Source organism: Enterococcus sp. DIV1298c, from assembly GCF_017316315.1.
Classification (GTDB): Bacteria; Bacillota; Bacilli; order Lactobacillales; family Enterococcaceae; genus Enterococcus_B; species Enterococcus_B mangumiae.
Window position 1 is genome coordinate 1 of record NZ_JAFLWG010000032.1, and the last position, 57,671, is coordinate 57,671.

A 57,671-nucleotide genomic window follows, 5' to 3' on the forward strand; every position below is an offset into this window, starting at 1 on the left:
TTTGTCTACAATCTGACAGAAGGATCTCCTTCTGTTTTTTTATGGTTGTTTTCGCATATCTAAATGTGGGATCCCGTCTTCTAAGTACACTTCTGAGATAGCCTCGAAGCCAAACGATTCATAAAACGATTGTAAGTACTCTTGCGCCCCGATCACGATTGGACGTCCAGGTGCATTCGCTTCAATTGCAGCTAATGTGTGCTGTACGATCTTTTGCCCTAAACCGGATTTTCGATGCGCTTGGTTCACCAATACTCGTCCAAAATGAACAGCATCATCTTCTACATAAATACGTGTATACGCTAAAATCGTACCTTCTTCATCTTTAAAATAAGTATGCCATGCGATTTCATCGATCTCATCGACTTCTTGGTAAGGACAATTTTGTTCAACAACAAATACAGCGATGCGCTCTTTCACGATTGCATAAAATTCTGCTGTCGTTAATTCTGCAAATTTTTTTACATAATGCTTCATCCCCAGGACCTCCATTCTTTCTTGCTAATAGCATAACGAGTTATACACAAAAAAGCAAACGAACCTCATATATAATCTAGGTCCGCCTGCTTTTTAAACTGCTTCAGTTAAAAATTCGATCTCAACTGTTCGAGTAAGTACATCCGAATAACTGTAAGATACTCGTTCAAAAGAATTTTCTTCAGGATCTAAGTCTACGACAAATACTGAAGGATAGGTTTCTGTTAAAACGCCTCGGCGTTCCGTTTGACGCTTTCTTCCAGTCTGTGCAACCAACATGATTTGGCTGCCGATACGACCTTCTAAATCTTTTTTGATTGTAGCTAAAGTTAGTGGCATACAATTCACCTCAATATCTATCATACCACATATAGCAAAATTTTTCAAGTTTACCATAATAAAAAAAGAAATGCAATAGAAATAAGTAAGAAAAACATTAGTAATGCTATAAAAAATCACTCATTATAATCTTTCAAATGTTTTTTTATCTTGTATTTCACTCGTCCGTAAGCGCTTTTTATTTGTTTTAGATCCATTGCTAGTTCTCTTTCCATCTCGGTAAAATCATTTCCTTGCATATACTGTTGAAAAATTTTTGCCTCTTTTGATGAGAATTTGATGTCGCACTCTTCGAAAGCTTCTTTTAATAGTAATTGTTGCATTGCCACAGGCTCTTGGATCGTGATCTCAGCTAAGAAATCCGGTCCTTCTGTAGCTATTTTTTGTTCAATGGATATTTCATTCTTTTGGTCTCGGCGTTTTAGTGCATTTTGTTTTCGTAGTAAAGAGTAGATTTGATTACTGATAATGCTTTTGTAATAGCTCCCAAAACTAACCCCCTTATTGTTTTCGTACGTTTTGAGTGCTTGATATAGTGCGATCCTTGCTTCTTGTTCCCAATCTTCACTGACATAATTCCTTAAATAATAAATATTCTTCAACCGTAACAATAACGGGAAATATTTTTGATACAGTAGGGCAAAAGCCTCTTCATCTCCATTACGGGCGGCGCACAATAACTCCTCGGACATAAAATAATTCCTCCATAACTTTCGATTATGGAGGAATCTTACCATCAATTCATTGAATAACTAATCGTATCTAGCTGTTATTTTTCTTTTCTCATTAAATCGTCCAATTTTTGGGACAATTTTTCTAATTGTTCTTCATTCCAAGGAGAATTTCGTCGAAAATCGATAAAACGCATATTTATATTATCTTGGGTAATATTTTTTTCTGTTTTTTTAATTGTTTTATATAATTCATACGCTGAGGTCCGTAAAGCACCTTGCGAGAAAATTACCCATTGTTCGGCTAAATCACTCGTTGCTACTGTTACTTGTGTCAACCGAGTATTCAGCTCCCCAGCAATGCGCTCGATATACGTATCTGCCGTCTCATCTTCTTTTGTAAAAACGACTTCTAACTGATATTTCCGATAGTTTTGTTGGATACCTGGAACTAATTGCGCATCAAAAACAACGATGACTTCGATCCCTTCATATTTTGCATAATTTGATAAACGATGCAATAATGCTTCTCTGGCATCTGCCATTTTGTCTTGATTTTTCAATGTAACTAACTCTGGCCAAGAACCAATCATGTTATAGCCATCGACGATCAGCAGCTGCTTCTTCATGACTTATTCCCCCTGACGCTGAGAAAAAGCCTGATACATCAGAAGACCGGCAGCCACACTTGCATTCAAGCTTTGGACATGCCCAACCATAGGGATCGTCAAGAGCTCGTCCATTTCTTTCTTCAAGCCTGCGCTCATGCCGCGGCCTTCATTACCGATCACTAACGCAATCGCGCCTTTGGCATTCCATGATTGGAAATTGGTCCCTTCCATGTCCGTGCCGAATACCCAGAATTGCTGCTCTTTTAGTTGCTGGACGGTTTGGACCAAATTCGTCACACGAGCGACTGGCACGTATTCAACGGCACCTGTTGACGTTTTTGTCACGATTGGTGTGATTCCGACTGCACGATGTTTCGGAATGATGACGCCATCTACCCCACTAGCATCTGCTGTTCGTAAGATCGACCCAAAATTATGTGGATCTTCAATACTATCCAAAATCAAGAAAAATGGTGTCTCCGTTTTATTTTTCGCTTGTTCCAATAATTGATCCAATGTCAAATATTCGTAAGGTGTGATCGCTAATACCACGCCTTGGTGAACGCCGCGATCGCTAAGTAGATCTAATTTTTGTTTAGGTACCCATTTGACTGGTACCGCTTGTTCACGGGCAATCGTTTTTAATTCTTCGACCTTTTCGCCGCGGGAATCTTCTTGAAGAAACAATTTATTTCCTCGCCCTTGTTGTAAGGCTTCGACCGTTGCATGATGACCAAATACAAAGTTGTCTTCACTCGTTGTGTCCTCTTGGCCGACATAGGCTGTTTCTTTTTTTCCACTACGTTTGTCATTGCCTTTGGTAAAACGTGGAGAATCTTTTTTGTTTCGTTTTTGGTAATTACGTTCTTTATTTTCTTTCCTCATGGGTTTCACCTACTTTCTCAATGCACCATGTGATCAATTCTTCCATCCGTTCCGTTTGTTTTGTTAGATGTAAGTAGCCCATCAAGGCTTCAAACCCCGTTGCCACACGATAGGTTGTGATGTCTGCATTTTTGGCACTTGTATGACTTTTGGCATTTCTACCTCTGCGATAGTACAACTCTTCGTCTTCTGTTAACAGCTTTTCTTGTAACATTTGTTGGATCAAAAAGGCTTGTGCCTTTGCTGAAACATAATGCGTCGCTGCTCGATGCAGTTTATTGGGCTTTGTTTCGCCTTTTTCAATCAAATAATCGCGAATATAAATCTCATAAATGGCATCTCCGACATAAGCAAGCGCTAAGCCGTTCAATTGTGTATGGTCTCTCATGCTTCTCTTCTCCAACGAGTACCTTGTGGTGTGTCATCCAACAAGATCCCCTGCTCTTTTAATTGATCCCGAATTTCATCACTACGAGCGAAATCGCGGTTTTTTCTAGCTTGTGTCCGTTCTTCGATCAATTGCTCGATCTCTTCATCCAACATTTCTGCTGTCGTAAATAAGATACCAAAAATCGATAGCCATTGGGTAAATAGTGCCTCACTTTTTGATAGGATCGTTTTGGAAACTGTCGGTTGTTCCAAATACGTATTGATCCATTTTGCTAATTCATAGACAACCGTGATTCCGTTCGCTGCATTGAAATCATCGTCCATTTCTTTGATGAAGCGGACTTCTAATTGTTCTAGTTCAGTCATCTGTCTTTCATCTTCCGAGTGGTCTTCTACTGCATTTTCAAAGCGGAAGTTTAGATTATCAAACGTATTTTTCAATCGTTGTAAATTGGTTGCAGCTTCTTTCATCGTTGCTTCACTGTAGCGGATCGGACGACGATATTGGGTCGTTGCCATAAAGAAGCGTAATACTTGCGGATCAACCTCTTGGATCATTTCATGGACGGTGATGAAGTTTCCTAAAGACTTACTCATTTTTTGGTCATCTTCACCAATCGTTACATAGCCATTGTGCATCCAATAGTTCGCGAATTTTTTACCTGTTTTCGCTTCACTTTGGGCGATTTCGTTTTCGTGATGAGGGAACTCCAAGTCTTGTCCACCACCATGGATGTCAATGGTTTCACCTAAATGTTTCGTTGCCATCACCGAGCATTCGATATGCCAGCCAGGACGACCTTCCCCCCATGGCGATGCCCATGAGATCTCTCCTGATTTTGCTTTTTTCCATAAGGCAAAATCTAACGGATCTTCTTTTTGTTGTTGTTCTGCGCCAGTACGCTGACTTGCCCCGATCTCTAACTCATCGATCGATTGATCACTCAATTGTCCGTACTCGGTGAATTTTCTCGTACGGTAATACACATCACCATTTGATTCGTACGCAAATCCTTTGTCGATCAACGCTTGGATGAACACACGGATGTCTTCCATGTGGTCCATTACTCTTGGATGAAGCGTTGCTGGTTGGACATTCAACGCTTTCGTATCTTCTTCAAAAGCATGGATAAAACGATCAGCGACTTCTGGTGCGGTGATTCCAAGCTGATTAGCAGCCTTGATGATTTTATCGTCCACATCTGTAAAATTAGAGACATAGTTCACTTGATACCCACGATATTCCAAATAACGTCGAATCGTGTCAAATGCGATCGTACTGCGTGCATTCCCGATATGGATGTAGTTATAAACTGTCGGTCCGCAAACATACATCGCGACCTGGCCTTCTTTCAAAGGAACAAATGTCTCTTTTTCTCTTGTTAATGTATTATAGATTTTTATCATTCTGATCCCCTTACTTTCTCCCCGTTGATTCGGACAACTTTCGCTGGTACTCCAACTGCTGTTGCCTCTTCAGGTATGTCTTTTAATACGACTGCGCCTGCGCCGATTTTTGCATTTCTTCCGATCGTGATCGGCCCTAAGATCTGGGCATTGGCGGATAACATCGCACCTTGTTTGATCGTCGGATGTCTTTTCCCTGTTTCCTTGCCAGTACCACCTAGAGTCACGCCATGAAACAAAATCACATCATCTTCGATTTCTGCCGTTTCTCCAATGACGATCCCCATCCCATGATCAATGAATACACCCTTTCCGATCTTCGCTCCTGGATGTATCTCGATTCCCGTGATAAATCGCCAAAATTGGGCATTCATTTTGGCAATCAAATAGAGACGATGGCGATATAAATAATGGGAGAAACGATGCCAAAATAATGCATGTAACCCAGGGTAAGTCAAAATGACTTCCGCTGTGGTACGCGCTGCTGGATCATTTTTCTTCACTGCAATGACCGCTCGTTTGAACCATCCCATCGACTTCCTCTCCTTTCCTTTTTTGAAGGTATGTAAGAACAACAAAAGATACAATACTAAAAAAAGCGTCTTTTAAATAAGTTTCCTTATTAAAAGACGCTATGAGGCGTGGTTCCACTTTTCTTCATAATCATGTGATTATCTCTGGCAGGTAACGTCTGCTACTCGTTCTTCGCTACTTGCAACTGTTGACTATTGGTCAACAATCACTGATTCGCCAAGACCACTCCCAGAGGCATTTCGAAAAAGAATAGTTGCCAACTTACACCACCCGTTGACTCTCTTGAAACGATTCTTTTTTTACTTCATTCTGTTCATCGTGTTTCATTCAATACTTGATTTAAATGTGCTAATGATTTTTCTCTTCCTAACAATTCGATTGTTTCTGGTAGTTCAGGTCCATGCATTTGTCCTGAAACAGCCACACGGATCGGCATAAATAGATTTTTCCCTTTGACCCCAGTTTCTTTTTGAACTGCTTTGATTGCTGCTTTGACAGTTGGTCCATCAACGACGTCCATTTTTGTCAATTGCTCTTTGAAAGCTTCCAAGACAGTCGGAACAGTTTCACCTGCTAATACTTCTTTGGCCGCTTCATCCAATTCAGGATGTTCGTTAAAGAATAACGTTGATACTTCAACGATTTCTTCTGCATAACTCATTTGTGGTTGATAGAGACGAACGATCTTTTTCACCCATTCAAGTGTTTGTGCATCTGGATTCTCTGGCACACGTCCATCGGCGATCAAATAAGGTAAACACATTTCTGTCAATGTGTCTAGATCCATTTCTTTGATGTAATGGTTGTTGATCCATTGTAGTTTTTTCGCATCAAATGCTGCAGGCGATTTGCTTAAACGTTGTGGATCGAACATCTTGATCAATTCTTCTTGACTGAATAACTCGTCTTCTCCTACAGGCGACCAACCTAACAATGCAATAAAATTGAACATTGCTTCTGGTAAATAACCTAATTCACGATATTGTTCGATAAATTGTAAGATCGATTCATCACGTTTACTTAACTTTTTACCTGTTTCAGAATTGATGATCAAAGTCATGTGGCCAAACGTTGGTGCTGTCCATCCAAATGCTTCATAGATCATCAACTGTTTCGGTGTATTTGCAATATGATCATCGCCACGTAAAACATGAGTGATCTTCATCAAGTGATCATCCACCGCTACAGCGAAGTTGTATGTTGGCATGCCATCACGTTTTTGGATGACGTAATCGCCACCGATATTGTCTGATTCAAAGGTGATATCTCCTTTGACCATGTCGTTGAACGCATATTCCGTATTACGAGGTACGCGGAAACGAATCACTGGCACAATGCCTTCTGCTTCTTTCTTCGCTTGTTCTTCTGGTGACAAGTTCGCACAAGTTCCAGCATAGTGAGGCATTTCTCCGCGTGCGCGTTGCGCTTCACGTTCTGCTTCTAGTTCCTCTTCTGAACAATAGCATTTGTAAGCACGGTTGCTTGCTAACAGCTGATCGATCCATGGTTGATAGATTTCTTTTCTTTCAGATTGACGGTAAGGACCGTATTCACCTGGATTTTCAGGTGATTCATCCCATTCCATCCCTAACCAAGCAAGATTCTCTAATTGGCTTTTTTCGCCATCTTCAATATTTCGTTTTTGGTCAGTGTCCTCAATGCGGATAATGAAATCTCCATCATTGTGACGGGCAAATAAATAATTGAATAATGCAGTTCGGGCATTTCCAATATGCAAGTGCCCTGTTGGACTTGGTGCATAACGTACGCGTACTTTCGTCATTTTCTTCCTCTTCTTTCAAACTAGACTTTGAGCCACCCAAAACAGCTGAAAATACAGCATTTGAACAGACTGTTTTGGGGTAGTGCCCCTTTAGCAATAAATGTTAGAATTTAAAGCCACTCAGCACAAATTTTACCTTTTATACGGTAAATAGTAAAGAGATTATGAAAAAGTCATTGAAATCTACGGTATAAAATCAGGGTCGGAAAATAGTTTTTTCTATTTTCCGACCCTCGACTAACGAAGAAAGTAGCAGCTCCTCTAGAAATCACTTTGAAATGCCTAGCTACTCCTTGCTTACACCGTTATGATTTTACTTCGCCTTTTTCTCGTTCTCACGTTTATTATCGATTCCTCTACCCGCATGAGCAGGTTTTGCAAAGATCATTCGTCCAGCTGCTGTTTGTAGCGCACTAGTTACCACGACTTCGATTCGCTCGTTCATGTAGTGTTGCCCGTCTTCCACAACGACCATTGTGCCGTCATCTAAATAGGCAACTCCTTGTTGACGTTCTGTACCAGCTTTGACTACCAATACATTCATGTTCTCACCAGGGATAACGACTGGCTTCACTGCGTTGGCAAGCGCGTTGATGTTGAGAACAGGTACATTTTGAAACTCCGAAACTTTGTTAAGGTTATAGTCATTCGTCACGATGACGCCATCCAATAATTTCGCTAATTTGATCAGCTTACTATCGACTTCACTGATGTCTTCAAAGTCACCGTCATACATCTCAACTGAAATGCCTTCTTCTTTTTGTAACGCGTTCAAAATATCTAATCCGCGACGTCCACGCACACGTTTCAAGCTGTCACCTGAATCAGCGATATATTGTAATTCATATAAAACAAAATTGGGGATCATCAATGTTCCCTCTAAAAATCCTGTTTTTGTGATGTCGTAAATACGCCCATCGATGATCACACTTGTATCCAATATTTTATACTTGTGGAAATGGTCGTCTAACTTACGTTCCAATAGTTGGCTTTCCACTTGGCTAGGTGTTTCTTGTTCAACCTTTTTGCTTCTAGGTCCAAATATTTTCTTCCATTCCTCGATGCGGGTCGTCCCCATTCGTAATCCTAGATACCCAAGGATCACCATCAATAGGATCGGTAAGACACTATTTACGAAAGGCATCTCAATGTTATAAAGAGGTGTAGAGATCACGACTCCTAATGTCAGACCAATGATTGCTCCGATTGCCCCAAATAAGAGATACGTCAAGCTGACCTCACTTAATTTTTCTTCAATTTGCTTGATGACTGCTGTAATATGTTTTGCCAATAGCAAAGATAATAAAAAGAAAATAAGTGCACCTAACAAGCTATTGGTAAAGGTGTTATTCAGCCATCCATTTGTCTGTTGACCGATCGCTTGCCAAGCTGTAGGTAAAAAAGAAATACCTAAGCTGGCACCAACGATGATCATCAGTAAGGTGATGACACGTTTTTGCATCCTGCTTCCTCCATTTCATTTTGATTTTAGCGAAATACTCTTCTAAGGGTCTCATCCAGTGTTGCAACACCTACGACTTCGATCCCCTCTGGAACATTCCAACCACCTAAATTATTTTTAGGCAGATATACTTTTGTAAATCCTAATTTTTGTACTTCTTTGACTCGTTGTTCAATCTGATTGACTCTTCTGATTTCTCCAGTCAAGCCGATTTCTCCAATAAAACATTCTGTTGGCTGTGTTCCTTTTTCTTTGTAGCTAGATGCGATACTGATCGCAATCGCTAAGTCGATCGCGGGTTCATTTAATTTTACCCCACCAGCTGCTTTTAGGTAAGCATCTTGATTTTGTAACAATAATCCAGCACGTTTTTCTAACACTGCCATGATCAAAGACACACGATTAAAGTCTAAGCCAGTCGTTGTTCGTTTGGCATTTCCAAACATCGTCGGAGTCACTAAGGCTTGGATCTCCACTAGGATCGGACGTGTTCCTTCCATTGCAACAACGATCGCTGAACCTGTCGCACCATCTAAGCGTTCTTCCAGAAAGATCTGTGAAGGATTTGCTACTTCTTCTAACCCATGAGCATGCATCTCAAAAATGCCGATCTCATTGGTGGACCCAAAACGGTTTTTTACGGCACGTAAAATACGAAAACTATGATGTTGTTCACCCTCGAAATACAAGACCGTATCGACCATATGCTCTAACATTCTCGGCCCTGCAATCGATCCTTCTTTCGTGACATGTCCAACGATAAAGATTGCGATTCCGTTTGTTTTGGCAATTTTTAGTAACTCTGCAGTTGTTTCTCGTACTTGGCTGACACTACCAGCTACACTTGTTATATCGGGTTGGGTCATCGTTTGGATCGAGTCGATGATCACATAGTCAGGAGAAATTTGTTCGATCGCTCGACTGATTTCATTCATGTCTGTTTCTGCATATAAATAAAATTCTGTATCGATCGAACCCAAACGTTCGGCACGCAGTTTGATTTGATCCGCACTCTCTTCTCCTGATACGTAAAGCACTTTGCCACCGATCGCCGCTAATTGTTGCGATACTTGCAGTAGTAAAGTGGACTTCCCGATACCAGGATCGCCTCCGATCAAAATCATCGAACCAGGAACGACACCCCCGCCTAAGACTCGGTTCAACTCTGCTAACTTCGTCTTGACCCGCGGTTCTTTTTTGGGGATCACTTCTGCGATTTTTGTTGGTTTGGCTTTTTCACCAGTTAAGCTCGTACGTACTCTACGATCTGTTGTGTCTTGTTCGATCTCTTCAACCATGGTGTTCCATTTGCCACAATTAGGACAACGTCCTAAAAACTTAGGCGACACATAGCCACAGTTTTGACAAACAAATTGAACTTTTGCTTTTTTGGCCATTGTCGTGTACCACCTATCTTTCACTTTACTTGACTCGGATTAAAAATAGCTTAACCCACTTTTATTTATTCATTAGATGAGCCAAATCCGCCTTGGCGGGCTTTAGCTGTTTGATCTTGATCCGCTTTTAGGAACGGCAAGAAAATGCCTTGACCAATTCGTTCCCCTTTTTTGATCACTACATCTTTGAAGCCGAAATTCGTGAATTGGAACATGATGTGTCCTTCATTTGCTTCATTATTATAATAATCACTGTCGATCACGCCGATACCATTCGTCAAAATCAAAAAACGTTTTAATGGATTGCTTGAGCGATTGGCTAGTTGTAAGAACTCATCTTCACCCATATACGCTTTGATTCCTGTAGGTACTAAGACCGGTTTGATCTTCTTTTCCTCTGCTGACATATCAGGCATAAGCGCATCTGAGACCGCTGTAAGTCCTTGCTTAAATCCAGCTTTCCAAACACTTGGAATCACCACATCTTCTGCTGCTTCAAAGTCATAACCGGCCGCATGGTGGGTCGCTCTTTGTGGCAATTGGATCTGTTGATCCTGATAACGTGTAATTACTTCAAAACCTCTTTTATTCACCAAATCCCTCCCAGAGTAAACTAGTTCTATTTTAACATACCAAACGACTGAATACCCAAAGTTAACGAATTCTTCATGAAATCCACTTCTCTTCTAAGAAACAAATTTATTGATTTTTTGAAAAAAAGTTTATTAAAACATGACTTTATGATTGAAAACAAGTAGAATAAAACAAAATCATTTCTGTGTAAAGAGAATTAATTGAGGTGCTCCATGCGAAAAGAAGTAAAAGAAGCAAAACGAATCATCATCAAAGTAGGAACAAGTACATTGATCTATCCGAATGGCAACATCAATTTGGCAGCGATCGACCAATTAGCTTTTGTTCTTTCTGATCTTCATAATCAAGGCAAAGAAATCGTATTAGTCTCTTCTGGTGCAGTCGGCGTCGGTATGCACAAAATGAACCTAGCCAAACGCCCAGCTACGATCCCAGAGCAACAGGCGATTGCCGCGATCGGACAAGCTGAATTGATGAACATCTATAATCAACGATTCAGTGTCTATAGCCAACAAACTGCGCAAATACTAGTCACTCGAGATGTCATTGATTATCCTGAAAGCCGAAAAAATGTTGTCAATACGTTAGAACAGCTATTAGCGATGGAAACCATTCCTATCGTCAATGAAAATGACACTGTCGCAGTCGATGAATTAGATCATTCTACCAAATTTGGTGACAACGATCAGCTATCTGCGATCGTTACTAAGCTGATCGCCGCCGACCTCCTCATTGTTCTTTCGGATATCGACGGTTTCTATTCAGATAATCCATCCATCAATCCTCAGGCTGAAATGTATCAAACAGTCACTGCGATTGACGATGAGTTGATGGCACAAGCAGGTGGCGCCGGCAGTACGTATGGCACTGGCGGTATGGCAAGTAAATTAAAAGCTGCTTTAAGGATCTTTGAAGCAAATAGCACAATGATCTTAGCAAATGGAAAAAATCCGGCAATCATCTTTGATATTTTAGCTGGAAAAGAAATTGGCACATTATTTAAGGAGGGCTATCATGACTGATCTTATCCAACTTGGTGAACAGGCAAAAAATGGCGCACGAGTTCTGGCGTTGATGCCTACAAAACAAAAAAATGACTTATTATTGCAAATGGCGCAAATGATCAAGAGAAATCAACTTGCCATTCTTGAAGCAAATCAAAAAGACTTAGATCAAGCAACAGAAAATAATATCAGCGAAACGATGCAAGATCGCTTACGATTGACACCAGAACGTATCCATACTATGGCTGAAGAAATCATTAAAGTTGCACAATTAGACGATCCCATCGGAAAAGTCGATCATATGTGGCAAAACGAGGACGGTTTATTGATTGGCAAGAAACGTGTCCCTTTAGGTGTCATCGGTATGATCTACGAATCACGCCCGAATGTGACAACGGATGCTGCTAGTTTGGCATTCAAATCAGGGAATGCCGTGATTTTACGCGGAGGAAAAGAAGCTTTCCATTCCAATCAATTGTTGGTTGAATTGCTTCAAGAAACATTGACGAATGCTGGAGTATCGCCTTATGCGATCCAATTTGTGGATGATACCTCGCACGAAACCGCTGCGGAATTGATGCGTCTAACTGATTATTTAGATGTTTTGATCCCACGAGGCGGCGCTTCGTTGATCAAACATGTGAAAGAACAAGCGACCGTACCGATCATTGAAACAGGAACAGGCAACAACCATATCTATATCGATAAAGAAGCACAATTAGCCATGGCTGTCGATATCATCGTGAACGCAAAAACATCTCGACCTTCTGTCTGTAATGCTGCTGAGACTTTACTGATCCACTCAGAGATCGCGCCGTTCTTCTTGCCATCGATCGAGCAAGCACTGGTTGAACATGGTGTTTCACTCCATGCAGATGCGCGTGCATTGGATTATTTAGAAACAGCCACGTTAGCAGACGAAACCGATTGGGATACAGAATACTTGGATTATATTTTAGCAGTCAAGATCGTTGATTCATTAGATGAGGCAATCGATCACATCAATCAACACAATACCAAGCATTCAGAAGCCATCGTCACAGACAGTTACTCTGCAAGTCAACGCTTTTTAAATGAAGTCGACGCAGCAGCTGTTTACGTCAATGCTTCGACTCGTTTTACAGATGGTTCAGTCTTTGGGTTCGGTGCAGAAATCGGCATTTCCACCCAAAAACTCCATGCTAGAGGCCCAATGGGTTTGAATGAATTAACGACGACAAAATATATCATCTACGGAGACGGACAAATTCGTGAATAATGTTTCACGGGAAACATTTTGGCTGTGAGTTGTCTTTCAATAATAAGTTACGCAAATGCCAGATGATTCTTCGAAAAATAAGGCGACATACACGAAACTTGGATGCAAGTTTTCATGTATGTCGCCTTATTTCTCAAAATTGAAGACTACTAACGTATTCTCTCTTTACAGGATTATTCCTCTGTTAACTGATCAAACAAAGAAAAGCCATCAAACGTTTCGCCATCATAATAACGCAATAATTGTTCACTCGTCAGATTTGTAGTAGTTTCTTTCTCCTCTTCTGATTCAAGAAGCAGTTGTTCACGATAAATCTGATAAGTCTCTGCTAGTTGTTGTTGCATTTGCGCTCTTGAAGGAGCTTCCGCATTGATTGTCGGCAACTCTTTGATCAATCCACGATAAACCAATCGTTCATCGACCCATTCAACAGGTAGTTCTACCATGGTCAAGCCGACTTCTTTAAAATATTCTTCGATCATCTCTAAGCCTCGCATTTATGTCTTGCTTGCATTTTAGCTTATCTACTCAAAAGTTGCTAGAGACAACAGAGAGACTTCTTCAATTATTTTTGGATCGTCGCCAAAACAGTTCGTGAGATAGGTCCGACAAACAATAATTGTAACGGCAAAGCCATGATCAAGTTCATCTTCCAAGCTGTAAGATATACGGAAAGAAATTGTTCTGGAATCCCTTGTTCAATCACGATACCGAACAATGACATACACGTCACCATACCTAAAACCATCAGACAAGAAATCGTAAGGATCATTTGCATTTTATTTTGCTTATTGATAGGTAGATTAAACGCAATCTTTTTCGCTATAACACCTACAATAAAAACATCTAAGATAAACGCCACAATAAATCCTGGGATAAGTCCTATGAATAGATTTGATAGATGCAATGCATTATGTAGCCAGAGGTTATAAATACTCATTCCTAAAACCATCAAAAAACACATCAGCGTTGTAAATATAATTCCTTCTTTTTTATTTGTTGGCACTTCAATCACTCCTTTTCATGAAAAACAGCATAGCATAAATGAAAATTTTTCGTAAGTTTTATTTTAATTTTTATATTAAGCTATATTTCTTGACAAAACTTAGAAAATATATTGGAAAATAATTAAATTTACGATAGAATACTATTAGCAACACTAAAACAAAAATAACATTTTCTTATGAATTAAATAAAGAAAAGATTATAATAGGAGGATATTTGATGAAAGTAAGTATTTTGCTTGCATCGATAATGTTATTAAACGCATCATTGTCGCCATGTATTGCTTTAGCAGAAACAGTAACAACCAATAATCAACAGATCGAAACCACCTCAAGTTCAATCACCGACGAAAAAACAACGAACGTAATATCTCCAACTACCATTTCAAGCACAAATGAAGAAATACCCCTGACCAGCACTGACAACCCAACAATAATAGGAACTCCTCAATTAATAGGTGAAAGCTATAAGGATGGTATTAGCAAACCTAAAAGAATCAACTTATCAGCGACTGAAGCCACGAAACAAGCATTTATTGAAGATGAGGAAAACAAAAAAACGACACATAGCTACATTGGTGGAAACACAATCTATGAAATCAATTCCACGGATGTTCAAGTCCCTACTCCCCCAACTACTGATTCATCTACGATCCAGTTAGCTGTCTACACTAGAGATGTCTCACAAACCAAACAAACTTTAGCTTATTATCTTGCACAACAGTTTAAAACCTATCAACTCTCACTCGAGAATCTCAAAGATATTCTTTCAATTGATCCAGCTTTAGCAATGGAGGAAGATAGTTTATCTACCTTGATTCAAGAGTACTACCCGCAAGTCTCAGAAAAAATTACTATTCAAGAAATAGAGGATTTAACTGATCAATATGGGAGTGTACAAGAAACACCAATATTCCCAACTTTGTCTCGTCAAGAGAATAGCGAAATGCTTACAGGAAGAGTTATTTTGACCCAAAAAACAGTATTATCTAACCATACTACTTGGTTTTTTGCTAAAAATGCTGACCAATACGGTTGGATAGCTGCAGAAGCTGCAACAAGCCATACCTCTCACTCAATGAGTGAAAATGAAAAAAAAGGAACATTGACTTCCAATGCGAGCCTTTACTCTACTTTGACCAATGCCTGGCTTGACGTTCCCGATGAATCGATTGATACATCTACTGTTTACGATGCAAAAAATAGTATAGAAATTGAACAAAGCACTTTTTATGAACTATCAGTAGATGGAATAATCGCTGGATATGTCCAAAAAGAAAACTTTCAATTAAACGATGATAGCAACGTAATCGATGGTACATCTAAGAGAGAATCTTCTTCCAAAATCACTAGCAATGTTCTAAATGATACTCCTGAACTTTATGCAGAAAACCATCAAGATAGCTCTATTACAGAAAGGACTACTCAACAGCCAATACTGACTTATGGCACACATATACGAAATATCGGATGGCTTCCTGAGGTAACAAACGGTGAACTTTCAGGCACAACCGGTAGAGTCCTTCCAGTTGAAGCACTCAGGTTAAACTTAAACTCCTCTTTGCAAGGAGCAATCGAGTACACTTCCTATGTCGAGCAGAACGGGTGGCAAAACTGGGTGACACAAGGAAATATTTCAGGAACTGTAGGTCAAGCAAAACAAATAGAAGGGATCAAACTGCGACTGACAGGTCAGTTATCCAATCAATTTAATATCTTCTACCGAGTCCATGTTAAGAACATGGGTTGGCTGCCGTGGGCAAATAACGGAAACCCAGCAGGATCAATTGGATATAAATTTCATATTGAAGCAATAGAAATACGTCTAGTTGACCAATCGCAAACCGGACCATCTGTTGGAGATTCTTATCTCGAGAAAGATCCCTCAATTCTAGCACGTAGTCATGTAACTAATCGTGGATGGCTAGATGAAAAAGATGCCGCCACTTTTGTAGGGACTACTGGACAAAATTTAAGTTTACAAGCAATTCAACTAAGGTTAACAGAAAACACAATTGGTGGTGGTATTAACTACCAAGCCCATGTGGCAAATCAGGGCTGGGAATCAAGTTGGCGTTCTAACGGTTCCACTTCAGGAACTACTGGATTAAACCTGCCAATTGAGGCTATAAGAATCAATTTAACTGGAGTAATCAGTACGCGCTATGATATTTATTATCGAATCCACGCACAGAATTTTGGTTGGTTAGATTGGGCAAAAAATGGAGAAAATGCGGGAACTCAAGGTTATGCCACACAGTCAGAAGCCATACAAATCAAATTAGTACCAAAAGGTGGCGCAGCACCAGGAGCCACATCTCGAGCGTTTCGTCTCGCACCTCCTAGGGTTAATTTACAAGGGCATCTATCCACAAACGGTTGGATTAGCCGTACAGGATTGACTACAATGATCAATTTCGCAAACCAAAGTCGCCAATTCGAAGCAATTCGGGCAACCTTGGCAAATTCCAGCTACTCCGGCACAATAAGTTATGATTCACATCTTACTAATATTGGTTGGACAAAAGCTGTTTCAAATGGAACAATATCTGGAACAACCGGTCAAAACCGTCCCCTTCAAGCTTTTTCTTTTAACTTAACAGAAGAATTAGCTGAACACTATGACATTTACTATCGCTCGTTTGTCCGTTCCCGGGGATGGCTAGGTTGGGCTTCGAATGGCCAAAAGGCTGGATCAGTTGGAATGAATCTACCTATCGAAGCAATTGAAGTCACAATTGTAGAAAATGATCGCAAACCTTCCGGTTATAAAGCGAATCAGCTAACCATTTTAGGACAGATTGATACCTCCACAGCAGAAGGAAGATTTGTCAATTCTATTACACAAAGTGCAAATCGAGTGGCCCCAGCATATGGATTGTACACTTCTGTCATGCTTGCTCAAGCAATTTTAGAGACCGGTTATGGCACTAGTTTCTTAGCACGTAATGCGAACAATTTCTTTGGTATGAAATTTAAAGATGGAGAAGATGAAGGAAAGTATAATTTCATATGGCATGTTTCAAATGAAGTTATCAATGGAGCAACTGTACCTGTTAACTCCAAATTCAGGGTTTATCAAAGTACAGATGAATCTTTTAAAGATAATGCTGTAAAATTAAAATATGGAGTACCATGGGACCCCGTTCGCTATCGTGGAACTTGGAAAGTTAATACACGTTCTTATCGAGATGCCACACGAGCACTGACCGGAACATATGCAACTGATCCAGACTACGGAACAAAGTTGAACAACATAATTGAGCGTTGGCGTTTGGATCAGTTTGATTGATTTTATCTAAAAAAATATCTACCTGACATGGTTAGACCAAGTCAGGCAGATATTTTTTTATTTATTAATTCGCATAAAAGCCAATTCCTTCATATCTCCAACCTAATGGAGTTAAAGAATCTCTTTCTACTGAACTTAATGTATAATGATGTGTTCCGATAGTTTCATTTGGATTAAACAATCGGTAAATTGGTTTAGAACCTCCAGAATAAAAGCTCAATCCTTCATATCTCCAACCTAATGGAGTAAGGGAATTGATTTCTGACTGAGCCATTGTATAGTGATGATCTCCATTATTCGGGTTGTACAGACGATACACCGGCTGACCATTATTTGGTGCTTGCCACGCAATACCTTCATATTTCCAACCAACTGTTGATAAGTAATTCTTTTCATTCGCATTCAATGTATACAAATGCTGTCCTGTACTTTTATTATATAAGCGGTACATCGGTGAAGTACTAGAATTTGGCGTGTCATACTGTGTCAGATTATAGGTTTCAATGATATTATTCAAAGTTGAACCATAGTTTGGTGCTGTCGCATAACGCCCCGTTAACCATGCAGTAGCATCTTTATATGAAGAGGTGTTACTTTTCCATGCACCTGAATAATAATACACTCCTGACTGGAACGAAGTTGTTTTAAGGACCGTCACATTATCTTGTAAAGACTCGGCATAAGAAGGGTATTTACGAAACGCAGCGTTTACAGTAATCCATTGTCCGTTAACAAATTCAGAAGTTGGCATCGTTACTGACTGTCCATTGTAACTTCCTTTTATTCCGAATAAATTATAGTTTGGTGCAGAAGCTAGGGTACTTTTCCCCCAGCCACTTTCAACAATCGCTTGAGCGATCATTACAGATGCGTATAAATCATTTGCGTTAGCTAATGTTTGTGCACTTGCAGCAATACTATCGATGAACGCTTGTTGATCGTTTGAAGAGGAACGTGCTGAGAACGCTGTTATTCCTGGATTTTCAAATTGCGATAAATCCGCTTGATGAGTATGAGTCAATTCTTCACCATTAGTTAATGGATTTGTGATAGACTCAGTTCTTTCCACGTTTTCAGTAGACTGTTCTGTTACTTCCTCTGTTTGGGTCGAGATAGTTGTTTCCGAAAAAGTGGCTGTTCCTTCTTCTGCAAACACAGTAAGATTAGTAGTTGCTATACTACTAAGTACGATTGCACTCAATAATAAATTTTTTGCTTTCATTTGATCTCCTTTATTCTTAATAAATAATTTAATATGTTGCATATGATAACAAAAAAGGGTTCCTTAAACATCATACACTTTTTAATTATACATACATTTCAACATTTTTCAGCATATAAATTCTTAAGATTTAAAGGGGTATTTATCAAATAATTTGGTGTGGAATTAGTATTTTATTCCACCAAAAACTAGCGTGTATCTAAGTTATCAAGGAGAATATCTCCAAATAAAGAGTAAACTTATGTCTTAGAAAAGCAATAAGTAACTTGAATTAAAACATTATATTCGAGAATTAATTGCTTAATAAAAATCCATATAAAAACTTATAGCCCCAGATTAAATACCTAACTCCTTCAATCCATCTTCTAATGAAGTCAATTCACGTCCTAATACTTTTTCAAAATCATCAGAAATCACATCTAATTGATTATTCCGAATATCATTTTGAATAGCAGCCGTCATTTCTGCACCACCTTGAGAAAATCCCGCATCTGTAAGCTTACCTATAAATCCATCTGTATCCAGTGAGAGAATTTCTATCGACTTGCCACTTACTTTAGCAACTTTTTCTGCCAACATTTGATACGTGATTGGTTTTCCAGATAATTCTAAGACTTCCGGATAATCCGTTCCTGCTAATACTTTTGCGGCTACTTCTGCGTATTCTCTCTTTAATGCCCAACCTGTTTTTCCTTCTCCAGCTGCATAAACAAATTGACCAGTTTTCAATGCCAGATCAATCAAAGGCATCTCATTTTCTAGATACCAGTTATTTCTTAAAAAGGTATGCTTGATACCAGATTCTTTAATGATTTTTTCTGTAAACTGATGGTCTGGCGCCAAGATACTAGTCGAATGGTCTGCATCCGCAAAACTCGTATAGGCAATAAAAGAAACACCAGCTTCTTTTGCCGCTTCCACGACATGCTGATGCTCAGCTTGTCTGTTCCCCGGCACTCCTGAAACAAATAGTAAACGATCAATACCCTTTAAGGCCTGCACCATTGTTTCGGGATCAGCATAATCGCCGATACGCACTTCGATACCTTCTTCTATTAATTGTTCTGCTTTTTCTTTACTACGTGCAAGAACATAGATTTCCTCCAAAGGAACTAGTTTCTTTAATTCATTTAAAGCATAGTGCCCAAATCCTCCGGTTGCTCCTGTTACTAAATATGTCATATTCCCACTCCTTTTTTATAATTAGCTATTTTCTCGATCACAAAGCTGTACATTTATAAAATACACCTTTATCATAAAGAGTATGCTAAGATAAGTCAAGAAATCAATTTGAAAGGATGGATTTTAATGAAATACTCTCTGCAACTAAGTGATGCGATCCATATTTTAGCTTACATCCATATCTTCCAAGGGACAGATCTGCTTTCCAGTGACATGATCGCACGTAGTATTGAAACGAATCCAACAAATGTCCGAAAAATCATGAGTCAATTAAAAAAGGCCGACTTGATTCATACGACAAGCGGAAAACCAGCACCTGTACTTGCAAAAGCGCCAGAAAATATCAACTTATTGGAAATTTATCGAAGCATCGAAGGAAACACAAGTTTGATTCAAGTCGATCCTAAAACAAATCCAAATTGTGTCGTCGGTGCCAATATACAAGAAGTCTTGACTGCAACATATTCTCAATTGCAGGAAAAAGTGGAAGAAGAAATGACGATGATCACATTGGATGGACTCATTCAACAAATCGCTCGATTAGAAAAAGAGAAACGCCCAGAAAATCAATCGATCGTGGAAAAATTTATTTAGCATCCAAGAAAACCATCCACTTGTAGTTATTTAAAGATAAAATAACATTTTTATATTATTATTACTTTTATATAAGATTAAATAATCTATGTACTGAAAAAAAAGTTGCTGTTTTCTTTTTATTTATTCGGTAAAATTAAAGTATAAAGATAACTACAGGAGGAAATATTATGAAAAATTGGCAAAGCGTTTTCGAGGAACCTGATTTAGATAATGGCTATACTTTATTTATCGAAAAGCATGTTCACGAATTTTTATTTACACAAGAACAGATCACCGCAAAAGTAACTGAAGAAAACAACGAGTATGACATATTGATCCAATTAACAACCCACGAACACTTCTATCGTGTAGCTTGCACTTGCTCACACGAAGGCAATGACCATTGTGCACATATCGCGGCTGTCTTATTCAAATACGAACAAGAGGATAAACATGAAAAAACACCGGATCTTATCAAGCTGATTTCCTATGCAAATGAACAAGATATCCATGACTTCCTATTAAGTATTTTAAGGGGTAATCAAAAACTTACACAACGTTTTCAAGAACATATTGCAATCAAAAATATTAGCGATTACGATAAAATGGTTGTTATTTTAGAAAAACACACTCAATATTCAACCAATAATACGAACGACCGTACAATACAAAAAATCAATAATGAACTGTCTGGATTTTTAACCAAGCTTGTTGATACTGCTGTCGAAAAAAATCAAATTCTTCATGCCTTTGAACTGATGAATCGAGTGGTCGAACACCTTGACTTAGCAAAGATACATAATGTAGAAAATGATGTAAGTCTTATCATGCATCAATGTTATTCACTATGGAAAAAGTTACTGAAACATGCCTCTGAACAAGAAAAACAACGCATGTTTTCTAAATTATCAGCCAAAGTAAACAGCACCACCGCAAGCCAGTCTTGCTTTTATATCCAACAAGTTTTACATGAAGAGTTCCCCCAACAGTTCTCAGATCATGAGCAGCAAGCCCTTGACCAAACAACTGAAAATAACGGGTTCTTCAATTATAAAAATAAACGACTTCTATCGATTCGCCAGATGGAGAACTTGAATTATTCAGATAACCAAATTCGGCAACGTGCACGAGAAAGCTGGCAATCACCCACAATACGTTCGCAGTATATCGACTACTTGATGCAAAAAAAAGCGTATGAAGAGGCCATTGTTGTTTTGAAGGAAAGCATTGTATTAGACAAGCATTCTTCCGATATGATCACTTTACATCGCTATGCGTTAAAAAATCTCTATCATAAATTAGGGAACAAGGAGCTTTATGCGGAACAAATTTTCCATCTACTATTAGAGGGAGAAACCGTTGATATGAATTTGATCCATCAATTGAAAAAATCCTATTCGATCGATCAGTGGGAAGAAGTACGTGAACAATTATTTGAGCAATTAAAAAATCGAACTGATGTTGGTTTATTCTATTCAAAAGAAAGACGGTATGATCTATTATTGGACTACATTCTCAAATCACCTGGCCTAGAAGAAGCCAGTCGCTATTTTTCTTTCTTAAGAAAGCAATTCCCAGAAGCACTCCTTCAAAAATATGAATATGAACTACGTCGAATGGCCGCTGAAACAACTACACGCTCTCGGTATCATAAAATGGCTTTGCTGATTGCCGAAATGGCCACTCTTCCAAGCAGCACAATCTCTGTTCAATTATTGATCAAAGAACTAAAAGAAAAGTATCCACGTAGAAAAGCAATGTTAGAAGAATTGAAAAAGTTGGAGAAAAATTATAAATGATGTAACAACAGCGATTCTGTGGTACAGCCACTACTACGAAAAGCCGAATCAACAAGCAACACCGTTGATTCGGCTTTTCGTATAGCTGGTCACTGATTTGTTGCTTTCCTATAATTTCCTAAAAAAGAAAAAGCATTTCAAGCACTTTAAAATAACAAGACGCACCTGCTATCAATCAAAGCCGATTGACACAGATTGATCTGGTTTACTTGCGGCTTCTTTCACATCAGCCTCCCACTTACCGTAGATATCTAAAAATCTCACTTCTTCTTCATCACTATATCCTTCAAACACAACTTTATCGATATTTTCATGATCAAAAAAAATCGTTGTTTCAGGATTTAAACCAGATGGATAAAGCACTGCCATATAATCTGCAAATGTATCTTTCCCCGTATGTTGATCTGTATATATCGCTCCTCTTCCAACGATAACTAATTTTTGTAAACCTTCCTCAAGCAAAACGATACTTCCTAATGGTAATAACTTTTTGACTTCACTCATTATGTATTTCCTCCTTGTCAGTTCCTTTGATATGCTTATTAAAATATTTCTCTCCGTACCATTCTAATTGTGTTTGCCCTTCCAGATTGCGGTATTCTTCTGAATATTTGTGTTTATAGTAACCATGTAATAGATATGGGAAGAATAGATAGGCTTCGGCGACCATCACTGCAATATTAAACGCTATCCACATAGCAAAAATGTTAATAAAACCGATCATATCGGTACGAGGTGTATCCCCACTAGGGAAAATAAATTTCCAAATCATGACTATTATGACCACTATCCAGCCGTAACTCATCACAATTTTTATGATGTTTTCTATAAAATCATCGAGCTTATTTTTTTCTTTGTTTTTTATATTAAGCATTTTTTATATTTAAGGAATTATATTTACTTCTAATAACGATATAGCCTACTACCGTTAATAAAATTAAAACGACTATCATCCCAATAGAAGTTAATAGTTTCAGAAAAATAGTAATAAAAAATAAATTTACTGTCAGTATTAACCAAATAAGGTAATTGTTACAGGTGTTCATTGTAATAAAAATTCTTGTACTACTATTATTCTTATTTTTATATCTTGTATATAACCAGATAGATAAATAAATAAAAAGTAATATCCAAAAAAAACTTTCTGGCAAGAAATTTATATCTGGTTCAGGAACAAAGCTATTTCTATCAGGACTTTTCATCCCAAATTCAGTAATTTTTACAAAACCATATTGTGCCATTATTAAAATTATTGATAAAGACATTAATAAAAAGCGCTTTTTCCCATTATATAACCCTCTTTTTTCAGTATCTTTTATCATATAATCGACTAAACGATCATCCAACAAGTTTAGACTTTGTTCAAATGTCGCATTGAATAATTTTTTCATATTCTTCACCAATTAAAGCTACGCTCATCTCTAATGTCTACTCCTTATATTTTTTCTTCTTTATCAGTTCCTTTGATATGTTTGTTAAAATATTTCTCTCCGTACCATTCTAATTGTGATTTCCCTTCTAAATCACGGTATTCTTCTGAATATTTGTGTCTATAATAACCATGCAATAGATACTGGAAGAATAGATAGGCTTGTGCAATAATAAAGCCTATATCAAGTGCTAACCACATCGCTAAAATTTCTATAAAGCCCGTTACATCTGTGCGTGGTGTATCTCCACTAGGAAAAATAAAGTTCCAAATAACCCCAATAATAACGACTATTGAGCCATACTTCACCACTAGATTTATTATTTTTTCTAACCATTTATCTACCTTTTCTTTTTTATTTTTATTATAGAGCAAATTTTCTAAGGAAGTTTTCTTACTTCTAACTACTATATATCCTACTAATAAAATTATTGAGAAAAATATTCCCATTCCTATAACTGTTAAAGGCTTTAGAAACGCTGTAATAAAATAAAGATTAATTTCAATTACTAGCCAAGCAAAAATGTTTACCGTATTAATGTAGCCCCAGACAAATTTAGTAGCTCGATAACGTTTAATCAATGTATAGATCCATATAACTAAATACATCACCAAAAATAGCCAAAATATAAATGAAGGTAAAAAGTTTATCTCGGCTTGTGGGAGAAAACTATTTCTATCGTGGTTCGTAACAATCCTATTTGTAAATAAAACTATGCCATATAGCAAGCCTATCAAAGCTAGCGCTAATATTTTCAATAAAATAGGTCTTTCTTTTAAATCCCACCTTTCAACATCATTTTTCATGTAATTGATTAGCTTGTCATTTTTCAAATTTAAACTTTCTTCAAAAGATGCCTTGAATAAATTTTTCATAATTGTCCCCAATTAAAGTTCATTTTCTCTGTACGAACACTTTAATCTCTCTATGCTACACTTCTTCCATAGCGGTTCCTTTGATATGTTTGTTAAAATATTTCTCTCCATACCATTCTAATTGTGTTTTCCCTTCCAGATTGCGGTATTCTTCTGAGTATTTGTGTTTATAATAACCGTGTAATAGATATGGCAAGAATAGATAGACTTCTCCGAAAATCATAACGATATTCATAGCTATCCATAGACCTAAAGTACTGATAAATCCAACAAAATCTGTTCGGACCTCATCACTATCCGGAAATACGATTTTCCATACCATGACGACAATGACAACTATCCAGCCATATTTTATTGCTTTCTCTACTAACATAGCCAACATATCTTTCTTTCTCCCTGTTCCATACAAAACATACTCAATTGAACGCTTCTTATTTATAAAAATGACACAACTAGCTAGTAATACTATTGCTAGTAATACTGTCAATCCTATTGGAGTCAATGGTTTAAGAAAAAATGTTATACACCATAAGTTTGCACTCAACAACATTATTATCAATAGATTATTCGCATTTAGAAGGAAAGTAACTTGACTAATTTCCTTGTAAACGACTTTTTTGATGTAGATGATACATAGTAACCATAAAAATAAAAACATGACCACGAGCCAAGATGGGAAGAAGTTGATTTCAGCTCTGCCCACAGGACTATTAGGATCTTGGTGGTAAAACATTGTAGATATAAGATAAACAATGCTAAATATCACGATTGAAAAAAAAGTATTTAATATTGGTCTACTCCGAAGTGATTTAGGATCTCCTTTCTCAATCATATATATTATTAATTGGTCATCCAACAACTTAATACTTTGTTCAAATGATGCATTAAACAGATGTTTCATATTCTCTATCACCAAAAACTAATCTTTGGAATTTTCACCGAAGATCGTGCCTTTCCAGTTATTTTATATATTTCCACTACTTCCTATGCTATTTCTCTTCCCTGTCAGTTCCTTTGATATGTTTGTTAAAATATCTCTCTCCGTACCATTCTAATTGTGTTTTCCCTTCCAAATGACGATACTCTTCAGGAAATTTATTTTTATAATAACCATGTAATAGGTATGGCAAGAACATATATAGTTCCGCAACTATGGTTCCAATATTCATTAACTGCCACATGAATACGATACCAATAAATCCAAAAATATCATTACGAACTTCTCCAGTATCTGGAAATACAAATTTCCAAATTCCTACGATAACAATCAAAATCCCCCCACATTTCAAAATAAAATCCATCAATTTTTCTATTTTCTTATCAACCTTATTTAATTTTGAAGTGCTGTTAAACAAAAGACGTTCTAGTGCATTGAATTTACTGATCACCAAAACATATCCCACCAAAATCACACATAGATACAAAAATAAAGTACCAAAAAGTGTTAGCGGTTTAAAAAAAATTGTTAAAAAATATAGATTCATCAGGATAACTAATAATATGATGTAATTATTCAAATTATTTAACTTAATAAATAATTTATTACTGAACCTACTTTTCGTTTGAAAAAAAATAAAACTACATAAATAGATAATATTCAATATCCAAAATAAATTTATTGGCAAAAAATTTATACTAGGAATCGGGAGAAAACTAGCAGGATTATGTTGTAAAATAGAGTCTCTTGAAAGAATAGCTATACCATATGAAAAAAGAACTAACATTAGAAATAGAATTACTGGTAAAACTTTTTTTTCTCCGTTATATAGTGATCGTTTAGATGTATCTCTTATCATATAATCAACTAATGGATCATCTAATAACTTTAAACTTTGTTCAAATGTCGCATTGAATAATTTTTTCATATGCTTCTCCATTTAGAGTTAATCTCATCCTGACGTCTACTTCTTATGTTTTTGTTTTTTCTTCTTTATCAGTTCCTTTGATATGTTTGTTGAAATATTTCACCCCATACCACTCTATTTGTGTTTTCCCTTCCAAATCGCGGTATTGTTCTGCGTATTTTTGCTTATAATACCCGTGTAATAGATAGGGGAAGTATAGATAGGATTCTGCAAAAATTATGACAATATCCATAGCTATCCACATACCTAACATACTAATGACTCCAAAAATATCTGTTCTTACTTCACCACTGTTCGGGAAGACGAACTTCCATAATATACCTACGGTCACAATTCCCCAGCCATATTTCATTGCTAATTTCATTACTTGATCTATCAACATATCTACCTTATCTTTTTTTCTTTCAACTTCATATAACACGTACTCAATCGTACGTTTCTTAGTCTTAAACACGAGGTAGCTAACTACTCCGATCAATCCTAGTAGGAATAGCATACCTAAAATGGTTAGTGGTTTAAGAAATACTGTTATGAATAAAAGATTCATCTCTATCACTAACCAGATAATATATAAGTTTAAGTTGAATTGACCTCGTATTCTTGTAAAGTAATACTCCCCTCTATCCCTAAAAATGAAAACTAAAGTTAGCCAGATACAAAATAATAAATAAAACAACCACATTGGTAAAAAATTGATATCTGGTGTAGGAAGTGGACTAGGTCCTAGTTCTCCTGCACTAATTTTCGTGGATATAACGGCGATCAAATAATTGATTCCTATTAAAAAGGCAAGTAATAGTACTCCGATCACTCTAGCAACTACCTTTTTACCACCTGTTGGATCGGGTAATTGATTAACGTCTTTATTCATAAAAGTAACAAATGTATCATCACTTAAATTTAAACTTTCTTCGAATGTCGCATTGAATAATTTTTTCATATTTTTCTCCAGTTAAAGCTAATCTCATTTCTAATGTCTACTCATTATGTTTTTATTTTTTCTTCTTTATCAGTCCCTTTGATATGCTTATTAAAATATTTCTCTCCGTACCATTCTAATTGTGTTTGCCCTTCCAGATTGCGGTATTCTTCTGAATATTTGTGTTTATAGTAACCATGTAATAGATACGGAAGGAACAGGTAGGCTTGTGCGATAATAAATCCTATATCAAACACAAACCACATAGCTAAAAATCCTATAAAACCCGTTACATCTGTGCGTGGTTTATCTCCACTAGGAAAAATAAAATTCCAAATAACCCCGATAATAACGACTATTGAGCTATACTTCACCACTAAATTTATTGCTTTTTCTATCCATTCATCCACCTTTTCTTTTTTATTTGTATCATAAAGTAAATTTTCTAAGGACGCTTTCTTACTTCTAACTACTATATATCCTACTAATAAAATTATTGAGAAAAATATTCCCATTCCTATAGCTGTTAGAGGCTTTAGAAATGCTGTGATGAAAAGAAGGTTAGTTTCAATTACTAGCCAAACAAAAATGTTTACTGTATTGATGTAGCCCCAGAAAAATTTAGTAGCTCGATAACGTTTAATCAATGTATAGCCCCATATAACTAAATACATTACCAAAAGTATCCAAAACAAAGATAAAGGTAAAAAGTTTATATCGGCTTGTGGAACTAAACTATTCTTATCGTGATTCGTAATAATGCTATTTGTAAATAAAACTATGCCATATAGCATGCCTATCAAAGCTAGCGCTAATATTTTCAATAAAACAGGTCTTTCTTTTAAATCCCACCTTTCAACATCATTTTTCATATAATTGATTAGCTTATCATTTTTCAAATTTAAACTTTCTTCAAAAGATGCTTTGAATAAATTTTTCATATTAATCTCCAATTAAAATTTATTTCTGGTAATTTTATCGAAGATAGTGCATTCCCAATTGATTTTCCCACTTGCTGAATCTCCTTATTCATATATTTCACTGTATTAGTACTTTGCTCAATCGCTTTGCCTATTTTTTCCGTACTCCTATCATATACTTCATATGCCCAAGTTTTACCACGATCATACACATTTGGTGCTAGTAGTTGTATCCCCTTATTTACTAAGCCTGCAGTAAGACCTATAGCAGCACCAACACCATTCCCAATAAATGGTACAAATGTGCCTAACTTTGCACCTAATGTCATTCCCTCTAACGGACCAATACTCTTCACCATCTCTATTCCGCCGCCTATTATTCCTTTACCAATACTTCCTGTTTTTCCATATTCATTCACAGCATTTGCTGCGAAAGTGACTCCTAATTGCGCGTAAGTAGCTACTTGACCTACCGTTCCTAATCCTTTGGCGACACCCCATTTTTTAGCTCCTTGTATCAAATGGGAGTTCTTCAAACCTTCACTGACATAGGTTTTTACGGGAGAGGTAAATTTAGTGAAATTTTGATAGGCTTTGCCTATCGTGTCGATTTTAGGAAGCCATTTTCCTTGAGCAACAGTTTTACCGAACATTTCGTATTTTGTCAGACAGTTAAACAATTTAGTTTTCATCCCTGAAGGTAGATAATTGGTAAGCATCCAAAATTCATCGTTGGATGCCAGCTTGTTTACCAACGCATCAGGATAATTGCTGACCAACATTTCAAGTCGTTTGATTGCATCGGTTTTCCCTTCTTTTAGAGGTTGAACTAATTTTTCAATCTCCCCATACAGCTCTAAGAAGGCATTGGTTGAAGATTCTTCTAGCAATGTCTGTCCGTTTGGTTTGTACTTCTCAAACCAACTTCCATCCACCCCTTTCGGCAATGTATAACTTCCATCTGCCTTTACGGTAGTTTGATTCAAAACTAAGACACTTTGCATGGCAAGTTTTAATTCCAGTAGACTGTTGTTGAACAGTCCACTGGTTTGAGAGTTAAAGGCATTGAGTTTTTGCTGTTTGCGTTGCAACTTGTAGATGTCTTCTTGCAAGCTGTCTGACATTCTCATCAGGTTGCGATGGAAGTCGGTCAGCATTTCTGTGATACCTGGTAAGATGCTTATATTAGCGATGTGTCTGATCGTCTGCGCATGGTTTTCAATCGATTGTTTAGCAAATGATTTAGCCCGAATCTGTCCGCTTAAATTCTCTTCGTCCAAGTATCCTTCACTAGCAACGATTTGATGCGCGGCGGAGTAAAGATTCAGATCTGACTGAATTTCTTGTACCGCATTGTTTACCCGATTAACTGTAGGAATGATTAATTCAGAAAACAGTCCTTTACCGGCTTGATAAGCTGCTCCGGAGAGTGTTTTTCCGTCAACTGCTTGAACAATTTGTTGGCTACCTGTTCGTAGTTGGTCGATCGTTGTACGAGCAAGTGATAAATTAGTGGTCATATTACTTATTAAGTTCGAAGATTCACTGGCTGAATAGATTAATCCCATCGTTTATTCCTTTCTTTCTGAAGGGCTGTACGTTCTTCTTCAAGCTTGAGCACACCGTTTAAGTATTCTTGGTCCAGTTGGTGCTGTTGTTCTTCTACTAGCCGCGTGAAGTAAGCTGATTTCCCTTCGTTCTCATTTTTCTCCCAACGAGCTGCTTGACTTCCTTGGGAGACTGATTCTTCTGTGAATCGTTGGATTTCTCGAAAGCTTTTTCGCATATCCATCTCTAAATGATGGATACATTGTTTTAACTGTTGTTTTTCTTTGCTTAGACGCTCCGATCGTTGCTCATTGTTGCTGATTTTACGATCATATTCAGCTATCAATTGTTCATTTTCCATACTGACTCCTTACTTGAACCTTGATTGACTATCTCTGACCGCAATTGCTTGAGCGAGCTGGGGGAATTTGTTTGCTTGTTCATTGACACAAGTGACTAGATTTGAAATATCATCGAGAAGCTTGTTACTGACCTCTACACCGGTTTTCATGCTGCTGATCGTACTCTTGTTTAAAGAACTTGTTTTGCTACTACTGACAGAAACATTTTTTATTCCTGATACGGCTGCTGCTGCAGTGGATTCCTGAGAAGCGATTTTCGGCATCTGTTTTCTCCTTATCTAAATTGATAAAATGGATCTTCTTTTAATCTCTCTTCTTCATTTATTTCAACGGTTTCTGCAATCGGTGCAGATGGTTCTTCTTGTACAGGCAATGGATGCTTTTGCGCATCTTTAAGTTGCCTTAACAAGTCATCTAAAAATTCTTCATCGGCTTGATTTTGAAAGCCTTCGAATAACACCTCTGTAATTTGGTCAGCTTGGATAGAAAAGACTTCTTGGCTTGGCACATCACCGAACGGATGAGGTGCTACACGATATCTCGAGATGACTTTTTCTTCTTCATTTTTGGCAATGGCACGAGCGACGATAAAATACAGCAGTTGATCATCTTCTGTTCCTACTAGTCTGACAATACTGCCTAGTGGCAAAAACGTTGTGATCATTTCTTCTCTCATACTTCTTCCTCCGTAGGAAACACAATGGCTTCCAATTGATCATCTTTCAAACTGTGTAGAACGTTTTTAGCAACTATTGCGTTTTTTTCTTGGTAAGAAAGATTTTCAATGAATAATTGGTTTTGTAAACTACCACCAAATAAAATCTGGTCGATATTTTCTTTTACGAACGTAGTGATTCCGCCAAATGTATTGCCGACTTTCGCTATGTTATCGATAAAGATAAATTGTAAATGATCACTTCCTCCACTTAATAGAGCAGTTACTTCTTCAGGGTCCAATGTTAGTTTCCCTACTAGGTCCGCGATACCATTGATAATAACGAGCCTCTTGCAAGTTTCATTTGTTAAGAGCGCTTCTAGTGCCGTTTTTAGGACTGTTGGTTCTTTCGTAAGGCATGAACGGTCCAAATAGAGTGAAACACCCGCCTTCGCTGATTCGAGTGTGCCATTGGCATCAATCAATACCACTTCTCCTTGACGTTCTTGACAGATTTGTTGAAGCAACCAAGGCATCATTGCACGGAATTGCTTGTTGCTGCTGAAAAAGATCCCTAATCGCAGACTCTGGAATAAGGCGAAAGATTCTACTAATGAGGTGGCTTTATTCAATCCCAAATACAGTTTGTTTTCATCGGCTTGCACAAGGTAAGAAGTGAAACTTTTCCGAGTTAGATTTTCTGGGGCCATTGGGATTTTGTCAGGGCGTTCTCCTGTCCATGCTCGATTGATCTCTATGATTTCTTCTTCCAAATGTTGGAGTAGTTCGGCATCATTTTTTCCATTACTTGGGAGATAAAACTGAATAGTGGTTGGCGTAGACAGTAAGACTTGCCCACGACCATTGATTGCTTCGGAGGTTAAAGCATTTCTGCCCATGACCATGTTTATCTCATTTTCATCGTTTAAATACATCGCGATCTTCGTTGCAATATTGCTCATCATATTGGTTCGGATGCTACCTGCTCGATTTGCAGTCATCACAAGAAAGACACCTAAACTTGCGCCATCTCGTAGTAATTGAAGCAACACTTCGTCAATTCTATCTTTACGCTTATCTTCTAAACTCAATCCATCATAACTGTCGAGAATGACTCCTAAGATCGGTAATTTTTCTGTTGTTCTTGTCTCGTATTGTGTGAGATTAGCGACTCCAGCTTGCTTGAATAAACTTTTGCGCTCAGCCAGTATTTTTTCGATTCGCCCGAGCATTTTTTGCAATTTTTCATCTTCTTCCAAGGTTGCAATATCTGCGACATGCGGCAATTCTTTGAGTGGCAATAAGCCGTTATTCCCAAAATCGATTAAATGAAAGTGAATCATTTCAGGGGTGTTTTGACGAGCAAGGTTCATCACAAGGGTTTGCAACAGTGTCGATTTCCCATACCCTGGACTGGCAACGATCAATGTATGACTGGCTTCTTCAAGATTGAAAGTATGATTCAATTGTTTTTGTTCCGAAGGGATATCTAAGCACCCAAATGGGATTGCTAGATTGCGGTCTTCCGCCTGTGTCACTTTTGGGGTAACGAGTTGCTTCTCCAAATTCGGTAGCCATGGTTTATCTGGTAACTTGTAGGCAGAAGCAGCAAAAGTTGTCTTGATTCGATCAATGACTGCTTCTAATTGTGTCGGCAGATCTCGAGTATCTTTTCCTTGGACAACTTCGACATCTGGATCATAGAGCAATTCCAGCTGTCCCAATTCATTGATTTTAAATACCCGTTCATCGATCACTTCTTCGATTAATTGTTCGGGGTCATAAGGCACTCCGGCATATCCGCTTTGAAACAATTCATACACTTCATTTTCGCCAACTTTCAAATACCCTCTTCCCGGGTTTACGATTTGTGCCGCATCCGGTGTTTTGAGTAGTTCATTTGAATCTTGGATACTCGCCATTTTCAAAGCGATTTTACTCGTACTATTGGCTTCGATCTGATCGTTGACTACGCCAGAAGGTTTTTGAGTGGCTAAAATCAGATGAACACCTAATGAACGTCCGATCCGGGCAACCGAGGTGAGTTCGTCTAAGAATTCTGGCACGTTGGCTTTAAGCTCTGCAAATTCGTCGGAAACTAGGATCAGATGAGGCAATGGTTTTTGCGGATAAACAACGTCTGGCTTAGGCGTTTTTCTTTGTTTATACAAAGACATATAGCCATTGATATTATTTACGCCATATTTGGCAAACTCTCTTTGTCGTTTTGCCAGCTCTGCTTTGATACTTGCCAAGGCTCGCGCAGTTCCAGCGCCGTCCAAATTGGTGATTGCTCCCATAAAGTGCGGTAAATGGTCTAAGGTATTGGCAATGCCGCCACCTTTCCAGTCAATAATCAACATGCCGATATCTTCTGGCGAAAAATTGATCGCTAAACCGATCAAATAAGTCGTTAAAAATTCGGATTTCCCTGAACCAGTCGTACCTCCAACTAAAGCGTGCGGGCCATGGACTCGTTCATGCAGATCCCAATAAACGAAATCTTTTTTCCCGCGCCAGCCAATCAATGAGCGAATGGATTTATTCGGTTCAGCCGAAGCCCAACGATTTGAAATCATGAGTTCTTCAACTGTCTTGACCTCATACTGATCCAGTAGACTTAAACTGTCAGGTACGGCATTTTTCTCTACTTCCACATGATGGAGATTAGCCAAACGCCGAATCGCTTTTTCGATTGGATAAGTTGTCGGCAAATGATTCGGAATAAATCGCTGATTCACATATTCATTGTTTTGATTGATCAACGTTGCCGCTTCATTGCTTTGGTATTCGATTAACGTCGTTGTTGTTTCTGGCAACATATTCAATGTTTCTTTTCCCCAGATGACCGTAATTCCATACTCTCCTAAATTTTCGGCCAAAAATTCGTTTAATCCATGACCTGCTAACCAACTTTCATCCAGGATCGAAAATACATAATGCGGTTGGAAGTGGACTTTCTCATTTCCAGCCTCACGAACTTGTTGTTTTCTTTTTGCTATTATTTGATAAAAGGAATTCAAAACCATATCTCGACTTTGAGGCGTATGGACAATGCCTCTCAGATTTAACGAACGAATTTTATCATGGGGCAACCACCGCCATTCTCGCCAATGTTGTTCGTATTCTTCTGATGGGATCAGTGTAATGAACTCAACATCTCGATAGGAGTGCAATACGCATAACTGGAAGAGAAGGAGTTGTAATGCTGTTCGCAAAATATTAGGCGTTCCTGCTAAACCAACTGTTTGTTCCAAAAGTGATACAATGATCGGTGCATCTCCCAGTTGTTTGTATGGGCTATTGAGATGCTCAAATGCTTCATTGCTTAATTCATCCTCTTCTGTCGGTTGGTAGCTTGTTTGAAAGCTGGCGTTGATCTCGCCGATCCCTAAACGGACAGATAAAAAATCCTCATTTACTGTCATCCGTTCATAGATCCGTGAATGGTAATCTTTTGCCATCAATGCTAGTTCATCCAGTGAAGGATTCATATATTCCAAAGCTGTTTTTTGTGTTTGCTGTAAGACGTTAAGCTCCGATTTTTTTTTGATCATATACTGACGATAATGCGCTTCCCTCGCATGATTTTTTCTGTTGGTTTCTTTTTTATTCGTAAAATAACTCGAAACAGAAAAGCCTGTTGTCAGTAAACTAGCCCCACCCATACTGATGAGCATGACTGGATTATCTCCGCTCAAGAAACTTGTCGCACCGCTTAGAACAACCATACCTAAAGGTGGCACGATCGTTTTCAACCATTCGTTCTTTCCTTCAGCAGATTTCTGCTTAGGGGGTTGGATCGCTACTTTCTCTTTTGGCTCCTTCAAGTGGATTCTTGGGCTACGTCTGAATGCGGGGAAGTTTGCTGGATACTCGGAAAGATAGGGTTCTTCCAGCAACTGCCAAGGGTCTAACCGTAGCTGATTTTTCAGATCGGTGATTTTCAATTGTTTCTCACGCATCTCAATGATCAGATGGTCAATGATCAATTGATCGCCTACAGAAAATGGAAAGACACCTTTTTTTACACGTTTGTGATTGTAATAGATCTTTGCTTCACTAGGATAGATTTTCACTTGATAGTCCTCGAGACTACTATCGTAATCAAGAAAAATCAACGCGTCAGAATCGATCCAGATTGCCGAGTCTTTTGCCCTTGATAGGTAGATACTTCCCGTCGGTTTATTGACGACAACCGTTTTCAATTGCTCATGCTGAACTAGGAGAAACTTCTCATCTCTGACTAATTCTCCTTCACAAAAAAGCTGTCCATCTTCACAGGAAATCGTGCGGTTTTCAATCATTACTTGATTCATTTTTTCTGTCATTTGTTTATGACTAAACGTCGAACCAAAGTAAAATAGATCATAAAGAACCGAAACGGAATGTTGGATTTGATCAGTCATTGAAATTGGCTTAGTTTGCTTCATTGCTATCCGTCCCGCCTTCTAAAATTTCTAAGTACTTATTGATTTCTTCCTCATAACTGGTTAGTAATTCTTGCTTCTTCTGGCCGCTCATTTTATTGTTTGCTCTTGTGGCGTCATATAATTTGGTGTAGGCATGCAAAATATATTGATTATCACCGAGATTTTGTGCGATATCTAAGGATCGATCAAAATCTCCCCGCCCGATGTAGATCCAGTAGAGCAAGGTATTTTCATTTGATTTTTGGGAAATGTTGTTCAATATCGCTGTTTTTTGTTCATTGGACAAATTATCCAGTTGTATTGCGCTGACTGCAGCGACGTATTGGGCGCCATTAGGGAGATCTTCAGGTTTATCATCCTTTAATGTTGTTAAGACCCCTGCATAATTATTGGCAATGTACTGCGTTTCAGCCGAGCTGATCCGTTCTTGTGCGGGAAGTCGATCAAACGCATAGATACCTGTCGTAATCGCTAAACCGATTGTTAAAATTCCTAATATCAGTGTTCCCCATTTAAAAACAAGGTAGCTTTTTTTGTTCACCATTTGGATTTCAGTCGCACGCTTTGCTTTTTGTTGCACGACCTGTTCGCCGATCATGCGATCAATTTCTGCGACACTATTTGCTCCTTGGATTCGCTTCGAAAGCTCATCCTTCAAGGTGCCATTTCCTTCAATCAGTTGCTCATAATCGTACTTGGGATGTAAAATCGTTAGGATCAACGCGCGATATTGCTTCAAAAATTCTTCTTCGGTTGCTTCATAAGGAATGATTGAATGCGCAAACCCCCGATGCCCTACGATGATTTCTTCTCCGAATAAAAATAGATTTGCCGGATGGATGAAAGGTTGGATGGGGCTGGTTAAAAACTCGGATAAGAAACTGATTTTTTGTGCAAGCAATAATCGTTGAAAAAGTTCTGTTCGTTTCAGGCATTCTTGCAAAGAATAGATTTGCTTGCTTTTTTGGTACTGAATGACTAGTTTTTCTTCTGAAGACTCTACGATTCGTCCAGAAAGTAAATGTTTTTTTTGTGCTAAGAATAGTTGATACTGTTCTAAGCGATCCAACTGGTACTGTTTCGCATTCAGTGTTACTTCTACCATATCAGCTGTTGTCTCAATGATGATCGTCTCAGAAATATCTTTTATGTGGCTCACGTTCGTTCCTCCGCTTTTTGTTGAGATTCATGAATCAGCAAATGATCGCCTTCACTTAATGGGTAATCCGCTACATAGGCCTCTTCTTTTAAGCGGATTGGTTTATTCAATACGACTAAATCGAACGTATCAGGCAGTGACGAACCATTTTGCGTTAAAGCTTCTTTTAATAATTCTTTCAATCGTGTAATCGTTACTTGGATCGGAATTTGCAAATCAATGATTTCTTCTTTGACTTGTAAACTGATACCGATTGCTTGATTTTTTTCCAACTACAACAGTCCTTTAATTATTTTTGTATTTCTGTTGTGAAAACTTTTTCCCTAAGTAACCGCCCCCACTAACCAGTAAAATACTCCCCAATAGAAGTAACAGCCAAGAAACAATTGTCCCGTGGGTAGTTGTGGGATTGGGGTTCGCTGACAATTGATGCCCTACAGACATTTGCTCTTCTTTAAACAATTTGGGTGTAATCGTATCTTCAAAAACTTGTGGCTGAGTGGTTTCTTCTGCCACAAAGACTAGGGTTTGAGCAGTAGAGATTTGTTGCTTTTCTTGCTCAATTCGCTCTTGGTCTAATTTTGTTTTATCTGCTAAAAATAAATCGTGCAGTATAAAGGTTGTTTCATTGTCTTCAACGCCTTCACTCTCTCGGTAGATCACCTGATTATTGATCGTGAGCGTACCTGAAAAAACTGTAGGATCGTTTGGACTTAAAACCTGTAATAGTCCTAATAAAAAGAGCAGTCGTCCTATTTTTTTCTGAGCCATCTGATCCCTCCGTTTATTCACTTGCTTGCTCTTTCTTTTCTTCCGGTCGGACAATAAAGTTCAGTACGATTCCAAACAAAAGGAAGAGAATCAGGAGTAGGTAACTTCCCCAACCGATGACCCCTTCATTCATCAGTACGGTAAACCCATTTTGAACATTCTGTAGAGGTGACAGACGGTAGAGTACTTCCGTTAACGAACCGTTTTTGATCGCTACGCCCAACAAAGGGGTCAACATGAAGAACAAGCCAAAAATCCCACCACATAGATACAACGTGATCTTTTTGAATTGACGCATGAACCCTAAAAGAACCAATTGACCACTGGCAAAGACTAAAAACGCATAAATGAACCAAATGAAAGAATGCGCAGCACCTGATACTGTGGTCGTTAAAATACTGTAAATAAGCGATAGCACAAACGTCACGCTTAGTATAGCCACCATATTGGGTATATTTTTCCATAGACGGTTTGGCGTAACCAATAAATCGGCAGAAGACACGACTCGTTTTTTCATCACGCTAGATAATTGGAAGGATACTAACAGGATCGTAAACCCACCGATCAACGTCACGTAGTATGGAGTCAATGAACTTTGTCTTGTTTGACCAAAACTTCCTTGCCCTAAAATGGGACTGGCAAGAAAATTAAAGACATGTGGATTGTCTGCTCCACCATTCCTTGTATTTGAAAGGACGCCACTAAATGCTTCAGCATATAGTTGATTTTCTGAAATCGTCTGTGCCGATTCATCGAGAGACGAACTTAGATTGCTTAAAATAGTGTTTGCATTGTCCTGTACTTCGACCGTCGACTCTTTAAGTTGTTCGATCGTTGGAGCAATATCAGCTACTTCCGCCGCAGATTGTCCGGTAACTTCAGCTGCTGACTTTGAACTTGCCATCAATCCTTGCATCGTTTCGATTAGATTGGTTGTACGAGCTTCAATCATCGCGTATTCATTTTCTTTAGGATGTGGATTTCCTTCTGTGATGACAGATTCCGCTTCTATTTGTGCCGTTTGTTGCCAACCCGTGTAAACTGTATGGATATGTTGATTCGCAGAAGCAAACCACTGATTTAATTTGTCTGCTTCTTCCACAAACGTTTGTGGTAACGTCATAAGGTGCAACGTACCGTACAAAGTTGGTTTTTGTTCTTCGGACTCTCTCGTCCCTGGGGAACCAATGACCGCTTGTAAAGCAATGAGTTGATTCTCTGTGTCGCCATACAATTGATCTCCTGTTTTTTTATATTCCTGGTACAGCTGTTCACTGATCATCAAAGGCTTATCACTTTCCTGAAGATTGTTGTAAAGCCAGTAGATCGACCGAGAATCAGCTAATTCAATGAGGGATTTCCCTATATTTTCTGGTTGATCGATCATCCGTCGGTATGCGGGTGTCGTTATAGAGTGGTGGGGTGCACCAAATAGCGTGACAATTTGTTGTGCAGTGGTACTCAGCAGTTGAAACAACTCCAATAGTTGTGGCACATCATCGATCAAAGGCTGATCCATCGGAAGATAAACCGAGTATTCATTCGTCTGTTGTACACGTTCATTGATCATCCATGTGTAAAACACCTGATTGTATGAAGTCGTCTGCTGTTCTGGAGTCAATTGCCAGCTCAAAGGAATCTTTATTTCAAAAGCCAATGTCTCTGGCAATGAAGGATTTTCTAAATGATGATCTTCCTCTTCCGTTTCCTCCGGCTCAATCACCCAAGGCTGTAGGATCGTCACAGAATGGTCTGTATCTATTCGAATCGCTGTTTCATAGTTGTAGAGTGCCAACAACTGATTCAAGTCATTTTCCATTTCTGTAAAATCATGTGTTGGATCAAAAATGACCGTCCCATGCTCTTCTGTTTGTATAGAGAGAACCGTTTCTTGATTTAAATCAATTGAAATCTGTTGATAGGCTGTAGGTAAAGAAATGTTTGCTTCATGTTGTGCCTTTGGTTCAAGATAAGCAAAAGAAGCTTCACTCCCGATTGGTTGATCAAAATCATTGGCATAACGTGACACAATCGTTAACTCATCATTAAAAATCGCCGCCTGATCCTGACTGATCACTGCTTGGTTTTGTAATTCAGCTAATAATTGAGCCAAACTATCTGTTGGTATTTGCGGCAAGGCTTGTTCAATCACTGATTGATACGCGCCATCTAGTTTCGGTTCATTCCTTTGATTCGTCATCAACTTGATGATTGCATGTTTGACTTGATCTTCTGTGGCAGTTTCAGGTGTACTTGTCGGATCGTTATAATAGGCATTGGCAATTTGTCCTTTTAATCGTTCTAGCTGCTCGACCTGACTTTCCAACTCGGTAATTTGTTGTTGGATCTCTTCAATGCGTGCCTGTTGATTTGTATGAAAAGCTGTTGCCTGAGTCAAAAAATCCCAATACACGCCCATACTGTTTTGCTCATTTGATGTATAAAAATTGCTAAGCTGAGTTAAAATCGCATCATTGAACAAATCATGTTGGTTGGTATAATCAATCGTTGCATTTTCCCATTGAGCGGCTAATTGATTTTTTTGTACATCGACTTGTTGATTGAATTGCTCGATTGCTTCGTTGATTTTTTCATTTGCTTCTTTTGTATAGTCGACAATCGTCTCCTGGACACTTTCTGTCTCTTGATGTGTTTCTTCCAAACTTGTATTAGTGCGATCTAAAAGAGTTTGCACTGAATCTACAAAGGCTTGTTGTTGGGCGTTGAATGTACTATTAGTTTTCTCCAAGATACTCGTTGTATCCAGCACACTAGCATAATTGTCTGGAATATTTTTGAATGGTTGGTAAATCGTATTTTCCAGATTTTGTTGATAGCTGCTGTGCGTGTTGGTCATTTTGTTCACATTTTGTTGTGCCTCAGATAGATTCCCTACAATACTCGAGAAATACATCTGTACGACACGTTGATTGAAGTTTGTTAAAATCTGATTGACCTGTTCTTCGATCATTTGGTTCGTGATTTCATTTTGTCCATCCCGCACTTGATATTCGATGATCGCTTTTTCTGGATTGATGCTTTGTAAAGATAATAGTCTTTCCGAAAAATCTTGGGGAATAATGATTTTTGCATCGAATTGGCCATTCTCTAGTCCTGCTGTTGCAATATTGCGCGTCGTAGTTTCCCAACGATTTGTAGTATCTTTATTGATCAATGTCACAAAATCTGTTCCTAATAAGTACTGCTGACCTTCAAAATCTGCGCCTCGATCTTCGTTCACTAAGACATATTGCATTTTTGATGTCGGACTAGCATTACTCGTGATGATACTCTTTTCTTCAAATCCAATATAAGCAAAGAAAAGAAGCAAAGATAAACTTGCAAAGATCGCAAGAATAAAAGGTTGCTTTTGCTTCAATCGATTTTTCAAATGGTTATCCTCCTCTGAAAAAGGATTTTTTCAAGAAGTCACTTGTACCTGTATGTACAGCGTAAGTCATTCTTTTAAAATAAGCGTCAAAATCCAAAAAGAGCTAGCTGATTTCGGATTTTGACGCTTATTTCTTGAAATTGTGCACTTCTGTCATATCCTTTTTTAGGCTATAGCTGAGATGCTGTTATTGATTGTATTTTATTTCACATAAAATGGGTTGATAAGGGATCTTAGGTAACTAGTTACAGTTCCCTTCGATTTGTTGCTCAAGTTAAAAGCCAAACGAACCGGCATCTTGACGATCGCGTTCTGCGACAGTATCAGCATACTTGTTCAACTGTTGGTTGATACTTTCAAGAAGTTCTTCCATTTGACGCACGTTGCCTTCTAGCTGGTTGTATTGTTCCAAATAGGCTTGAAACGCTTGCCCTTTCCACTGTTGACTGATTTGTTGGTTCATTGAATTGACTTTGCGGATTGCTTCCTGGATCTGAGATGCTGCCTGTGAATAAACCTGTGCTTGTGACTTCAGTTGTTCGGGTGTGACTGCAATTACTCCTGCCATTGTGTAACCTCCTAAAAAATTTTTTTGACTAGTTTATCATACTTGATTTTTAACTGGTCAAAATATAATACGCCGAATAAGGTTAATCTTCGTCGTATACGCACAATTATTTCCGTATAGGATTAGTTATTTTATAATGACATTTGATGATCTGGCGCTGGCAACTCACTCTTTAGTCCAAAGTCAACGCGATAAATTTGCTCCACAAAGCGTAACAGTTCGTATTTTTTCTGATATTGTTGCTTTGAATCCAAGTAGCAACTGACCGCTAATGCCTTTTTCACGTGATACTTTCCTTTTTCATTTCCCTTGATGATGTACCAGACGCCTTACAAAAACAGTTGCAAGTTTCGCTCATAATATAGTTCTTCTTCAAGGAAATATTCTTCCAGTTTTGCCCCATATTTCCAAATCAGACGGCGATCTTGATTTTTAATAAATAGAATGAGGCCATTTGCCAACATACGAAACGTCTCACTTTGTCCACTGCGATTTTCTTCGTAGACCGCCAAACTCAGAAACGATTTTTCTAAGATCAAATCAATAAATTTAGAATGAAACGCATACATACAATTGGTAAATAAAAAAATCTCATAACGTGTCCATGTCTGCGCCTTCATTAAATATTGATAAACTTCTGAAGACAATACGTCGATTTTTTCTTCTTTTAATTGTGCGATCATCAAGCGACAAAGGCTGACCAGATGACGTTCTCTTTGTGTACTAGGTTCTTCTGTTTCATACAACATGATAATACTATGTAATTCCAAACTATCTTTTTTCTCAAAAGCCACTACCGCTTCTTGCATCAATCGATTAACCTCGGATAAATCATTTGGAAAATTAAATAACTGTAGTTCATCGTAGTCTAAATTGAGTTTTTTCAAAAAGTAAGTCAACTTACTGACTGTCGTATCTGCTTTGTTTTGAATAAAGCGTTTATAAACAGAACGACTAGCTTCCTCCCCGCAAAGTTCTGCGATCGTTATTCCTTTTTGCTTTCTAACAAATTCAACGATTTCCCATACTTCCATTTTTTCACTCCTGACCCCTTTCACTGAAACTTGAACTCAAGGATTTTATAGAAAGAGCTTCTATGATCGAAATGTGATAAAGCTAAAAAATAGCTATTTATTTTAATCTTACCATCATTTTCGCACGAATATCACATTTATTTATAATAACTGACGTTTTATCAAGGGAAACATTTCAATACCAACCCTAAATAAATTAGATAACTAAATCTAAATGTTATTTATACTAGTGATGAAAATGAAATAAACAGTGTATTCGCCGTTTAAAATGTAATGTTACCCGCAAAAAAAGAATGAGCGCTCGCAACAACAATTTCTGCGATTTCTCATTCTTTTTTTGATTCATCAGATTACTAAGATTAGCATGGCCAATTATAAAGTTGATTGATGTGAATCATCTTTTCGTTTTTCGACATCTTTTTTTGCTTTTCTTAGTAGTTGGACTTTTCTTAACTGACTGACATAGTTCTTACGATCTAACATCAGATAATGATTTTCTCTGATCACTGTTAATTGCTCTTTATAGATCATCGCAGCAGCAGTTAGTGCCAAGCGGCAATTTGGATCGATCAAAGGAAGCATCGCAAAAGAAGCTTCGTATTTTTGTTCTGCTTCATTGGCTACTGCTTCCCACAGATCAATCAGTGATTTAGTAGGTTTACTTGCATGCAACATCGCTTCTGTCACACCATAATCACGCATCATTTCCTTTGGCAAATAAATCCGTCCCATTTGGTTATCTTCACCGATATCCCGTAAAATATTCGTCAACTGCATCGCTTCACCCAGTAGTTTTGCTGGCGATTGGATCTCTTCTGCTTGATCAGATAGTAAAGGTAATAGCATCAAGCCGACACTACCTGCGACATAGTAACAATAGTCTTCTAAGTCGGCAAACGTTTCTGGCTGGGTAAAGACTAGATCTTGCTTTTGACCTTCGATCATGTCATAAAAGGGTGCCAAAGTCATCGGGTACACGGAAAAGACAACTGACAAGGCACGCCAAATGGGTTCGTCAGGAATTTCCCCCAATGCAAAGGCATCTAATTGCTGTTTTAATGCCAACAACTTTTCTTCGCTATGTGCTAAGTCAACGGTATCATCTGCCAAGCGACAGAAGGCATAAATGGCATAGACACTTTTTGCTTTTTTTTCAGGAAGTTGAGAAAACGCTGCATAAAAAGATTTTGAATATTTTTTTATCACTGTTTCACAATATGCAAAATCTTCCGCGTGTTTTTCAAACAATTCCTGATTAGTTTTTGTCATCTTTAACCAACTCCTCTACCGCAAGCTTGGCACTTTGCATAACGATTGGTACACCAGCTCCGGGATGTGTACTGCTGCCGCAAAAATATAGATTTTCAGCAGAAGCAAATTTATTATGAGGGCGATAGTAATTACTTTGTTTTAAAGTTGGCTTCAAGCCAAACGTTGCCCCATTGTACGCATTGAAATGTTGTTCAAAATCTTTTGGTGTGTAATAACTTTCTGACACGATATGCTCTTCAATATCCGTAAAGTCCGTTTTTTCTTTTAACAACGTCAATACTTTATGACGGTATTCTTGGACTTTTGCTTCTGACCAATCTTCATATTTTGAAAGTTCCGGAACTGGAACTAGCACATATAACCCTTCATGGTTTTCTGGTGCCAGTGACTCATCCATGATCGTCGGGCGGTATAAATAAAAGGATGGATCTTCAGGCAACCGACCGTCTTCAAACAAATCATCAATATTTCGTTTGAAGTCATCAGCGAAGTAAATGCTGTGGAGATAATTCCCTGGATATTTTTTATCTAATCCCAAATAAAGTAAGAAACACGAACAAGAGTATTCCATCTTATCGATTTTCTTATCTGTATATTTCCCACGATTCTTTTCATCAGGGATCAACTCTTTCATCGCATAAGGGAAATCTGCGCCACAAACGACCGCATCTGCTTCCACTCGTTCCTGGCCGATTCGAACACCTTTTGCCACTTTATTTTCAATGATCAATTCATCAACGGGTGTATTATAATGGATCGTTCCACCTAATTCTTCTAGTAATTTGGCTAGTGAGGTCGCTAAAGTATACATACCTCCCTTGATAAAATGAACCCCATAGAGGAGTTCGATCATGGGGATGATCGTGTATAACGACGGGCCTTGGTATGGGGAAACACCGATGTATAGGGTTTGGAACGCCAATGATTTTCGCAATCGTTCATCTTTGACAAATTTAGCGATCGATGAATATGCGTCACTAAATGTTCTGAGACGAATCCCTGCCCAAAGTGATTTAGGATTATAAAAATCCCAAAAACCACGAAAGGATTTAGTAATAAATGCCTCTTTGGCTATGTTATAACGCTTGTAGATATCCGCTAGAAACGCATAATAGCCTTGCGCATCTTCTTGCGAAATCGCTTCGAGTGTCTTAGTCAATTCAATGAGATCATTTGAAAACTCGAGTGGTTCTTCTTTATTGAAGTAAAGCTTCAACATCGGATCAACTTTTTCCATCGGAATGTAGTCATCCGGGTTCTTTCCACAAAATTCAAACACTTCGCGATAGATTTCAGGCATCATCACGATCGTCGGGCCGACATCAAACGTGAACCCATCTTTTTTGATTTGGTTCATTTTGCCGCCAGGACCACTTTCTTTTTCGTACAGTGTTACTTCATAGCCTAATTTTTGCAAACGTACAGCTGCACTTAATCCTGCCACTCCTGCACCTGTTACAATGACTTTTTTCATGACATCCACCTACTCAATTCTTGTTCTATAAATTTTTATCATCTGATAAATTTTAGGATATCATTAAATTTGTTATGTCATAAAATAAAACGCTCAAATAACATTAGTTACATTAAATTTTCTTCATTTTTCATCCCTTTCCATTCATTTTTTATCATTTTTCACTCACTATCAGTTTGTCGTGAAATATATAATCTAAACATCGGCTATCTCCTACAAGAGAATAAAGCTTGCTATAAAGCGAATCTTCCACAAAAAAAGCCGTAACATCTAAAAATATCGAAATATTTTCGGATGTTACGGTCTTTTTTGATGTTCATTTTTATCACGACTCAACTGTTTATTCAGTTTTATGTTGAAATTCATCTAATCGTGCCCGAACTTCATCGGTAGATTTCGTGTTCATCAATTGTACACGTAAATCATTTGCCCCTGGAAACCCTTTGACATAGATTTTAAAGAAGCGATGTAATCCAGTGATCGAACGAGGGATTTCTTTTGCATAATGATCTTGCAGATCTAGTTGTAAACGTAGCAGATCAATCAGTTCTTCTGCTGAATGTTCTCTTGGCTCTTTTTCAAAGGCAAATGGGTTTTTAAAGATCCCACGACCAATCATGATTCCGTCTACACCATATTTTTCAGCTAATTCGAGCCCAGTTTGGCGGTCAGGAATGTCGCCATTGATCGTCAATTTCGTTTGCGGTGCGATTTTGTCACGCAAGGCTACGACTTCAGGAATCAATTCCCAATGCGCCTCTACTTTACTCATTTCTTTACGTGTTCGCAAATGAACAGAAAGATTCGCAATGTCTTGCTTTAACAAATGGCTGAGCCAATCAATCATCTCTGCTTGCTCCGTATAACCAATACGCGTTTTCACACTTACCGGCAACCCTCCAGCTTTGGCAGCTTCGATCAATTCAGCAGCAACTTCAGGTCTTAAAATCAACCCACTGCCTTTTCCTCGTTCTGCCACATTAGGCACCGGACAGCCCATATTGATGTCGATTCCTTTAAAGCCCATTTCGGCTAGTTGGATACTCATCTCTCTGAAAAATTCCGGTTTATCTCCCCAAATATGTGCTACCATTGGCTGTTCGTCTTCAGTAAACGTCAAACGTCCTTTGACACTTTCTTTGCCATCTGGATGACAAAAGCTATCTGAGTTGGTAAATTCGGTGAAATACACATCCGGCGCGCCGGCTTTTTGGACGACATGCCGAAAAACCACATCTGTCACATCTTCCATTGGTGCTAATACAAAAAAGGGCGTAGGTAATTCAGCCCAAAAATTATCTTTCATTAAGTACACTCCATTTCGCTATATGCAAAGTTCCATCAAAAACATTGTTGCCATTATACTAGGAAAAAGAAAAAGAAGCAAAGAGGTTGTGAAAGGAGCGGTCAGCACTAAGGCATAAGACAGGGAAATTGAAAATGGCTCTTTCATTTTTGATTTTTCTGGCTTATGACCGAAGTGTTGCTCCTTGAACACCGTTTATCCAGGTTGTGAGAAAGCCGATCAGCTCCGAATAGTAAGGCGGAAATTGAGAAAATAGCTTCTCATATTTTTTCAATTTTTGACTTACTATTGAAGGAGTTGGCTTTCGAACACCGTTTATCTAGGTTGTGAAAGGAGCGGTCAGCACTAAGGCATAAGACAGGGAAATTGAAAATGGCTCTTTCATTTTTGATTTTTCTGGCTTATGACCGAAGTGTTGCTCCTTGAACACCGTTTATCCAGGTTGTGAGAAAGCCGATCAGCTCCGAATAGTAAGGCGGAAATTGGGAAAATAGCTTCTCATATTTTTTCAATTTTCGACTTACTATTGAAGGAGTTGGCTTTCGAACACCGTTTATCTTAGGTTGTGAGAAAAGCGTTTTGGCCTGAGCAGTAAGATAGAAAATTGTAAAATAGCTTCTCATATTTTGCAATTTTTTAGCTTAATGTTGAAGGCCAGCTTTTTGAACACCGTTTATCCAGGTTGTGAGAGGAGCGGTCAGCTTATTAACTTCTCAACCCTCTACCTTTGTTGATCAAGTACCAACACGTTGAATAAAGCACAACGATGAACAGCACAAGGATTGCAATTGAAACAAAGATCGGTACATCTGTCGTGCCTAAGAAACCATATCGGAAACTTGAGATCATATAAACAATTGGATTCACTTTTGAGATGGCTTGCCAAATCGGTGGCAACATTGAAATCGAATAGAAGACTCCACCAAGGTAAGTCAACGGCTGTAACACAAACGTTGGTACGATGGATACGTCATCATAAGATTGCGCGAAAATCCCATTGATCAAGCCAGCAAGAGAGAATAAGATGGCGGTCATCAATAGCGTCAATACAACGATCGTCCATGAATAGACATGTAATGGAACAAAAAACAGAGAAATCATTGTGACTAAAGCACCGACCAAGACACTTCGGCCTAATCCACCGATCACAAATCCCCAGATGATGACGTGTGTTGGTACGGGCGCAACTAAAATCTCTTCGATGTTCTTTTGGAATTTTTGTGAAAAGAACGAGGAAGAAACATTTGAATAAGAGCTTGTGATGGCTGACATCATGATCAATCCTGGAACGATAAATTCCATGTAAGAAAAGCCACCCATATCCCCGATCCGTCCACCGATCATTTTTCCGAAGATGATAAAATACAAGGACGTAGTGATCACTGGTGGTACTAAGGTTTGTACCCAGATACGCATATAGCGATTGGTTTCTTTGATTGCTAAACTTTTTAATGCAGTAAAATAAAGATTAAACATTTTCTTTCGTTGCCTCCACATGATAGGTTTCTTCCGTAATTTTCAAGAATAGTTCTTCTAAACGATTGGACTTATTACGCATGGATAATACTTTGATTCCTTGCGCACTTAACTGTTCAAAGATCCCATTCACGCCTTGATTACGCTCTACTTCGACCGCAAGCGTGCGTTCATCTTCTAAAACACTCGTATAGCCAACGATCTCTGGCTTTTTGTCATAAGGTGCTAAGTCAAAGATAAACGTTTCGAATTGCAATTTGGACAGCAATGCTTTCATAGAAGTATTCTCAATCAACTCACCCGATTGGATGATCCCGATATTACGGCAAAGCATTTCTGCTTCTTCCAAATAATGGGTCGTCAAAATGATTGTTGTGCCTGCATTGTTCAACTCACGTAGAAATTCCCACATTTCTCTTCTTAATTCAATATCGACACCTGCTGTCGGTTCATCAAGAATCAATAATTTAGGTTCATGCATCAATGCTCGGGCGATCATCAAACGACGTTTCATCCCACCTGAAAGCATCCGCGCACGAACATTTCGTTTCTCCCATAAATTAGACTGTTTGAGGTATTTCTCACTACGTTTCAATGCTTCGTTACGAGAAACACCATAATAACCCGCTTGATTGACAACGATTTGTTGTACTGTTTCAAACGGATTGAAGTTGAACTCTTGGGGAACTAAACCGATTTGTTGTTTCGCTCGTACTAAATCTGTATCCAGATCATAGCCAAATACTTTCACTTTTCCTGAAGTCTTATTCACCAATGAAGTGATGATACCGATCGTTGTCGATTTCCCTGCGCCATTTGGTCCTAGCAGTGCATAAAAGTCACCTTCTTCAACCGTTAGATTGATGCCTCGCAGTGCTTCAACACCTGTCGCATAGATTTTTCTCAAGTCATTTATCTCAAGAGCATTTGTCATTTTTTTTATAACTCTCCTTATTTTGTCTGATTTACTATTTTAGCATGTATTGAGGTTGTGAGAAAGTCGTTCAGCTCCGAGTATTAAGACGAAACGTGGGAAAATAGCTCCTCATATTTTTTCACGTTTTGACTTAATATCGAAGGAGTTGACTTTCGAACACCGTTTATCTAGGTTGTGAAAGGAGCGGTTTGCACTAAGGCATAAGACAGGGAAATTGAAAATGGTTTTTTCATTTTTGATTTTTCTGGCTTATGACCGAAGTGTTGCTCCTTGAACACCGTTTATCTAGGTTGTGAGAAAGTCGTTCAGCTCCGAGTATCACAGTAAAAAATGAAAAAACCACAAGAAATTCCAGAAAAATATATCTGGCATGCTAGTGGTTTTTTCCCTATCAATGATGTCGTTTAGCTGTTTCCTCTTTGTTTCATATTAGTTCTTATTCAACTACCCGCCATTGGCGATGTTGATCAAAAAAGGCGGCTTCTGCTTGTGCCTCGTCAACGATGGCTTTAGGGTATTTCAGCACATCTAATAAAGCAATGGCATTTCTTGTTTTAGCAGGTCCTTGTTTTAATTTAAAGTCAAAGCTGATCCCTTTTTCAGGCGTTACTTGCTCTTCGAAATGGACATTGGCACAATCTTTCTTCAAGATCTCTGTCAATTCGATATCGTGTGTTGCAACAAATGCTAACGATGGGTAATCGCTCAGCCAGTTCACGATTGCTGCCGAAGAAGCAATCCGTTCAATCGTATTTGTGCCTTTCAAAATCTCATCGACAAAGCAATAGCAGCGTTCATTTGTTTCCACTTGTTGCAATAAACGCTTGATCGATTTGATTTCTGAAACAAAGTAACTATCGCCTTCAAATAAGTTATCTTCGATCGCCATTGAGGTCAAGACATGACCGGGTTGGAGCGTGAAAGATTCGGCTAAAGCGGTTTGGATCGTTTGCGCTAAAATGCAGTTGATCGCAATACTTTTAACATACGTCGATTTTCCTGAAGCATTCGAGCCTGTGACCAATGTGTTTTGTTGCCAAGCGATTGGATTGACGACTGCCTCTGAAATCAAAGGATGGTACGTATCCTCTGCGATGACCCCTCCTTCTGAAACCACTGGTTGACAGGAATAAGGCATGTAGGTGCGATAGTTCAACACCGCCGCTGCCACTTCTAACTCGCCTAATAACTGCCATAGATCGATTGCTTCTTTCGTTTTTTTCTCCAATCGACTAATAACAAAATGATACGAAATAAAAGGTAACATGAACATCATATTCAAATAGTCAAAAAACAACTCTGCTTCCGAGCCATTTTTTACGCGAAACGAAAAGCCGAACTTAGGGATATCTCTCAAAGGCTGAACATTTTTTTGCAGTTCCGCTTGCAATGGTGTGGCAAACGTAGCGATTTTTTTCGCCGCAGAAATCGTGGAAACAAGATAGCCCATACTGTTAAGTTCTGTTTCGAGCGTTTGTTTTTTTATCAAATAATAGATCGTATTGAACAATACGCTAACGATTGCGACAAAGATCCCGACCATTTGCCCGAGTAAAAATAGCCCTAAACCAATAAGCGGTAATATACCTAAGAAAGCAAACAAACCGATATGACCAATTTTCTTGCTCTTACCATCTGCTAAATATTGTTTGGCAAAATTTCGATCTTTTTTCCCTAGTCGTGCAAATTGATACTGGATCTCTTCTCTCAATTTAGGATTTTCTTGGTAGAAAGTGATTAATTGTTCTAACCGTTGATCGTGTCCAAAATCAAAGTTACGTAGACGTTGGTACAACGCTTCTGAACCTACACTCGAATACGTATGATTGACTGTTTCGAATACTTCAAACATATCCAGATCATACCAAGTCAAATCATCGACTTCGCTATCCCACGTTCGAAACTTTTTTTCTGTCTGCCAAGCTTCTTTTAAGCTTTCCTCCTTATCGAATCGTACTTGATATGGAAGTTTGCCCCACTTGTAACGGACATCGGCTCTTAGTTTTCTTCGTGAATTGATTTCTAACGCAACTAAGACTCCGATAAGTCCGACGATAAGAAGGATGATAAATTCTGTTTGACTCATAACTTCTCTCCAATCTATTAAATACTTCAAGTATAGCATTGATTGGAAACATAAATAGAGTTATAAAAAAACTATCCATCTTTTTCATCACAATCACATTAGCTTTAGACACCAATCGATCCCTTCTAAAAGTAGCTTTTCAGTTGCTTCATGTTGTAACCCTTCTGAAAAATGTGCAGGCGTGATGCAAAAGACGCTACCTTTGCCATATTGATGGCGCCAAGCAGCAATCGATTCGCCGGATTGAGAATAGCTGTGCAGGCGAACTTCTGTCTTCGCTTGATCTACCTCCGTGAAGTAGTGTTCGTCCCAAATCTTGTAAGATAGACCCTTTTGATCCCGATAGACGACTTCTGTTGGTTTAGGATGGTGAATGAATCGCCCACCTAGCATGTCATGAAAAGTGGAATGGATCGGATAGTTAGATAGTCCTGAATGATGTGCGATCAGGCTTCCGCCATTTACCACATACTCGGTGATCAGCTGATCGTATGTTTCATCTAACCAAACCGCCTGATCTGTTTCTGGCGCTAACCGATTTTCCTTTGAAAGAAGGAATATATCTGGTTGCTCTTGTAAGATTTTCCTCAGTTGATCAATTGTCAGATCAGTCATCTCTAGTTCTTGTGGAAACTTCTTAACTATTCCCTGAAAATAATCGACTAATTGATCATGTGGATGATAAAAATCGCCTAATAATGTGACTATTTTTTTCATCGAAAAAGCCCTCCTTTCACTCAATCATGCGTGTGTCACTTTTCATACATATGACAGATTTCCTTTGTACATTCGTATACTTTACGATAACGTGCATATACCTTTTGATACATTTCAACTTGTTGTGAATCGGGTTGTACTGGCGATTGGTAGGAAACAAAAACCGCTGCGCATTCGTTCAAATCGGCAAACCAGCCACAGCCGACTGCTGCTAACATGGCAGCTCCCAAGCCAGGTCCTTGTTCAGTTGTTAAAGTAACGATCGGGCGATTGAAAATATCTGCCTGCATTTGCAGCCATGCTGGATTTTTGGCGCCGCCACCTACCGAGACGATTTTTTCTATTTTTTGTTGGGTCATTTCCTCCATGATTTCTTGTGAATCCTTTAAAGAGAAGGTGATTCCTTCTAGCACGCTGCGGGTAAAGTGTTTCAGTTCGTGTTGCGTATCAATCCCGATAAAGCTTCCTCTGATTTGACTATCACTATAAGGAGTTCGTTCGCCTACGATATAAGGAGTGAACAACAACCCATTACTGCCAGCTTCAACGGTTCCTACCTCTGATAATAACTCATTGAATGATAGATTCGGAGCAAAGCGCTGCTTGAACCAGCTCAAGCTGTCGCCCGCCGCTAAGGTCACGCCCATGGAATAGGCTGCCCCTGAGGCATGTTGGAAGAGATGGAGCTTGCCTTGGTAGTCTCTATCCACATTTTTTTCGTATCGAAGAAATACTCCGCTTGTACCGATTGAACACAAGCCTAGACCTTCTTCTAAAATACCAGCGCCCACAGCACCACAAGCGTTGTCAGCACCGCCTGCGATCACTTTGATTTGTTTGGTAAATCCGTATCTTTCTTTTAGCTCTTCTTTCAATGTGCCGACTACTTCAGTAGATGCCACTAAAGGAGGTAAGATGTCTGCGTTGATTTCAAAGGTTTCGATGATTTCTTCATCCCACTGCTTAGTTTCTTGATTCAACAGTAGCGTTCCAGCCGCATCCGAATAGTCCATATGATACGAGCCGGTCAACCAGAATCGTAAATAATCTTTTGGCAATTGGATCTGTTTGACCTTTTCCAAAACTGTTGGTTCATGTTCTTGGACCCATAGGATTTTAGGGAGCGTAAAGCCTTCTAATGCTTTGTTTTTTGTTTGTTGAAGTAACTTATCTCCTATGGTTTCAGTGATTCTTTGGCATTGCGTGGTCGTTCGCACGTCATTCCATAAAATAGCTGGTCTTAGAACTTGGTCTGCTTCATCCAATAATACTAAGCTGTGCATCTGTCCAGAAAAGCTGATGCCTACTAGTTCATCTTTGAAATCAGTCACTTGTTCGACCAATTCTTTTATCACCTTATCTGTTGCTTTGAGCCAGTCCGCTGGTTGTTGCTCGCTATAACCCATTTGTGGATTACTCATAGGATAAGAAGCAACTGCTTCTCCCACTAGTTGCCCTTTTTGATCAAACACTAAGCCTTTCAATGCACTCGTTCCTAAGTCTAAACCTAATACATACATCGTTTATTTTCCTTTCTAATTTAAACAAGTGAAAGAAACAGTCTGCTCCTTGAAGTCACCGCCTGTTTCTTTCCATTGATCATATACGTATTTTATTCTGTTTCGTCCGTACTTTCTGTTTCGTCCTCTTCGACAGAGTCGGTTTTCACTTTACTTTTTTCTTTTCCATATTCTTCTAAGTCTTCGGCTAACACGTAGTTGACATCGATTGGGATGGTTGCATCAATCGTTTCTCCGTCAATGGCTTTCACTAAATTCTCAATGACTTGATAACCAATTTGGTAGGCATCTTGATCAACGATGGCTGTAATTCGTTCATCCGCCACACCTCTTAACCAAGTATCCGTATAATCAAACCCATAATGAAGAACTTGTCCTGCTTTCCCTTGCGATTCTAACGCACTCATCACCCCTACGTTCGGGCCTTCAGAACCTAAAGAAAAGACAGTGACTAAATCTCTATTCGCTGCAATATAGCCTTCTAATTGTTTTTTCGATTCTGATGGTTGGTCGTTATCTTGAATAGTGGCTAAAAAGTTAAAGTTTTCAGCATCTGGTCCATAGACCTCTGCAAAGCCTTCTTTCAATCCTTTTTCGCGATCGATCATTGTCGGTTGTGCAACGTCCACACAAACAATCGCGATCGAACCACCGGTGATCCCTTTTGCCTTCATTTCTTCTGCTGCACGTAATCCCAATTCTTTTCCAGCTGAAACGTTGTCCGTCCCAACATAAGCTGTCCGATCTTCTGGATTTTCTAAATCGGCATCAAACGTGATGACAGGGATGCCTTTATCCATTGCCTCCTTGATCGGATCGACGAATGCTTTTTTCTCAATCGGTGCAATCGCGATCCCTGCGGCGTTTTTAGCAACCGCTTCTCTGATAAAGCCGATATGCTTTTCTTTCTTACTTGGTTCAGCAGAAGGTGAAGTTTTCGTAACCAATGTATAGCCTAGTTCTGCCGCGGCATCTTCTGCTCCTTTTTTCATCGGGTTCCAATAAGCACCTGTATCTACGATCGGGATGAAGTACAACGTCTTTTCACTGTCAGCATCGGCGGAATCACTTGAACTACACCCTGTGCCAACTAATAATAACGCAACAAACATACTAATGATCCAAAATGATTTTTTAAACATGGTCTTTTCGCTCCTTTGATTGTAATTAAGACTGACGACTTGCTCGACGTTTCAAATAATCAATAATGATTGCTAAAATAATGACTAGTCCGGTGACGGTATCTTGCAAGAATGAATTTACACCCATCAAGGTCAAGCCATTTTTAAATACTTGCAAGGTTAAGATACCTGCAACTGCACCGCCGATCGTACCGATCCCACCGCTAAATGATGTACCGCCCATGATAGCTGCTGCCATCGCGAACAAGTCTAACCCATTCGCGTCTTTGGAAGCGCCACCATTTAAGTTTGAAACGATCAACAGACCAGCGATTGCCGCTAACATTCCTTCAATCATAAACATTTTGATAATATGCTTGTCAGTATCTATCCCAGATAGCCTAGCCGCCTCTTGATTTGAGCCTACAACATAGGTATACCTTCCTAAACGCGTATTTTTCATCACAAAAGCAAATACGACAATGACGATTAGAAAAATCAACGCATTACTTTTGAACATATTTGTACCGATCGGTGTTTTAGCCAATTGATTGAACCAAGCATTTTCTGAGCCGATAAATTGTTCATCTGTGAAAAATCCCAACATCCCTTTGATGACATAGCTTGTTCCTAATGTCAGAATAAATGAAGGCAAATCAAATTTTTTGATCAATAAAGCATTCATGGCTCCTAACAACGCGCCAGTCAGCAAGGCGAGAAGCACAACGAGTGGCGCAGGCATTCCTTGATTTGCCGCATATAAACCGATCATGCCTGCTGCCATCCCGACATACCCGATGGATAGATCAACATAACCGCAAATCAAGATCATCGCATAAGCAACAGTCAAAATCCCTACCGGTGGGATTTGTTGGAAGAAATTTTCAATGTTGAAGGTGTTCAAAAAATCAGCATTCGCAATTGAAAAATAGAGAATCAAGGCAATTAAGACTAAATAGACAGAGTAGTTCATAAAAAGTGACTTGATCGTTAACTTGTTTCGTTTTTCCATAGCTCTCTCCTTTGTTTACATACCATCTAACGGAAGAATCGTTCCTATTCATTAAGTGTGGCGTATGTCATGATCAATTCTTGGGCCTCATCTTTTCTATCCTGATACTCAGCGACGACGACTTCTCCTGTGATCCTACCTTCACGAAAGACTTGGATTCGGTCACATATGCCTAATAATTCAGAAATTTCCGAAGAGACGATCAAAATCGTTTTCCCTTGACGTGCCAAGTCGTTGATGATCGTATAAATTTCTGATTTTGCCCCGACATCGATTCCTTTGGTTGGCTCATCAAAAATATATACTTCATTTGTCGTGTTCAACCACTTTGCTAAAACTACTTTCTGCTGATTTCCACCCGATAGACTAGCAACTGGACGTGCAATGTCGCTGATTTTGATTTTCACGTCTTGAACAAACTGATGTGCCGTTTGACTGAGTGACCCATGTTTTAATATAAACCCACCTAGATTCGTTATCGTGATATTGTCTTGGATCGAGAGTCCTAGGAACAAGCCTTGATGTTTCCGATCTTCCGTCAATAGCCCAATGCCTTGACGAATCGCATCGACAGGTGATTTGATTACTACCGGCTGGTTCGCCAATTTGATTTCACCTGATTTTGCGCGATCTGCACCGAAAATCATCCGCATCGTTTCTGTTCTGCCACTGCCGACTAACCCCGCAAAACCTAACACTTCCCCACGTCTTGCTTGGAAGCTGACATTTTTAACCCGCCCAAAAGAATCAGAAAGGTTGGTAACTTGTAAGTAGGTTTCACCTAATTGGGTCGGTTGTTTCGGATACAGATCCTTGATTTCTCGCCCAACTAATCGCGCGATGATCTCTTCTTCAGACAAGTTTTTCACTTCATCTGTCAAAATATATTCCCCATCACGCATGATCGTGATGCGTTCACCTAATTCAAAGATCTCTTTCATGCGATGGGAGATGTAAATACTCGAAACGCCTTTTTCTTTCAATCTGCGAATAATAATAAATAAAACTTCGACATCTTTTTCAGACAAAGAAGTTGTCGGTTCATCAAAGATGATCACTTTAGCGTTCAAACTAAGCGCTCTGGCAATTTCAATCAATTGCTTATTGGCAGTAGAAAGCGAAGCAACCAATGTCGTAGGCAGAATCGTAGACCCTACTAGATTCAGCCATTGCTGCGTGTCTTCATATAATTTTTTAAAGTCAACAATTCCTAATGTCTTGTTTTTATAAGGCAAACGTCCAATAAAGATATTTTCCGCAACAGACAAATCTTCTGCTAGATTCAATTCTTGATGAACGAACGCAATCCCTAATTCTTGTGCAAGATCAGGTGTCATCTTAGAGATCTCTTTTCCTTCAAATATGATTTTCCCTTCGTCCTTATCGATCAAGCCGGCAAGAATATTCATCAACGTCGATTTACCTGCTCCGTTCTCCCCCATGAAAGCATGGATCTCACCTTTATTTATCTCAAGCTGTGCTTTTTTCAAGACATGTACAGGACCAAAACTTTTTTCAATATCAGACATTGAAAATAACCGTTCTTTTTCCATGGAACCCTCCTCTTACTCCTGAAACGACAACGCTGTTTTATTCACTTTGTTTTTCCCGATAATCAAAATAATCAAACACAGCTGGCAAATCATACCCTGAGTAATCGACATTGACCATGCCGACAAATGCGCCCGTAAAGAAACCGCCATGCGTCTGGTTAACATACTCATCGGATAATACTTTTGCATCTAACTGGATCGCTAATTCTGTCCATGCTTTTCCGTCAAATGAATAAGCATAGGTGTATGTCTCCTTTCTGACAATTGTCTTGAAATAAACCATCGTCACATCTTCTGGAACCGGAATCGCCTGTTCTTGTAAATAACTTTTGAATACACCTTGATTATTCTCAGTGATTTCAATGACCCGACCTTTTTCTTCCTGCCAAGTCACTTGGATCATCGACCAATGCTGCGAATTATAATAATTCGTCAACCCTGCCATTTGTTGGAACGTCGTCGGTGAATAACTCAAGGCAGTTTCTGCTTCAAACTCAAAAGCTTGCCAACGCCTAGCAACAAGTGAATGCCCATGTGTATTGGCTAAACTTCCAGCACCTCGTAATGTCAACTTGCCATCTTTCAAAATTCCGATCTCCTTCGTAAAAGGAACACGTACTGTTTGGAATTGTGATGGCAGCTCACTTTGTTCGAAGTCGGTTCTTTGTACCACTTTTTCATAAGGATGAGGGGTCACTCCTTTTGGTGCGTCTACTTCTAAGCTCCCTTGCTTTCCGCCCACGATTTCTGGCCATAAGTCTTCCGACCATGTTACTTTTTGGATCGCTGTTTCTCTGCCTAACGTACACCAGCCACGAGGGTCGTGGATCGATTCATTTTTGTGATGCCAAGGTCTGCCGGTCAAATGGGCAAAATACCATTCGCCTTCTGGTGTACTGACTAACGCGCCATGACCACATTTTTGCAGTGGATTTTCTGGAGAATCATAGGCAGTTAAAAAGGTCTCTGCTTGACTCTCAAACGGTCCTTCTAACGTTTTTGCACGTGCGACCACTTCTTGGTGCGTATAGACAGTGCCACCTTCTGCACAAAACAAATAATAATAACCGAACAACTTATACAGATGCGGTCCTTCCACTAATTTGACGTCGGTTCCTTTCCAAATGATCTTGCCTGTTTCAGGAAGCAAGCGTTGTTCTTCCACTGAATATTCAGTACATTTGATCCCATTGAACGGATGATGGTATTCGCGGTGATCCCATTCCATTTGAACCAAGTATTTTCGGCCATTGTCATCATGGAAAAGTGAAGCATCGAAGCCGACACCGTTCAGTCGAATGGGTTTGCTCCATGGACCAGTGATTTCTTCTGCGGTCGTCAAATAATTTGTACAATCTTTGAACGCCCCATTGACCACTT

General features: G+C 38.7%; 53 protein-coding genes and 1 other annotated feature (1 of these 54 running past the window's edge). Of the genes, 5 read left to right on the top strand and 48 right to left on the bottom strand.

Annotated elements, in window-relative coordinates:
- Positions 1-39 precede the first annotated feature (39 nt).
- From JZO83_RS07905 to JZO83_RS07960, 12 genes are all read right to left on the bottom strand, one after another.
- Positions 40-477: a GNAT family N-acetyltransferase gene (locus JZO83_RS07905; RefSeq protein WP_207115430.1), complete on the bottom strand. Its 438-nt coding sequence runs from the start codon at positions 475-477 to the stop codon at positions 40-42.
- Positions 478-570: 93 nt separating this feature from the next.
- A complete protein-coding gene (locus JZO83_RS07910) occupies positions 571-816 on the bottom strand; it encodes a Veg family protein (protein ID WP_010734068.1) in 246 nt (81 codons plus the stop codon).
- A gap of 116 nt (positions 817-932) precedes the next feature.
- Entirely contained in the window at positions 933-1,508 is a 576-nt protein-coding gene (locus JZO83_RS07915; protein ID WP_206853153.1) for a sigma-70 family RNA polymerase sigma factor, read from the bottom strand.
- Between the two features lie 77 nt (positions 1,509-1,585).
- Positions 1,586-2,116 (bottom strand): NYN domain-containing protein, encoded by a 531-nt coding sequence (locus tag JZO83_RS07920; protein WP_206853151.1) that lies wholly within the window; start codon positions 2,114-2,116, stop codon positions 1,586-1,588.
- 3 nt (positions 2,117-2,119) lie between these two features.
- Positions 2,120-2,983 carry a 23S rRNA (guanosine(2251)-2'-O)-methyltransferase RlmB gene (gene rlmB, locus JZO83_RS07925; RefSeq protein WP_207115431.1) on the bottom strand — a complete coding sequence of 288 codons (864 nt, stop codon included), beginning with the start codon at positions 2,981-2,983 and terminating at the stop codon, positions 2,120-2,122.
- Positions 2,967-3,371, bottom strand: a complete 405-nt coding sequence (locus tag JZO83_RS07930; RefSeq protein WP_206853147.1) for a Mini-ribonuclease 3 — start codon at positions 3,369-3,371, stop codon at positions 2,967-2,969. Before JZO83_RS07930 ends, rlmB begins: the two co-directional genes overlap by 17 nt.
- On the bottom strand, positions 3,368-4,780 hold the full coding sequence (cysS, locus tag JZO83_RS07935; RefSeq protein WP_207115432.1) for a cysteine--tRNA ligase: 1,413 nt from the start codon (positions 4,778-4,780) through the stop codon (positions 3,368-3,370). The genes JZO83_RS07930 and cysS overlap by 4 nt, the downstream gene beginning before the upstream one ends.
- Positions 4,777-5,313 (bottom strand): serine O-acetyltransferase EpsC, encoded by a 537-nt coding sequence (gene epsC, locus JZO83_RS07940; protein ID WP_206853143.1) that lies wholly within the window; start codon positions 5,311-5,313, stop codon positions 4,777-4,779. Before epsC ends, cysS begins: the two co-directional genes overlap by 4 nt.
- Positions 5,314-5,402: 89 nt before the next feature.
- Positions 5,403-5,640, bottom strand: a binding site (T-box leader).
- Positions 5,628-7,097, bottom strand: a complete 1,470-nt coding sequence (gltX, locus tag JZO83_RS07945; RefSeq protein ID WP_207115433.1) for a glutamate--tRNA ligase — start codon at positions 7,095-7,097, stop codon at positions 5,628-5,630. (Overlaps the previous feature by 13 nt.)
- 313 nt (positions 7,098-7,410) lie before the next feature.
- Positions 7,411-8,559, bottom strand: a complete 1,149-nt coding sequence (locus tag JZO83_RS07950; RefSeq protein WP_206853137.1) for a PIN/TRAM domain-containing protein — start codon at positions 8,557-8,559, stop codon at positions 7,411-7,413.
- A 26-nt stretch (positions 8,560-8,585) separates the two neighbouring features.
- Positions 8,586-9,956, bottom strand: coding sequence for a DNA repair protein RadA (gene radA, locus JZO83_RS07955; RefSeq protein ID WP_206853134.1), 1,371 nt, complete (start codon positions 9,954-9,956; stop codon positions 8,586-8,588).
- 65 nt (positions 9,957-10,021) lie between these two features.
- Positions 10,022-10,549, bottom strand: coding sequence for a dUTP diphosphatase (locus tag JZO83_RS07960; RefSeq protein WP_206853131.1), 528 nt, complete (start codon positions 10,547-10,549; stop codon positions 10,022-10,024).
- A 213-nt stretch (positions 10,550-10,762) separates the two neighbouring features.
- Between JZO83_RS07960 and proB the strand changes: the two genes are divergently transcribed.
- The gene (proB, locus tag JZO83_RS07965; protein ID WP_207115434.1) at positions 10,763-11,572 is read left to right on the top strand and encodes a glutamate 5-kinase; all 810 of its coding nucleotides are present in this window, start codon (positions 10,763-10,765) and stop codon (positions 11,570-11,572) included.
- Positions 11,565-12,812 (top strand): glutamate-5-semialdehyde dehydrogenase, encoded by a 1,248-nt coding sequence (locus JZO83_RS07970; protein WP_207115435.1) that lies wholly within the window; start codon positions 11,565-11,567, stop codon positions 12,810-12,812. The genes proB and JZO83_RS07970 overlap by 8 nt, the downstream gene beginning before the upstream one ends.
- 173 nt (positions 12,813-12,985) lie before the next feature.
- Here the strand turns inward: JZO83_RS07970 and JZO83_RS07975 are convergent, their stop codons facing one another.
- On the bottom strand, positions 12,986-13,294 hold the full coding sequence (locus JZO83_RS07975) for a hypothetical protein (RefSeq protein ID WP_206853122.1): 309 nt from the start codon (positions 13,292-13,294) through the stop codon (positions 12,986-12,988).
- An 83-nt stretch (positions 13,295-13,377) separates the two neighbouring features.
- Complete coding sequence (locus tag JZO83_RS07980) at positions 13,378-13,818, bottom strand: DUF2798 domain-containing protein (RefSeq protein WP_206853118.1); 441 nt, start codon at positions 13,816-13,818, stop codon at positions 13,378-13,380.
- A 218-nt stretch (positions 13,819-14,036) separates the two neighbouring features.
- Between JZO83_RS07980 and JZO83_RS07985 the strand changes: the two genes are divergently transcribed.
- Positions 14,037-17,108, top strand: coding sequence for a glucosaminidase domain-containing protein (locus tag JZO83_RS07985; RefSeq protein WP_207115436.1), 3,072 nt, complete (start codon positions 14,037-14,039; stop codon positions 17,106-17,108).
- Positions 17,109-17,172: 64 nt separating this feature from the next.
- Here the strand turns inward: JZO83_RS07985 and JZO83_RS07990 are convergent, their stop codons facing one another.
- Both JZO83_RS07990 and JZO83_RS07995 read right to left on the bottom strand, forming a co-directional pair.
- Positions 17,173-18,330: a glycoside hydrolase family 73 protein gene (locus tag JZO83_RS07990; RefSeq protein WP_207115437.1), complete on the bottom strand. Its 1,158-nt coding sequence runs from the start codon at positions 18,328-18,330 to the stop codon at positions 17,173-17,175.
- A gap of 336 nt (positions 18,331-18,666) precedes the next feature.
- Positions 18,667-19,512: an SDR family oxidoreductase gene (locus tag JZO83_RS07995; protein WP_207115438.1), complete on the bottom strand. Its 846-nt coding sequence runs from the start codon at positions 19,510-19,512 to the stop codon at positions 18,667-18,669.
- A 126-nt stretch (positions 19,513-19,638) separates the two neighbouring features.
- On the opposite strand from JZO83_RS07995, the gene JZO83_RS08000 reads away from it, so the two are divergent.
- Together JZO83_RS08000 and JZO83_RS08005 are read left to right on the top strand one after the other, a co-directional pair.
- A complete protein-coding gene (locus JZO83_RS08000) occupies positions 19,639-20,106 on the top strand; it encodes an Rrf2 family transcriptional regulator (RefSeq protein WP_207115439.1) in 468 nt (155 codons plus the stop codon).
- A 170-nt stretch (positions 20,107-20,276) separates the two neighbouring features.
- On the top strand, positions 20,277-21,887 hold the full coding sequence (locus JZO83_RS08005; protein WP_207115440.1) for a hypothetical protein: 1,611 nt from the start codon (positions 20,277-20,279) through the stop codon (positions 21,885-21,887).
- A 171-nt stretch (positions 21,888-22,058) separates the two neighbouring features.
- On the opposite strand, the gene JZO83_RS08010 is transcribed toward JZO83_RS08005, so the two are convergent.
- The 32 genes from JZO83_RS08010 to JZO83_RS08155 all read right to left on the bottom strand — a co-directional run.
- On the bottom strand, positions 22,059-22,391 hold the full coding sequence (locus JZO83_RS08010; protein WP_206853107.1) for a DUF4176 domain-containing protein: 333 nt from the start codon (positions 22,389-22,391) through the stop codon (positions 22,059-22,061).
- Complete coding sequence (locus JZO83_RS14395; protein ID WP_347401512.1) at positions 22,384-22,674, bottom strand: hypothetical protein; 291 nt, start codon at positions 22,672-22,674, stop codon at positions 22,384-22,386. The genes JZO83_RS08010 and JZO83_RS14395 overlap by 8 nt, the downstream gene beginning before the upstream one ends.
- A 79-nt stretch (positions 22,675-22,753) precedes the next feature.
- Complete coding sequence (locus JZO83_RS14400) at positions 22,754-23,278, bottom strand: hypothetical protein (protein ID WP_242542516.1); 525 nt, start codon at positions 23,276-23,278, stop codon at positions 22,754-22,756.
- Between the two features lie 44 nt (positions 23,279-23,322).
- On the bottom strand, positions 23,323-24,192 hold the full coding sequence (locus tag JZO83_RS08020; RefSeq protein WP_207115441.1) for a DUF4176 domain-containing protein: 870 nt from the start codon (positions 24,190-24,192) through the stop codon (positions 23,323-23,325).
- 55 nt (positions 24,193-24,247) lie between these two features.
- Entirely contained in the window at positions 24,248-25,093 is an 846-nt protein-coding gene (locus JZO83_RS08025; protein ID WP_242542517.1) for a DUF4176 domain-containing protein, read from the bottom strand.
- 88 nt (positions 25,094-25,181) lie between these two features.
- Positions 25,182-26,057: a DUF4176 domain-containing protein gene (locus JZO83_RS08030; RefSeq protein ID WP_207115442.1), complete on the bottom strand. Its 876-nt coding sequence runs from the start codon at positions 26,055-26,057 to the stop codon at positions 25,182-25,184.
- 43 nt (positions 26,058-26,100) lie between these two features.
- Entirely contained in the window at positions 26,101-26,997 is an 897-nt protein-coding gene (locus JZO83_RS08035) for a hypothetical protein (RefSeq protein WP_207115443.1), read from the bottom strand.
- 44 nt (positions 26,998-27,041) lie between these two features.
- Complete coding sequence (locus JZO83_RS08040) at positions 27,042-27,917, bottom strand: DUF4176 domain-containing protein (RefSeq protein ID WP_207115444.1); 876 nt, start codon at positions 27,915-27,917, stop codon at positions 27,042-27,044.
- Positions 27,914-29,464, bottom strand: a complete 1,551-nt coding sequence (locus tag JZO83_RS08045) for a hypothetical protein (RefSeq protein WP_207115445.1) — start codon at positions 29,462-29,464, stop codon at positions 27,914-27,916. The genes JZO83_RS08040 and JZO83_RS08045 overlap by 4 nt, the downstream gene beginning before the upstream one ends.
- The gene (locus JZO83_RS08050; protein WP_207115446.1) at positions 29,455-29,805 is read right to left on the bottom strand and encodes a hypothetical protein; all 351 of its coding nucleotides are present in this window, start codon (positions 29,803-29,805) and stop codon (positions 29,455-29,457) included. Before JZO83_RS08050 ends, JZO83_RS08045 begins: the two co-directional genes overlap by 10 nt.
- A 9-nt stretch (positions 29,806-29,814) precedes the next feature.
- Positions 29,815-30,069: a hypothetical protein gene (locus JZO83_RS08055; protein WP_207115447.1), complete on the bottom strand. Its 255-nt coding sequence runs from the start codon at positions 30,067-30,069 to the stop codon at positions 29,815-29,817.
- Positions 30,070-30,080: 11 nt separating this feature from the next.
- A complete protein-coding gene (locus JZO83_RS08060; protein WP_206853089.1) occupies positions 30,081-30,482 on the bottom strand; it encodes a DUF4176 domain-containing protein in 402 nt (133 codons plus the stop codon).
- Positions 30,479-34,894 carry a type VII secretion protein EssC gene (gene essC / locus JZO83_RS08065; RefSeq protein ID WP_207115448.1) on the bottom strand — a complete coding sequence of 1,472 codons (4,416 nt, stop codon included), beginning with the start codon at positions 34,892-34,894 and terminating at the stop codon, positions 30,479-30,481. The genes JZO83_RS08060 and essC overlap by 4 nt, the downstream gene beginning before the upstream one ends.
- Positions 34,881-36,053, bottom strand: coding sequence for a type VII secretion protein EssB (essB, locus tag JZO83_RS08070; protein WP_207115449.1), 1,173 nt, complete (start codon positions 36,051-36,053; stop codon positions 34,881-34,883). Before essB ends, essC begins: the two co-directional genes overlap by 14 nt.
- The gene (locus tag JZO83_RS08075) at positions 36,050-36,325 is read right to left on the bottom strand and encodes a type VII secretion protein, YukD family (protein ID WP_206853079.1); all 276 of its coding nucleotides are present in this window, start codon (positions 36,323-36,325) and stop codon (positions 36,050-36,052) included. The genes essB and JZO83_RS08075 overlap by 4 nt, the downstream gene beginning before the upstream one ends.
- A gap of 13 nt (positions 36,326-36,338) precedes the next feature.
- On the bottom strand, positions 36,339-36,824 hold the full coding sequence (locus JZO83_RS08080) for a hypothetical protein (RefSeq protein ID WP_207115450.1): 486 nt from the start codon (positions 36,822-36,824) through the stop codon (positions 36,339-36,341).
- A gap of 13 nt (positions 36,825-36,837) precedes the next feature.
- Positions 36,838-40,215, bottom strand: coding sequence for a type VII secretion protein EsaA (gene esaA / locus JZO83_RS08085; protein WP_207115451.1), 3,378 nt, complete (start codon positions 40,213-40,215; stop codon positions 36,838-36,840).
- Positions 40,216-40,489: 274 nt separating this feature from the next.
- Entirely contained in the window at positions 40,490-40,783 is a 294-nt protein-coding gene (locus JZO83_RS08090) for a WXG100 family type VII secretion target (RefSeq protein ID WP_019722716.1), read from the bottom strand.
- A gap of 131 nt (positions 40,784-40,914) precedes the next feature.
- Positions 40,915-41,067: a hypothetical protein gene (locus JZO83_RS14405; protein WP_242542518.1), complete on the bottom strand. Its 153-nt coding sequence runs from the start codon at positions 41,065-41,067 to the stop codon at positions 40,915-40,917.
- 45 nt (positions 41,068-41,112) lie between these two features.
- Positions 41,113-41,817, bottom strand: a complete 705-nt coding sequence (locus tag JZO83_RS08095) for an Rgg/GadR/MutR family transcriptional regulator (protein WP_242542519.1) — start codon at positions 41,815-41,817, stop codon at positions 41,113-41,115.
- Between the two features lie 372 nt (positions 41,818-42,189).
- Positions 42,190-43,086, bottom strand: a complete 897-nt coding sequence (locus JZO83_RS08100; protein WP_207115452.1) for a phytoene/squalene synthase family protein — start codon at positions 43,084-43,086, stop codon at positions 42,190-42,192.
- Positions 43,073-44,563, bottom strand: coding sequence for a phytoene desaturase family protein (crtI, locus tag JZO83_RS08105; RefSeq protein WP_207115453.1), 1,491 nt, complete (start codon positions 44,561-44,563; stop codon positions 43,073-43,075). Before crtI ends, JZO83_RS08100 begins: the two co-directional genes overlap by 14 nt.
- 340 nt (positions 44,564-44,903) lie before the next feature.
- Positions 44,904-45,869 (bottom strand): tRNA-dihydrouridine synthase, encoded by a 966-nt coding sequence (locus tag JZO83_RS08110; RefSeq protein WP_206853066.1) that lies wholly within the window; start codon positions 45,867-45,869, stop codon positions 44,904-44,906.
- 705 nt (positions 45,870-46,574) lie between these two features.
- Positions 46,575-47,345: an ABC transporter permease gene (locus JZO83_RS08115; protein ID WP_206853064.1), complete on the bottom strand. Its 771-nt coding sequence runs from the start codon at positions 47,343-47,345 to the stop codon at positions 46,575-46,577.
- A complete protein-coding gene (locus tag JZO83_RS08120; protein ID WP_207115454.1) occupies positions 47,338-48,279 on the bottom strand; it encodes an ABC transporter ATP-binding protein in 942 nt (313 codons plus the stop codon). The genes JZO83_RS08115 and JZO83_RS08120 overlap by 8 nt, the downstream gene beginning before the upstream one ends.
- A gap of 439 nt (positions 48,280-48,718) precedes the next feature.
- The gene (locus JZO83_RS08125; protein WP_207115455.1) at positions 48,719-50,368 is read right to left on the bottom strand and encodes a DNA mismatch repair protein MutS; all 1,650 of its coding nucleotides are present in this window, start codon (positions 50,366-50,368) and stop codon (positions 48,719-48,721) included.
- A 93-nt stretch (positions 50,369-50,461) separates the two neighbouring features.
- A complete protein-coding gene (locus JZO83_RS08130; protein ID WP_207115456.1) occupies positions 50,462-51,085 on the bottom strand; it encodes a ThuA domain-containing protein in 624 nt (207 codons plus the stop codon).
- A gap of 35 nt (positions 51,086-51,120) precedes the next feature.
- Positions 51,121-52,605 (bottom strand): xylulokinase, encoded by a 1,485-nt coding sequence (xylB, locus tag JZO83_RS08135; protein WP_207115457.1) that lies wholly within the window; start codon positions 52,603-52,605, stop codon positions 51,121-51,123.
- Positions 52,606-52,697: 92 nt separating this feature from the next.
- Positions 52,698-53,747: a sugar ABC transporter substrate-binding protein gene (locus JZO83_RS08140; protein WP_206853056.1), complete on the bottom strand. Its 1,050-nt coding sequence runs from the start codon at positions 53,745-53,747 to the stop codon at positions 52,698-52,700.
- 25 nt (positions 53,748-53,772) lie between these two features.
- Positions 53,773-54,738, bottom strand: coding sequence for an ABC transporter permease (locus JZO83_RS08145; protein ID WP_207115458.1), 966 nt, complete (start codon positions 54,736-54,738; stop codon positions 53,773-53,775).
- 44 nt (positions 54,739-54,782) lie between these two features.
- Complete coding sequence (locus JZO83_RS08150; protein ID WP_207115459.1) at positions 54,783-56,291, bottom strand: sugar ABC transporter ATP-binding protein; 1,509 nt, start codon at positions 56,289-56,291, stop codon at positions 54,783-54,785.
- A 37-nt stretch (positions 56,292-56,328) separates the two neighbouring features.
- Positions 56,329-57,671: the 3' portion of a glycoside hydrolase family 43 protein gene (locus tag JZO83_RS08155; RefSeq protein ID WP_207115460.1), read on the bottom strand. 274 nt of this gene lie beyond the right edge of the window; only the last 1,343 of its 1,617 coding nucleotides appear in the window; its start codon lies off the right edge, out of view; it ends in the stop codon at positions 56,329-56,331.

Excerpts from the sequence above, each read along its gene's own strand:
- JZO83_RS07905 (WP_207115430.1), bottom strand. The coding sequence starts at position 477 with ATGAAGCATTATGTAAAAAAATTTGCAGAATTAACGACAGCAGAATTT.
- JZO83_RS07910 (WP_010734068.1), bottom strand. The coding sequence starts at position 816 with ATGCCACTAACTTTAGCTACAATCAAAAAAGATTTAGAAGGTCGTATC.
- JZO83_RS07915 (WP_206853153.1), bottom strand. The coding sequence starts at position 1,508 with ATGTCCGAGGAGTTATTGTGCGCCGCCCGTAATGGAGATGAAGAGGCT.
- JZO83_RS07920 (WP_206853151.1), bottom strand. The coding sequence starts at position 2,116 with ATGAAGAAGCAGCTGCTGATCGTCGATGGCTATAACATGATTGGTTCT.
- rlmB (WP_207115431.1), bottom strand. The coding sequence starts at position 2,983 with ATGAGGAAAGAAAATAAAGAACGTAATTACCAAAAACGAAACAAAAAA.
- JZO83_RS07930 (WP_206853147.1), bottom strand. The coding sequence starts at position 3,371 with ATGAGAGACCATACACAATTGAACGGCTTAGCGCTTGCTTATGTCGGA.
- cysS (WP_207115432.1), bottom strand. The coding sequence starts at position 4,780 with ATGATAAAAATCTATAATACATTAACAAGAGAAAAAGAGACATTTGTT.
- epsC (WP_206853143.1), bottom strand. The coding sequence starts at position 5,313 with ATGGGATGGTTCAAACGAGCGGTCATTGCAGTGAAGAAAAATGATCCA.
- gltX (WP_207115433.1), bottom strand. The coding sequence starts at position 7,097 with ATGACGAAAGTACGCGTACGTTATGCACCAAGTCCAACAGGGCACTTG.
- JZO83_RS07950 (WP_206853137.1), bottom strand. The coding sequence starts at position 8,559 with ATGCAAAAACGTGTCATCACCTTACTGATGATCATCGTTGGTGCCAGC.
- radA (WP_206853134.1), bottom strand. The coding sequence starts at position 9,956 with ATGGCCAAAAAAGCAAAAGTTCAATTTGTTTGTCAAAACTGTGGCTAT.
- proB (WP_207115434.1), top strand. The coding sequence starts at position 10,763 with ATGCGAAAAGAAGTAAAAGAAGCAAAACGAATCATCATCAAAGTAGGA.
- JZO83_RS07970 (WP_207115435.1), top strand. The coding sequence starts at position 11,565 with ATGACTGATCTTATCCAACTTGGTGAACAGGCAAAAAATGGCGCACGA.
- JZO83_RS07975 (WP_206853122.1), bottom strand. The coding sequence starts at position 13,294 with ATGATCGAAGAATATTTTAAAGAAGTCGGCTTGACCATGGTAGAACTA.
- JZO83_RS07985 (WP_207115436.1), top strand. The coding sequence starts at position 14,037 with ATGAAAGTAAGTATTTTGCTTGCATCGATAATGTTATTAAACGCATCA.
- JZO83_RS07990 (WP_207115437.1), bottom strand. The coding sequence starts at position 18,330 with ATGAAAGCAAAAAATTTATTATTGAGTGCAATCGTACTTAGTAGTATA.
- JZO83_RS07995 (WP_207115438.1), bottom strand. The coding sequence starts at position 19,512 with ATGACATATTTAGTAACAGGAGCAACCGGAGGATTTGGGCACTATGCT.
- JZO83_RS08000 (WP_207115439.1), top strand. The coding sequence starts at position 19,639 with ATGAAATACTCTCTGCAACTAAGTGATGCGATCCATATTTTAGCTTAC.
- JZO83_RS08005 (WP_207115440.1), top strand. The coding sequence starts at position 20,277 with ATGAAAAATTGGCAAAGCGTTTTCGAGGAACCTGATTTAGATAATGGC.
- JZO83_RS08010 (WP_206853107.1), bottom strand. The coding sequence starts at position 22,391 with ATGAGTGAAGTCAAAAAGTTATTACCATTAGGAAGTATCGTTTTGCTT.
- JZO83_RS14400 (WP_242542516.1), bottom strand. The coding sequence starts at position 23,278 with ATGAAAAAATTATTCAATGCGACATTTGAACAAAGTCTAAACTTGTTG.
- JZO83_RS08020 (WP_207115441.1), bottom strand. The coding sequence starts at position 24,192 with ATGAAAAATTTATTCAAGGCATCTTTTGAAGAAAGTTTAAATTTGAAA.
- JZO83_RS08025 (WP_242542517.1), bottom strand. The coding sequence starts at position 25,093 with ATGAAACATCTGTTTAATGCATCATTTGAACAAAGTATTAAGTTGTTG.
- JZO83_RS08030 (WP_207115442.1), bottom strand. The coding sequence starts at position 26,057 with ATGAAAAAATTATTCAATGCGACATTTGAACAAAGTTTAAAGTTATTA.
- JZO83_RS08035 (WP_207115443.1), bottom strand. The coding sequence starts at position 26,997 with ATGAAAAAATTATTCAATGCGACATTCGAAGAAAGTTTAAATTTAAGT.
- JZO83_RS08040 (WP_207115444.1), bottom strand. The coding sequence starts at position 27,917 with ATGAAAAATTTATTCAAAGCATCTTTTGAAGAAAGTTTAAATTTGAAA.
- JZO83_RS08045 (WP_207115445.1), bottom strand. The coding sequence starts at position 29,464 with ATGGGATTAATCTATTCAGCCAGTGAATCTTCGAACTTAATAAGTAAT.
- JZO83_RS08050 (WP_207115446.1), bottom strand. The coding sequence starts at position 29,805 with ATGGAAAATGAACAATTGATAGCTGAATATGATCGTAAAATCAGCAAC.
- JZO83_RS08055 (WP_207115447.1), bottom strand. The coding sequence starts at position 30,069 with ATGCCGAAAATCGCTTCTCAGGAATCCACTGCAGCAGCAGCCGTATCA.
- JZO83_RS08060 (WP_206853089.1), bottom strand. The coding sequence starts at position 30,482 with ATGAGAGAAGAAATGATCACAACGTTTTTGCCACTAGGCAGTATTGTC.
- essC (WP_207115448.1), bottom strand. The coding sequence starts at position 34,894 with ATGAAGCAAACTAAGCCAATTTCAATGACTGATCAAATCCAACATTCC.
- JZO83_RS08080 (WP_207115450.1), bottom strand. The coding sequence starts at position 36,824 with ATGGCTCAGAAAAAAATAGGACGACTGCTCTTTTTATTAGGACTATTA.
- JZO83_RS08090 (WP_019722716.1), bottom strand. The coding sequence starts at position 40,783 with ATGGCAGGAGTAATTGCAGTCACACCCGAACAACTGAAGTCACAAGCA.
- JZO83_RS08095 (WP_242542519.1), bottom strand. The coding sequence starts at position 41,817 with ATGGAAGTATGGGAAATCGTTGAATTTGTTAGAAAGCAAAAAGGAATA.
- JZO83_RS08100 (WP_207115452.1), bottom strand. The coding sequence starts at position 43,086 with ATGACAAAAACTAATCAGGAATTGTTTGAAAAACACGCGGAAGATTTT.
- crtI (WP_207115453.1), bottom strand. The coding sequence starts at position 44,563 with ATGAAAAAAGTCATTGTAACAGGTGCAGGAGTGGCAGGATTAAGTGCA.
- JZO83_RS08110 (WP_206853066.1), bottom strand. The coding sequence starts at position 45,869 with ATGAAAGATAATTTTTGGGCTGAATTACCTACGCCCTTTTTTGTATTA.
- JZO83_RS08115 (WP_206853064.1), bottom strand. The coding sequence starts at position 47,345 with ATGTTTAATCTTTATTTTACTGCATTAAAAAGTTTAGCAATCAAAGAA.
- JZO83_RS08120 (WP_207115454.1), bottom strand. The coding sequence starts at position 48,279 with ATGACAAATGCTCTTGAGATAAATGACTTGAGAAAAATCTATGCGACA.
- JZO83_RS08125 (WP_207115455.1), bottom strand. The coding sequence starts at position 50,368 with ATGAGTCAAACAGAATTTATCATCCTTCTTATCGTCGGACTTATCGGA.
- JZO83_RS08130 (WP_207115456.1), bottom strand. The coding sequence starts at position 51,085 with ATGAAAAAAATAGTCACATTATTAGGCGATTTTTATCATCCACATGAT.
- xylB (WP_207115457.1), bottom strand. The coding sequence starts at position 52,605 with ATGTATGTATTAGGTTTAGACTTAGGAACGAGTGCATTGAAAGGCTTA.
- JZO83_RS08140 (WP_206853056.1), bottom strand. The coding sequence starts at position 53,747 with ATGTTTAAAAAATCATTTTGGATCATTAGTATGTTTGTTGCGTTATTA.
- JZO83_RS08145 (WP_207115458.1), bottom strand. The coding sequence starts at position 54,738 with ATGGAAAAACGAAACAAGTTAACGATCAAGTCACTTTTTATGAACTAC.
- JZO83_RS08150 (WP_207115459.1), bottom strand. The coding sequence starts at position 56,291 with ATGGAAAAAGAACGGTTATTTTCAATGTCTGATATTGAAAAAAGTTTT.